Source organism: Pseudomonas sp. NPDC088444, from assembly GCF_044900175.1.
Classification (GTDB): Bacteria; Pseudomonadota; Gammaproteobacteria; order Pseudomonadales; family Pseudomonadaceae; genus Aquipseudomonas.
Map to the genome: position 1 here is coordinate 278,833 of NZ_JBJDNK010000002.1, position 57,671 is coordinate 336,503.

The 57,671-nt window shown below is 61.0% G+C and carries 48 protein-coding genes (1 of these 48 running past the window's edge); 31 read left to right on the forward strand and 17 right to left on the reverse strand.

Annotation, left to right across the window (positions count from 1 at the left end):
• The first annotated feature begins 136 nt into the window (after nucleotides 1-136).
• The 5 genes from ACI2KB_RS05745 (at nucleotide 137) to ACI2KB_RS05765 (ending at nucleotide 6,067) form a co-directional block, all read left to right on the forward strand.
• Nucleotides 137-841 (forward strand): response regulator transcription factor, encoded by a 705-nt coding sequence (locus ACI2KB_RS05745; protein ID WP_404632294.1) that lies wholly within the window; start codon nucleotides 137-139, stop codon nucleotides 839-841.
• The gene (locus tag ACI2KB_RS05750; protein WP_404632296.1) at nucleotides 841-2,178 is read left to right on the forward strand and encodes a histidine kinase sensor domain-containing protein; all 1,338 of its coding nucleotides are present in this window, start codon (nucleotides 841-843) and stop codon (nucleotides 2,176-2,178) included. Before ACI2KB_RS05745 ends, ACI2KB_RS05750 begins: the two co-directional genes overlap by 1 nt.
• Nucleotides 2,179-2,539: 361 nt before the next feature.
• Nucleotides 2,540-4,780, forward strand: coding sequence for a TonB-dependent siderophore receptor (locus ACI2KB_RS05755; RefSeq protein WP_404632298.1), 2,241 nt, complete (start codon nucleotides 2,540-2,542; stop codon nucleotides 4,778-4,780).
• An 18-nt stretch (nucleotides 4,781-4,798) separates the two neighbouring features.
• Nucleotides 4,799-5,686: an alpha/beta hydrolase gene (locus tag ACI2KB_RS05760; protein ID WP_404632300.1), complete on the forward strand. Its 888-nt coding sequence runs from the start codon at nucleotides 4,799-4,801 to the stop codon at nucleotides 5,684-5,686.
• 159 nt (nucleotides 5,687-5,845) lie between these two features.
• Nucleotides 5,846-6,067: a DUF2970 domain-containing protein gene (locus ACI2KB_RS05765; protein ID WP_404632302.1), complete on the forward strand. Its 222-nt coding sequence runs from the start codon at nucleotides 5,846-5,848 to the stop codon at nucleotides 6,065-6,067.
• Nucleotide 6,068: 1 nt separating this feature from the next.
• Here the strand turns inward: ACI2KB_RS05765 and ACI2KB_RS05770 are convergent, their stop codons facing one another.
• On the reverse strand, nucleotides 6,069-7,157 hold the full coding sequence (locus tag ACI2KB_RS05770; RefSeq protein WP_404632304.1) for an ABC transporter substrate-binding protein: 1,089 nt from the start codon (nucleotides 7,155-7,157) through the stop codon (nucleotides 6,069-6,071).
• Nucleotides 7,158-7,714: 557 nt separating this feature from the next.
• On the opposite strand from ACI2KB_RS05770, the gene ACI2KB_RS05775 reads away from it, so the two are divergent.
• Nucleotides 7,715-9,373 carry a nitrite/sulfite reductase gene (locus tag ACI2KB_RS05775; RefSeq protein ID WP_404632306.1) on the forward strand — a complete coding sequence of 553 codons (1,659 nt, stop codon included), beginning with the start codon at nucleotides 7,715-7,717 and terminating at the stop codon, nucleotides 9,371-9,373.
• Nucleotides 9,357-9,851 carry a DUF934 domain-containing protein gene (locus ACI2KB_RS05780; RefSeq protein ID WP_404632310.1) on the forward strand — a complete coding sequence of 165 codons (495 nt, stop codon included), beginning with the start codon at nucleotides 9,357-9,359 and terminating at the stop codon, nucleotides 9,849-9,851. The genes ACI2KB_RS05775 and ACI2KB_RS05780 overlap by 17 nt, the downstream gene beginning before the upstream one ends.
• Before the next feature lie 209 nt (nucleotides 9,852-10,060).
• Here ACI2KB_RS05780 and sohB read toward each other — a convergent pair whose 3' ends face one another.
• Nucleotides 10,061-11,083, reverse strand: a complete 1,023-nt coding sequence (gene sohB, locus ACI2KB_RS05785) for a protease SohB (RefSeq protein ID WP_404632312.1) — start codon at nucleotides 11,081-11,083, stop codon at nucleotides 10,061-10,063.
• 218 nt (nucleotides 11,084-11,301) lie between these two features.
• Here sohB and ACI2KB_RS05790 point away from each other — a divergent pair, with 218 nt between their 5' ends.
• The 6 genes from ACI2KB_RS05790 to ACI2KB_RS05815 all read left to right on the forward strand — a co-directional run bounded on the left by ACI2KB_RS05790 (nucleotide 11,302) and on the right by ACI2KB_RS05815 (nucleotide 16,760).
• Nucleotides 11,302-12,012, forward strand: a complete 711-nt coding sequence (locus ACI2KB_RS05790; RefSeq protein ID WP_404632314.1) for a histidine phosphatase family protein — start codon at nucleotides 11,302-11,304, stop codon at nucleotides 12,010-12,012.
• 58 nt (nucleotides 12,013-12,070) lie between these two features.
• Nucleotides 12,071-12,385 carry an SCP2 sterol-binding domain-containing protein gene (locus tag ACI2KB_RS05795; RefSeq protein ID WP_404632316.1) on the forward strand — a complete coding sequence of 105 codons (315 nt, stop codon included), beginning with the start codon at nucleotides 12,071-12,073 and terminating at the stop codon, nucleotides 12,383-12,385.
• Between the two features lie 201 nt (nucleotides 12,386-12,586).
• The gene (locus tag ACI2KB_RS05800) at nucleotides 12,587-13,654 is read left to right on the forward strand and encodes a phosphotransferase family protein (protein WP_404632318.1); all 1,068 of its coding nucleotides are present in this window, start codon (nucleotides 12,587-12,589) and stop codon (nucleotides 13,652-13,654) included.
• Between the two features lie 44 nt (nucleotides 13,655-13,698).
• Complete coding sequence (locus ACI2KB_RS05805; protein WP_404632320.1) at nucleotides 13,699-14,466, forward strand: SDR family oxidoreductase; 768 nt, start codon at nucleotides 13,699-13,701, stop codon at nucleotides 14,464-14,466.
• Between the two features lie 226 nt (nucleotides 14,467-14,692).
• Complete coding sequence (locus ACI2KB_RS05810) at nucleotides 14,693-15,832, forward strand: Gfo/Idh/MocA family protein (RefSeq protein ID WP_404632322.1); 1,140 nt, start codon at nucleotides 14,693-14,695, stop codon at nucleotides 15,830-15,832.
• A 154-nt stretch (nucleotides 15,833-15,986) separates the two neighbouring features.
• Nucleotides 15,987-16,760, forward strand: coding sequence for a TSUP family transporter (locus tag ACI2KB_RS05815; RefSeq protein WP_404632324.1), 774 nt, complete (start codon nucleotides 15,987-15,989; stop codon nucleotides 16,758-16,760).
• On the opposite strand, the gene nudC is transcribed toward ACI2KB_RS05815, so the two are convergent.
• Together nudC and ACI2KB_RS05825 are read right to left on the reverse strand one after the other, a co-directional pair.
• Nucleotides 16,722-17,570, reverse strand: coding sequence for an NAD(+) diphosphatase (nudC, locus tag ACI2KB_RS05820; RefSeq protein WP_404632326.1), 849 nt, complete (start codon nucleotides 17,568-17,570; stop codon nucleotides 16,722-16,724). The genes ACI2KB_RS05815 and nudC overlap by 39 nt on opposite strands.
• Before the next feature lie 90 nt (nucleotides 17,571-17,660).
• Nucleotides 17,661-18,473, reverse strand: a complete 813-nt coding sequence (locus ACI2KB_RS05825) for a crotonase/enoyl-CoA hydratase family protein (RefSeq protein WP_404632328.1) — start codon at nucleotides 18,471-18,473, stop codon at nucleotides 17,661-17,663.
• Nucleotides 18,474-18,724: 251 nt separating this feature from the next.
• Between ACI2KB_RS05825 and ACI2KB_RS05830 the strand changes: the two genes are divergently transcribed.
• Nucleotides 18,725-20,209 carry an ATPase domain-containing protein gene (locus ACI2KB_RS05830; protein WP_404632330.1) on the forward strand — a complete coding sequence of 495 codons (1,485 nt, stop codon included), beginning with the start codon at nucleotides 18,725-18,727 and terminating at the stop codon, nucleotides 20,207-20,209.
• On the forward strand, nucleotides 20,206-22,236 hold the full coding sequence (locus ACI2KB_RS05835) for a response regulator (protein ID WP_404632332.1): 2,031 nt from the start codon (nucleotides 20,206-20,208) through the stop codon (nucleotides 22,234-22,236). Before ACI2KB_RS05830 ends, ACI2KB_RS05835 begins: the two co-directional genes overlap by 4 nt.
• A gap of 148 nt (nucleotides 22,237-22,384) precedes the next feature.
• On the opposite strand, the gene ACI2KB_RS05840 is transcribed toward ACI2KB_RS05835, so the two are convergent.
• The 5 genes from ACI2KB_RS05840 to ACI2KB_RS05860 all read right to left on the reverse strand — a co-directional run bounded on the left by ACI2KB_RS05840 (nucleotide 22,385) and on the right by ACI2KB_RS05860 (nucleotide 29,090).
• Entirely contained in the window at nucleotides 22,385-22,762 is a 378-nt protein-coding gene (locus tag ACI2KB_RS05840; RefSeq protein WP_404632334.1) for a response regulator, read from the reverse strand.
• Nucleotides 22,763-22,927: 165 nt separating this feature from the next.
• A complete protein-coding gene (locus tag ACI2KB_RS05845; protein WP_404632336.1) occupies nucleotides 22,928-24,109 on the reverse strand; it encodes an ATP-binding protein in 1,182 nt (393 codons plus the stop codon).
• Nucleotides 24,103-24,720, reverse strand: a complete 618-nt coding sequence (locus ACI2KB_RS05850; RefSeq protein ID WP_404632338.1) for a chemotaxis protein CheB — start codon at nucleotides 24,718-24,720, stop codon at nucleotides 24,103-24,105. The genes ACI2KB_RS05845 and ACI2KB_RS05850 overlap by 7 nt, the downstream gene beginning before the upstream one ends.
• Complete coding sequence (locus ACI2KB_RS05855; protein WP_404632340.1) at nucleotides 24,717-25,538, reverse strand: CheR family methyltransferase; 822 nt, start codon at nucleotides 25,536-25,538, stop codon at nucleotides 24,717-24,719. Before ACI2KB_RS05855 ends, ACI2KB_RS05850 begins: the two co-directional genes overlap by 4 nt.
• Before the next feature lie 48 nt (nucleotides 25,539-25,586).
• Nucleotides 25,587-29,090: a response regulator gene (locus ACI2KB_RS05860; RefSeq protein WP_404632342.1), complete on the reverse strand. Its 3,504-nt coding sequence runs from the start codon at nucleotides 29,088-29,090 to the stop codon at nucleotides 25,587-25,589.
• A 272-nt stretch (nucleotides 29,091-29,362) separates the two neighbouring features.
• On the opposite strand from ACI2KB_RS05860, the gene ACI2KB_RS05865 reads away from it, so the two are divergent.
• Nucleotides 29,363-29,725 carry a response regulator gene (locus ACI2KB_RS05865; protein WP_404632344.1) on the forward strand — a complete coding sequence of 121 codons (363 nt, stop codon included), beginning with the start codon at nucleotides 29,363-29,365 and terminating at the stop codon, nucleotides 29,723-29,725.
• The gene (locus tag ACI2KB_RS05870) at nucleotides 29,721-31,007 is read left to right on the forward strand and encodes a glycosyltransferase (protein WP_404632776.1); all 1,287 of its coding nucleotides are present in this window, start codon (nucleotides 29,721-29,723) and stop codon (nucleotides 31,005-31,007) included. Before ACI2KB_RS05865 ends, ACI2KB_RS05870 begins: the two co-directional genes overlap by 5 nt.
• Nucleotides 31,008-31,077: 70 nt before the next feature.
• On the opposite strand, the gene ACI2KB_RS05875 is transcribed toward ACI2KB_RS05870, so the two are convergent.
• The 3 genes from ACI2KB_RS05875 to ACI2KB_RS05885 form a co-directional block, all read right to left on the reverse strand.
• Nucleotides 31,078-31,551, reverse strand: coding sequence for a Dps family protein (locus ACI2KB_RS05875; protein ID WP_404632346.1), 474 nt, complete (start codon nucleotides 31,549-31,551; stop codon nucleotides 31,078-31,080).
• A 218-nt stretch (nucleotides 31,552-31,769) separates the two neighbouring features.
• Nucleotides 31,770-33,218 carry a sigma-54-dependent transcriptional regulator gene (locus tag ACI2KB_RS05880; RefSeq protein ID WP_404632348.1) on the reverse strand — a complete coding sequence of 483 codons (1,449 nt, stop codon included), beginning with the start codon at nucleotides 33,216-33,218 and terminating at the stop codon, nucleotides 31,770-31,772.
• Nucleotides 33,193-34,662: a sensor histidine kinase gene (locus ACI2KB_RS05885; RefSeq protein ID WP_404632350.1), complete on the reverse strand. Its 1,470-nt coding sequence runs from the start codon at nucleotides 34,660-34,662 to the stop codon at nucleotides 33,193-33,195. Before ACI2KB_RS05885 ends, ACI2KB_RS05880 begins: the two co-directional genes overlap by 26 nt.
• A 467-nt stretch (nucleotides 34,663-35,129) precedes the next feature.
• On the opposite strand from ACI2KB_RS05885, the gene ACI2KB_RS05890 reads away from it, so the two are divergent.
• The 4 genes from ACI2KB_RS05890 (at nucleotide 35,130) to ACI2KB_RS05905 (ending at nucleotide 40,839) form a co-directional block, all read left to right on the forward strand.
• The gene (locus ACI2KB_RS05890) at nucleotides 35,130-36,491 is read left to right on the forward strand and encodes a hypothetical protein (protein ID WP_404632352.1); all 1,362 of its coding nucleotides are present in this window, start codon (nucleotides 35,130-35,132) and stop codon (nucleotides 36,489-36,491) included.
• A 36-nt stretch (nucleotides 36,492-36,527) separates the two neighbouring features.
• A complete protein-coding gene (locus ACI2KB_RS05895; RefSeq protein WP_404632354.1) occupies nucleotides 36,528-38,774 on the forward strand; it encodes an Ig-like domain-containing protein in 2,247 nt (748 codons plus the stop codon).
• 81 nt (nucleotides 38,775-38,855) lie between these two features.
• Nucleotides 38,856-39,350: a curlin gene (locus ACI2KB_RS05900; protein WP_404632356.1), complete on the forward strand. Its 495-nt coding sequence runs from the start codon at nucleotides 38,856-38,858 to the stop codon at nucleotides 39,348-39,350.
• Nucleotides 39,351-39,393: 43 nt separating this feature from the next.
• Nucleotides 39,394-40,839 (forward strand): curlin, encoded by a 1,446-nt coding sequence (locus ACI2KB_RS05905; protein WP_404632358.1) that lies wholly within the window; start codon nucleotides 39,394-39,396, stop codon nucleotides 40,837-40,839.
• A 251-nt stretch (nucleotides 40,840-41,090) separates the two neighbouring features.
• Here ACI2KB_RS05905 and ACI2KB_RS05910 read toward each other — a convergent pair whose 3' ends face one another.
• The gene (locus ACI2KB_RS05910; protein WP_404632360.1) at nucleotides 41,091-41,738 is read right to left on the reverse strand and encodes a lytic transglycosylase domain-containing protein; all 648 of its coding nucleotides are present in this window, start codon (nucleotides 41,736-41,738) and stop codon (nucleotides 41,091-41,093) included.
• 209 nt (nucleotides 41,739-41,947) lie between these two features.
• Here ACI2KB_RS05910 and gspG point away from each other — a divergent pair, with 209 nt between their 5' ends.
• The gene (gene gspG, locus ACI2KB_RS05915) at nucleotides 41,948-42,406 is read left to right on the forward strand and encodes a type II secretion system major pseudopilin GspG (RefSeq protein WP_404632362.1); all 459 of its coding nucleotides are present in this window, start codon (nucleotides 41,948-41,950) and stop codon (nucleotides 42,404-42,406) included.
• Between the two features lie 5 nt (nucleotides 42,407-42,411).
• Nucleotides 42,412-43,602: a type II secretion system F family protein gene (locus tag ACI2KB_RS05920; protein ID WP_404632364.1), complete on the forward strand. Its 1,191-nt coding sequence runs from the start codon at nucleotides 42,412-42,414 to the stop codon at nucleotides 43,600-43,602.
• A gap of 53 nt (nucleotides 43,603-43,655) precedes the next feature.
• On the opposite strand, the gene ACI2KB_RS05925 is transcribed toward ACI2KB_RS05920, so the two are convergent.
• Complete coding sequence (locus ACI2KB_RS05925; RefSeq protein ID WP_346831135.1) at nucleotides 43,656-43,853, reverse strand: YbdD/YjiX family protein; 198 nt, start codon at nucleotides 43,851-43,853, stop codon at nucleotides 43,656-43,658.
• Entirely contained in the window at nucleotides 43,853-45,913 is a 2,061-nt protein-coding gene (locus ACI2KB_RS05930) for a carbon starvation CstA family protein (protein ID WP_404632366.1), read from the reverse strand. The genes ACI2KB_RS05925 and ACI2KB_RS05930 overlap by 1 nt, the downstream gene beginning before the upstream one ends.
• A gap of 360 nt (nucleotides 45,914-46,273) precedes the next feature.
• On the opposite strand from ACI2KB_RS05930, the gene ACI2KB_RS05935 reads away from it, so the two are divergent.
• Nucleotides 46,274-47,647: a cache domain-containing protein gene (locus tag ACI2KB_RS05935; RefSeq protein ID WP_404632368.1), complete on the forward strand. Its 1,374-nt coding sequence runs from the start codon at nucleotides 46,274-46,276 to the stop codon at nucleotides 47,645-47,647.
• A gap of 31 nt (nucleotides 47,648-47,678) precedes the next feature.
• Nucleotides 47,679-48,311 (forward strand): response regulator, encoded by a 633-nt coding sequence (locus ACI2KB_RS05940; protein ID WP_404632370.1) that lies wholly within the window; start codon nucleotides 47,679-47,681, stop codon nucleotides 48,309-48,311.
• A gap of 33 nt (nucleotides 48,312-48,344) precedes the next feature.
• Here the strand turns inward: ACI2KB_RS05940 and ACI2KB_RS05945 are convergent, their stop codons facing one another.
• Both ACI2KB_RS05945 and ACI2KB_RS05950 read right to left on the reverse strand, forming a co-directional pair.
• On the reverse strand, nucleotides 48,345-49,838 hold the full coding sequence (locus ACI2KB_RS05945) for a sensor histidine kinase (protein ID WP_404632372.1): 1,494 nt from the start codon (nucleotides 49,836-49,838) through the stop codon (nucleotides 48,345-48,347).
• On the reverse strand, nucleotides 49,835-50,560 hold the full coding sequence (locus ACI2KB_RS05950; RefSeq protein WP_404632374.1) for a response regulator transcription factor: 726 nt from the start codon (nucleotides 50,558-50,560) through the stop codon (nucleotides 49,835-49,837). The genes ACI2KB_RS05945 and ACI2KB_RS05950 overlap by 4 nt, the downstream gene beginning before the upstream one ends.
• Nucleotides 50,561-50,736: 176 nt before the next feature.
• Here ACI2KB_RS05950 and msrB point away from each other — a divergent pair, with 176 nt between their 5' ends.
• The 6 genes from msrB to ACI2KB_RS05980 all read left to right on the forward strand — a co-directional run.
• On the forward strand, nucleotides 50,737-51,255 hold the full coding sequence (msrB, locus tag ACI2KB_RS05955) for a peptide-methionine (R)-S-oxide reductase MsrB (RefSeq protein WP_404632376.1): 519 nt from the start codon (nucleotides 50,737-50,739) through the stop codon (nucleotides 51,253-51,255).
• A 199-nt stretch (nucleotides 51,256-51,454) separates the two neighbouring features.
• Entirely contained in the window at nucleotides 51,455-53,275 is a 1,821-nt protein-coding gene (locus tag ACI2KB_RS05960) for a cytochrome c biogenesis protein DipZ (protein WP_404632378.1), read from the forward strand.
• 27 nt (nucleotides 53,276-53,302) lie between these two features.
• A complete protein-coding gene (gene msrA / locus ACI2KB_RS05965; protein WP_404632380.1) occupies nucleotides 53,303-54,022 on the forward strand; it encodes a peptide-methionine (S)-S-oxide reductase MsrA in 720 nt (239 codons plus the stop codon).
• A gap of 127 nt (nucleotides 54,023-54,149) precedes the next feature.
• Nucleotides 54,150-55,619 (forward strand): FAD-dependent tricarballylate dehydrogenase TcuA, encoded by a 1,470-nt coding sequence (gene tcuA / locus ACI2KB_RS05970; protein ID WP_404632382.1) that lies wholly within the window; start codon nucleotides 54,150-54,152, stop codon nucleotides 55,617-55,619.
• Entirely contained in the window at nucleotides 55,606-56,763 is a 1,158-nt protein-coding gene (gene tcuB / locus ACI2KB_RS05975) for a tricarballylate utilization 4Fe-4S protein TcuB (RefSeq protein ID WP_404632384.1), read from the forward strand. The genes tcuA and tcuB overlap by 14 nt, the downstream gene beginning before the upstream one ends.
• A 61-nt stretch (nucleotides 56,764-56,824) precedes the next feature.
• A protein-coding gene (locus ACI2KB_RS05980) for an MFS transporter (RefSeq protein WP_404632778.1) crosses the window boundary here: on the forward strand, nucleotides 56,825-57,671 show its 5' portion. 449 nt of this gene lie beyond the right edge of the window; 847 of the gene's 1,296 nt are visible here — the first part of the coding sequence; it begins with the start codon at nucleotides 56,825-56,827; its stop codon lies beyond the right edge, outside the window.

The following is a 57,671-nucleotide window of genomic DNA, read 5'->3' on the forward strand; positions in this document are numbered from 1 at the left end:
TGACGGGCCATGTACTGACAAACAGGGATCAGTGCCAGCCTCTCGACATCACGCAACGTTTGCGCAAACGGGTCAGGAATGCGATATTCTCAACCGCGAACGATTCTCATAAAGCCCTTTTCATCACAGCATTCCCATGACCCCGACTCTGCTGCTGGTCGAAGATGACGCGCGCCTGCGCCACGATCTGAACCTGCATTTTAAAAAGCGCGGCTTTGCCGTGACCGCCTGCCAGTCCGGCCATCAGGGGCTGGCCGCTGTGCGCAGCACCCGCTTCGATCTGGCCTTGCTGGACATCATGTTGCCGGGCATGGACGGCCTGTCACTGCTTGAAGCCTTGCGTGACGTCGATGACACCCCCGTGATGCTGATGTCCGCATTGGGCGCCGAGCAGGACCGGATCACCGGCTTCACCCGAGGTGCCGACGACTACCTGCCCAAGCCCTTCAGCCTCGCCGAACTGGATGTCCGCGCCAACGCGCTGATGCGCCGCATGGCGCGCACTCAGGTGGCCAAAGCACCTCGCGAAGAAGCCGCCGTACAATTCGATGACCACGTGCAGGATGTGGTTCATGATCAGCAACGCGCGGGCTTGACCCATTCCGAGTATCGTCTGCTGGTGACCCTGCGCGAACATGCCGGGGAAGCCCTGAGCAAATCGTTTCTCTATCAGCACGTCCTGCATCGCATCTACACCCGGCTGGATCGCGGGCTGGATGTCCACGTCTGCAACCTGCGGCGCAAACTGGCCGCCATCGGCGTGCAGCACCTGCAAATTCAGGCGGTCCGGGGTCAGGGTTATATCTTGATCGACGCGAACATCGACGTGAACGGGGCCTGATGCGCCGCCATCCTCTGCTGTGGAAGCTGGCGCTTCTACAGATTTCCTTCTGCCTGCTGCTGACCTGGATCATCTGGACCTGGGGCCTTTCGGCTGAGCGCAGCACTTACTTTCTGGATCAGGCCGACCGTCTTTACCTGGCCCGCTACGCGCAGCAGGCCGAAGGCATCTGGCACAACGAGGGCAATGCGGGCGTCGAGCGCTTCCGTCAACAACTGTCCCACGAAGAAGACACGTGGGTGGCGGTCATCGGGCCGCATCTGGAGAGCCTGGGCACCACGCCGCTGACAGCGCTGGAATCGAGCCATCTGACGTTCATGCGCAAGCTCGACTGGCCCATGAGCCGACGCCTTCAGGATGAGCTGCCGTTTGTCAGCATCGAGTTTCCCGACGCACCGGAGCAAGGCCGACTGGTGATGCAATTGCCCGAGCGTCTTTTGCCCACCGGCCTGACGCCCTGGACCCACGTGCTCAGCCACGGCGTGGTGCCGACCCTGCTCGCGGCGTTGCTGGGGCTTTTGATCTATCGCCATCTGGTGGTGCCGCTCAACCAACTGCGCGATCGCGCCGACAGCCTGCGGGCCGATGATCTGGACAGCGAAGGACCTGGCGTGCCCCTCATGGCGCGTCGCGACGAATTGGGCGAACTGGCCAGCGCGTTCGAGCACATGGCAGACCGTCTGCGCCAGAGCCTCAACCAGCAACGACTGCTGTTGCGCACTCTGTCTCATGAACTGCGAACGCCACTGGCGCGGCTGCGCATCGCTCACGACAGCGAGTTGCCCCCCGACCAATTGCGCGAGCGGCTGGACCGGGAAATCGGCGACATGCAGCGCTTGCTGGAAGACACTTTGGACCTTGCCTGGCTCGACACCGAACGCCCGCAACTGCCCACGGAGCCTGTGTTGATGCTGTCGATCTGGGAGGCGCTGTGTGAAGACGCCTGTTTCGAAAGCGGCTGGCCTGCGCAACGACTGATTTGCTTGCTGAGCACCGATTGCTGCGTGCAGGTGCACCTGGACAGCGTGGCGCAAGCGCTGGAAAACCTGTTGCGCAATGCGATCCGTTTCTCACCCGAAAACGGCAAGGTCACCCTCACCGGCTGGCGCGAGGATGATCACTGGCACCTGTGCCTGCAAGACGAAGGGCCGGGAGTGGCGGAGACGGATCTGGAGCGGATCTTCGTGCCCTATCAGCGACTGGACAACAACACCGAGGGCTTCGGCCTGGGCCTGGCCATCGCCCGCCGCGCGGTGCAATTGCAGGGCGGCAGGTTGTGGGCCAGCAATGGCGCGCCGGGGCTGATCATGCACATGACATTGCCAGTGGCGCGTTGAATATGGACCTCCCCACAGGCCCAGCGGCGAATAACAGATTTTGATCCAATCGGTCTTTGTGGGAGCCGGGGAGTGCTGGCGAATTCGCGCTGTCATTCAATACATCGGCGTCTGTCAAACCCTATTCGCCAGCAAGCCGGCTCCCACAGCGATCGCGTCGGGTCCATTCCTCTTGTTCGCCACCGCACCTGTGGGAACCGCCTCTGGTGGCGAATGCAGTTGACCAGCCAACACTGAATTTCCCGCAGATTCAGCGTCGGCCGCACTCAAATGTTTAGAAAGTTAATGCGCTTTACTCGCAAACGTCAGTCATTATCATCCGTGATCTTCTCGCGTCACGTCGTTCCCTCGGAGATCATCGATGTCGTTTCGTCCCCTGCCTGCCTTCATCCCGTTTGCGCTGCTGTCCAGTTGCCTGCTTGCCACTGCCGTGCACGCCGCTACCCAGCCTGACACTTCAACAGCGCTCCAGTTGCCCGAGCAGAACGTGGTCGCCACGGCGGAGGAAGAAATCAAACAGGCGCCCGGCGTATCGGTGATCACCGCCGAAGACATCAAGAAGCGTCCGCCGTCCAACGACCTGTCGCAGATCATCCGTACCATGCCGGGCGTGAACCTCACCGGTAACTCCAGCAGCGGCCAGCGCGGCAACAACCGCCAGATCGACATTCGCGGCATGGGGCCGGAAAACACCCTGATTCTGGTGGACGGCAAGCCGGTCGGCAGCCGCAACTCGGTGCGCTATGGCTGGCGCGGCGAGCGGGACAGTCGCGGCGACACCAACTGGGTGCCTGCGGAAATGGTCGAGCGCATCGAAGTCATCCGAGGCCCCGCCGCCGCGCGCTACGGAAACGGCGCAGCAGGCGGTGTGGTCAACATCATCACCAAAAAAGCCGGTGCCGAGACCCACGGCAGCGCCACGGTCTACACGTCGTTCCCCACCCACAAGGACGAAGGCGCCACCAAGCGCATGAACTTCGGCCTGAGCGGGCCGCTCACCGACACCCTCAGTTATCGGGTGTACGGCAACGTCGCCAAAACCGACGCCGACGATGCCGACATCAACGAAGGCCACGAATCCCTGCGCACCGGCAACCAGGTCGGCACCCTGCCCGCAGGCCGTGAAGGTGTGCGCAACAAGGACGTCAACGGCATGCTCAGTTGGCGCCTCACCCCGGAACAAACCCTGGAGGTCGAAGCCGGTTTCAGTCGTCAGGGCAACATCTACACCGGCGACACCCAGAACACCAACACCAACGCCACGGTGAACAGCCTGCTGGGTCACGAAACCAACCGCAGCTACCGCGAAACCTACTCGGTCACCCATCGCGGCGACTGGGATTTCGGCACCAGCCTGGCCTACCTGCAATATGAAAAAACCCGCAACCGGCGGATCAACGAAGGCTTGGCGGGCGGCACCGAAGGTATCTTCAGCAACAGCGATTTCTACACCGCCACCCTGCACGACCTGACCGCCCACGGCGAGGTCAACCTGCCGTTGCACGCAGGCTTCGACCAGACGCTGACGCTGGGTACCGAGTGGGTCGAGCAGAAACTCGATGACCCCAGCGCCAACACTCAGACCACCACCGAAGGTGGCGCCGTCAGCGGCCTGAGCAGCACCGGCCGTGACACCACCTCCGAAGCACACATTTTCTCGGTCTTCGCCGAAGACAACATCGAACTGTTCCCCGGCACCATGCTCACACCGGGCCTGCGCTTCGACCATCACGACATCGTCGGCGACAACTGGAGCCCGTCGCTGAACCTGTCCCACGCACTGACCGACACCCTGACCCTCAAGGCTGGTATTGCCCGGGCCTACAAAGCGCCGAACCTCTATCAACTGAACCCCAACTACCTGCTCTACTCCCGTGGCCAGGGTTGCTACGGCCAGACCACCAGTTGCTACCTGCAAGGCAACGACAGCCTCAAGGCCGAGACCAGCGTCAACAAGGAGCTGGGGATCGAGTACACCTCCAACGGCTGGGTCGCGGGTCTGACCTACTTTCGCAACGACTACAAGAACAAGATCGAGTCGGGGCTGAGCCCGATCAGCAGCGCCACCGGCGGCACCGGCACCTATGCCAACGCGGCGGTGTACCAGTGGGACAACGTGCCCAAGGCGCTGGTCGAGGGGCTGGAAGGCAACCTGACCATTCCGTTGGCCGAAGAACTGACCTGGACCAACAACTTCACCTACATGCTCCAATCGAAAAACAAGGAAACCGGTGACGTGCTTTCGGTGACGCCGAAGTACACCCTGAACTCGATGCTCGACTGGCAGGCCACCAACGACCTGTCGTTCCAGACCAGCGTGGCGTGGTACGGCAAACAGACGCCGAAAAAATACGACTACCACGGCAACCGTGTGACCGGCAGCGCCAACAACCAATTGTCGCCATACGCCATCGTCGGGGTCAGCGGCACCTACGCCATCACCAAAAACCTGAGCCTGACCACCGGCGTCGACAACCTGTTCGACAAGCGCCTGTTCCGTGAAGGCAACGCCCAGGGCGTGACCAACATCGACGGTGCGGGCGCCGCGACCTACAACGAACCGGGCCGCACGCTGTACACCAGCCTGACCGCATCGTTCTGATCCTAACGAGACCGCCTGATGAACGCGTTGATGAGACCTCTGGCGCTCGTCCTCCTGTTGACCGCACCGGGGCTGGCCACCCTGGCGCGGCCTGCTCCGGACCAGCCAATGGACACGCAGATCCTGCAACGCCAGGACCTGCCGTACACCTTCAATACCCTTGATTTCGACTCCGCAGACCGCCAGCGCCACTACCGCCTGTGGATCGGCAAACCGAACCGTCCGGCGCCAGCGCAGGGCTATCCTTCACTGTGGATGCTGGATGGCAATGCGGCCGTCGGTGCACTGGATGAAGACCTGCTCAAACGACTGGCCAAGGGGCGCGCACCGCTGCTGGTGGCCATCGGTTACCAGACGCCACTGCGCATCGAACGCAGTGCGCGTACGCGGGATTACACCCCGCTACGCAACGGTGTCGCGGAACAGAAAGACCCGCTGACCAACGTGCCCAGCGGCGGTGCCGACGCGTTTCTCGACCTGTTGCAGAACCGGATGCGTCCGCAGGTCCAGGAGCAGGTGAAACTGAACGCCCATGACCAGACACTGTGGGGGCACTCCTATGGCGGATTGCTGGTGCTGCACACGCTGTTCACCCGGCCACAGATGTTCAATCACTACGCGGCGGCCAGCCCGTCGTTGTGGTGGGATGAGCCGTTAATCACTGCCGAAAGCCAGCATTTGAAATCGCCCCACGCCAGCCTGTTGCTGATGCGTGGCACGGCAGAGCCTGCCACACCACAGGCCCCGCTTGCCGCCAAGCCGGATCGACTGGCCCGGCAAATGGTGGCGCGGCTGAGCAACGTAAAAGGCCTGAAACTGGAGTACCACGCCTTCGACGGCATGAGCCATGGCGAGACATTGCCCGCGTCGCTGCGCTACGTGATGGAGCGGGCGTACTGCCGATAACGCACCCATCATCCGTTCAGGTCACCCCGCCTTGTAGCCGTTCGGCATGCCGACGGTAGCGTCCTGAAATCGCCGCCGCCGACAAACCCGGCGGCTACGAAGCGCTCGCGCCATTCGCAACTATGCTTTCTTCAGCCCTTCGCACGCGCTGGAGCGAACATGACCACCCCCTCTGACGATCCAAAGCCCCCCACTTTCTGGCAGATGCTGCACAGCGTCATGGCCGCCGCGTTCGGCGTGCAAAGTCAAAAAAACCGCACGCGGGACTTCACCCACGGCAAGCCGTCACACTTCGTGATCATGGGCATTGCCTTCACCGCGCTGTTTGCGCTGGTGTTGATGGGCATCGTGCAACTGGTGCTCTATTTCGCCGCCCCCTGATTCAACGCAACGCCTCGGTCCGCACGAAGGGGTATTCGACACCCGCCGGGCTATGACCACCGACGAATTGACGTACGTCGATGCCATAGTCGTCCTGATTATTGGCCTGCATGAAGCGCGCACTGTCGCTGCGTTCGCGAATCTCCATCGCCCGCACGCGCCAATTTCCGATGGGCTGACGCGTGCGGCTATCGGCGCGATCGTAGTCATTGAGCAAGACCAACGCCCAGCCGCCCAAGGTGAAATGACCGCCGACCACTGCGTTCAGATGCCCTTCCAGCAAGGCCTGCAACGCGGCGGTGGAGTCGTTGATGGTGCCGATCAGCACGTCCTTGCCTGGCCGCTTGCCGGTTTCCCGGACCGCATCCATCACGCCATAAGCCATCAAGTCGCTGGCGGTCCAGATCAGGCTGACATTGGGATAACGCTTGAGCAGCACCTGCGCCTGTTCATACGCCCTGTCTCGCCGCCAGCCACCGAGCACGATCTGCCGAAGACGGATTTCAGGGTGCTCCGCCAGTGCGCGGTACAAGCCCTGTTCACGCTGGAGCGACACGGGCGTGGTGTTGGTGCCGGAAAACGCGATCATCTCTACCGGCTGGTCGGGGGCAGTCGGCGGGCGGGTTTCGATCAGCCGTCTGGCGATCAGGTAGCCGCCCTCCTCGTCATTGGCCACGACGCTGCCGAGAAAGTCTGGATAACGACTGCGCAGATCACCCAGAATGCTCAACTGGTTGGCGGTAAAGGTGTTGTTGACCGCCAACAGCTTCACCCCGCTGCCCAAGGACAAGCGCAGAATTTCCGGCGCAACGTTCAGCTCGTTGGAAAACACCAGATAGTCTGGCCGATCGGTGCCCTGTAGCGCTTCACGGGCGAACGTCAGCAGCATGCGGGTGTCGCGGTCGGTGTAATGAATGGTCAGTTGCATGCCCAGCCGATCAGCCGCCGCCTGCATGAAACGTGAATAGCTGTTCCAGTAGGGGTCAGGCGCCGATCCAGGGTTCAAAAACACCACGGACGCCGCCCACGCACCCCCACCCCACACCCAGCCCACGAGACATAAAAGGCAGCCACTGAAAAACCTGATCATGGACACCGAGCCTCACCGCCCCAAAGATAACGCCGACCTTCTTCAGGCCTGCTTATACCTTATCGGCTGCTCTCGGGTAAGTTGCACCCGAACGTGAAGCGAGGTGTCCGAGTTACTGGTGACTCACCCAGAAGACGGCGGCCCCCACGACAAGAATGATGAGAAACAGGATCGCCCAAGCGTCAACGTGACTGTCGGACTTGGCAGCTTTGGGATGGGATTTGCTCATTGCATCGCCTCTTTATCGTTCTTATGGGGATCGCAGATCAAGCCGACCAGAGACGGTTGACCCTGATCGCTCCCAGAGTAAAGTTGAGGCTTGTCCTTATTACAAGTGTGGGCATAAAGACCTGACGAAGCGCTTAGCACGTTCCGTTATTTGCTTATATTCAAACATCACTTTTGCGCATAACCGAAAACAGGTAACCTCCCCCCGGCCTCGTTGGAGGCTGCGCGACCGTGCGCGCAGATTTGTTGGGATGACCTGAATGCAGGCGGCACCGCATCGCCTCTCAGTTCATCCAAGCAGCAGTGAACCGCCTGAGAACAGGACCACCATGTACGTATACGACGAGTACGATCAGCGGATCATCGAGGACCGCGTCAAGCAGTTCCGCGACCAGACCCGCCGCTATCTGGCCGGCGAGCTGAGCGAAGAAGAGTTCCGCCCGCTTCGCCTGCAAAACGGCCTTTATATCCAGCGCTTCGCCCCGATGCTGCGCGTCGCTGTGCCTTACGGCCAACTGACCTCGCGCCAGACCCGCATGCTGGCGAAGATCGCCCGTGACTACGACAAGGGTTACGCGCACATCAGCACCCGCCAGAACGTGCAGTTCAATTGGCCTGCGCTGGAAGACATTCCCGATATTCTCGCTGAACTGGCCACCGTGCAGATGCACGCCATCCAGACCAGCGGTAACTGCCTGCGCAACGTCACCACGGACCAGTTTGCCGGCGTCGCTGCCGACGAGCTGGTTGACCCGCGCCCATGGTGCGAGATCGTCCGTCAATGGACGACCTTCCACCCCGAATTCGCCTACCTGCCACGCAAATTCAAGATTGCGATCAACGGTTCTACCTCCGACCGGGCCGCCATCGAAGTGCACGACATCGGCCTTGAGCCGGTGAAGAACGCCGCAGGTGAACTGGGCTTCCGCGTGCTGGTGGGCGGTGGCCTGGGCCGTACCCCGGTCGTGGGCGCCTTCATCAACGAGTTCCTGCCATGGCAAGACCTGTTGAGTTACCTGGACGCCATCCTGCGGGTTTACAACCGCTATGGCCGTCGTGACAACAAGTACAAGGCGCGGATCAAGATTCTGGTCAAGGCGCTGACGCCGGAAGTCTTCGCCGAGAAGGTCGAGGCGGAAATGGCCCACCTGCGTGGCGGCCAGACCACCCTGACCGAAGCCGAAGTGCATCGCGTGGCCAAGCACTTCGTCGATCCTGAGTACAAGACACTGCCTGATTTCAGCGCAGAACTTGCCGCTCTGGACAAAGAACACCCGGGTTTTGCCCGCTGGCGCACCCGCAACGTCCTGGCGCACAAGAAGACCGGCTACGCAGCCGTGACCTTGTCGCTCAAGCCGACCGGCGTGGCACCGGGCGACGTCACCGACAAGCAACTGGACGGCATCGCCGACCTGGCCGACCGCTACAGCTTTGGCCAGCTGCGCACCTCCCACGAGCAGAACGTGATTCTGGCCGACGTCGAGCAGAGCCAGCTGTTCACGATGTGGGGCGAGCTGCGCGAGCAAGGCTTCGCAACGCCAAACATCGGCCTGCTGACCGACATCATCTGCTGCCCTGGCGGTGATTTCTGCTCGCTGGCCAACGCCAAGTCGATCCCGATTGCCGAATCCATCCAGCGCCGCTTCGACGACCTGGACTACCTGTTCGACATCGGCGAACTGGACCTGAACATCTCTGGCTGCATGAACGCATGCGGTCACCACCACGTCGGCCACATCGGCATTCTGGGCGTGGACAAGAAAGGCGAAGAGTTCTATCAGGTGTCTCTGGGTGGCAGCGCCAGCCGGGACGCAAGCCTGGGCAAGATCCTTGGCCCGTCGTTCGCACAGGACGCCATGCCGGACGTGATCGAGAAGCTGATCAACGTCTACGTCGAGAAACGCAACGAAGACGAGCGTTTCATCGACACGTACCAGCGTATCGGCATCGACCCTTTCAAGGAGCGCGTCTATGCAGCGAATCATTAAGAACAACGAGGTCGTTGACGAGACCTGGCACCTGCTGCCCAAGGACACCACCCTTGACGGCCTGTCCAACTGCGACGACCTGATCGTGCCGCTGGCGCTGTGGCGTGACCACGGCCACGCACTCAAGGCTCGCGACGGTGGCCTGGGCGTGTGGCTGGACAGCGACGAAGAAGCTGAGGAAATTGGCGAGCACGTCAATGAGTTTCAGGTCATCGCCCTGAACTTCCCGGCGTTCACGGACGGGCGTAGCTACTCCAATGCGCGCCTGCTGCGTGATCGCTACGGGTTCAAAGGCGAACTGCGCGCCATCGGCGACGTGCTGCGTGACCAGTTGTTCTACCTGCGTCGTTGCGGTTTCGATGCCTTCGCGATTCGCGCGGACAAAGACCCGTACGAAGCACTGGAGAGCCTGAAAGACTTCTCCGTGACGTACCAGGCGGCGACCGACGAGCCATTGCCGCTGTTCCGTCGTCGTTGATTCGACGCTGATGGTCGAGTAACAAAAAGCCCCGACTTCTCACGAAGCCGGGGCTTTTTGTTTGGGGTTATAAATGCATTTTTGCCATGGAACAGCAACTGTGGGAGCCGGCTTGCTGGCGAACGCGGCAGTTCAGTCACCAAATAGGTGTCTGGTCGAACGCCTTCGCCAGCAAGCCGGCTCCCACAGAGCACATTAGCGCAGGCGAATTACCAAAACCGCTGCTGCATCAACCGGTTCCACCAGCCTGTCACCAAGCGATCCACCGAACCGCTGGCCGCCAGCCCTACGCGCTCTTGCAGGCTCTTGCGCTCGGCGTAGTGCAAGTGGAAAACATCAGCGGTCCTGGCCTTGTCGGCCAGGTATTCGTCGCTGGTCTTCAACTCATCCACCAGCAGTTTGTCCTTGGCCGCCATGCCCAGCCAAACCTCGCCGGTCGCCACTTCATCGATCTGCAATTGCGGTCGGTAGCTGGCGACGAAGTTCTTGAACAACTCATGAGTGATGTCCAGATCCTGCTGGAATTTCTCACGACCCTTCTCAGTGTTCTCACCGAACACCGTCAAAGTGCGCTTGTATTCCCCCGCCGTCAGCACTTCAAAATCGATGTCGTGCTTTTTCAGCAAGCGGTTGACGTTGGGCAGTTGCGCCACCACGCCAATCGACCCCAGCACGGCGAACGGTGCGCTGATGATGCGATTGCCGATACACGCCATCATGTACCCGCCGCTGGCAGCCACCTTGTCGATGCAGATGGTCAGCGGAATGCCCGCCTGACGAATCCGCGCCAATTGCGAGGAGGCCAGACCGTAGCTGTGGACCATGCCGCCGCCGCTTTCCAGACGCAGCACCACTTCATCCTTGTCGGTCGCCAGTGTCAGCAACGCAGTGATTTCATGGCGCATGCTTTCAGTGGCCGAAGCCTTGATGTCACCATCGAAATCCAGCACGTAAACCCGTGGCTTGATCTCAGCCTGCTTCTTGTCTTTCTTCAACTCCTTGGCCTGGGACTTGCGTAGCGCCTTGAGCTTTGCCTTGTCCAGCAGCGAGCCTTCCAGACGGTCGCGCAGGCCTTTGTAGAAGTCATTGAGTTTGGTCACGTGCAACTGGCCACCGCCGCCCCGGCGTCCACGGCCGCGCAGCGACGCGATCATGACCAGTACCACGATGATCGCGATGACCACCGTGACGGTTTTTGCCAGGAAACTGGCGTAATCGAACATAAACTCCACAGAGGCTCCTTACCTACATGTGAGGGCCTCACTCAAAGGCCCGATACAGAATCGCGATTGAACCCAGCATACCGTTGCACCCCGCGTGGGGCCAGCGATGGGACCGTCAAAGATCATGACAAATGACCAATTCAAACAAGCGTATGTTTTTTCGTTGACAGACCCGGCGCCCGCCCCCTAACCTCCCAACACTTTCAACGTACCGGGACGACGCGGACGTGGGCAGCATCTACCTCATACGACATGGCCAGGCCTCCTTTGGTGCGGACGATTACGACGTGCTGTCGCCCACCGGCTATCGCCAGGCTGAAGTGCTCGGTGCGCATTTGGCGCAACTGGGCCTGACGTTTGATCGCTGCATCTCGGGCAGCCTGTTTCGCCAGCGCCACACCGCCGAAACGGCGATGGCGCAACTCAACGCCGCAGGCCAGAACGTTCCCGCGCTGGAAACCGACCCGGCGTTCAACGAATTCGATGCCGAAGCGGTGATCCGCGCCCTGCTCCCGGCCATGCTGCCGGATGAGCCCGAGGCGCTGGAGATCATGCGCAATGCTGCCCACAATCGCGCCGAGTTTCAGCGTCTGTTCGCACTGATCATCAGCCGCTGGCTGGGCGGCGAGCACGATACCCCGGCCTTGCAAAGCTGGCTGGCCTTCATCGAACAGGCCCGATCCGGCCTCGACGCCATTCTCGATCAGGCAGGCCCCAGCGATCGTATCGCCGTGTTCACCTCCGGCGGCACCATCACCGCCCTGCTTCACTTGATCACGCAAATTCCTGCGCCTCAGGCGTTCGAACTCAACTGGCAAATCGTCAACACCTCGCTCAACCACCTGAAATTCAGGGGACGCGAGGTGTCATTGGCTTCCTTCAACAGCCACGCGCACCTGCAACTGTTGAAGGCGCCGGAGCTCATCACTTACCGCTGAGCCCGGCCAAATGCACCGTAAAAGGTGCCTGCAAATCACTTAATAAAAGGATGACACCATGACCTCCGTAGCCGACGCCGTACAAGCGATGAAAGCCAAGTTCGACCCAAGCGCCGCTGCAGGCCTGGACCTGGTTTTCGGTTTTCGCATCGACGAAGAAAAGCACTTTTCGCTGATCGTCAAAGACAAGACCTGCGAGCTGCAGGAAGGCGAAAACTCTGACGCACAAGTGACCCTGGTCATGGACAGCGAAACCCTGAAAGGCATCGTCAGCGGCGAGACCGACGGCATGCAGGCTTTCATGCAAGGCAAGCTGCGCGCTGAAGGCGACATGATGCTGGCGATGAAGCTGAGCGAGCTGTTTCCGTCGTAATGCCTGCGTGAAACGCAAAAAACCGAAGCTCACCGGCTTCGGTTTTTTTTGCTCTATGGTTTCTGAACACTGCGGATCAAAGCGGCTGATCGACCTGTAACACGCTCGCCAATAACGCCCGTCGTCGCTTGTTCGGCCTCTCGTGCGCGCATTAGATTAGTCAACGATCCTGATCCTCCAAAATAAACAACAGGGATAAACATGGCGCTCACCGACCAGTCCACCCAGGTTCGATCCGGCGAAGAACTCGACGCCGCGTTGATCGACCCGTATCTCAAAGCCCAGATTCCGGGCCTGAGCGGCACCGCGCAGATCAGCCAGTTTCCCGGAGGCGCCTCCAATCTCACCTACCTGCTCAAATACCCCGAACAGGAATTCGTGCTGCGCCGCCCACCCTTCGGCCACAAGGCCAAAAGCGCTCATGACATGGGCCGCGAATTCCGCATCCTCAACCAACTCAAAGACGCCTTCCCCTACTGCCCCAGAGCCTACGTGCACTGCACCGACGAATCGGTGATCGGCGCCGAGTTCTATGTCATGGAACGGGTCAAGGGCATCATCCTGCGCGCCGAACTGCCTGCCGAACTGGGCTTCGATGCCGCGCAGACCGAAGCCCTCTGCAAGAGCTTCATCGACAAGTTGGTGGACCTGCATCAGGTCGATTACACCGCCTGCGGTCTGGGTGATCTGGGTAAACCGCAGGGCTACGTCGAACGGCAGATTCGCGGCTGGACCGAACGCTACGATAAAGCCCGCACCCCGGACGCACCAAGCTGGGAAAAGGTCGCGCGCTGGCTCAACGACAAGCAACCTGCCGATCATCCGACCTCAAGCCTGGTGCACAACGACTACCGCTTCGACAACGTGATCCTCGATCCCGACAACCCGATGCAAATCATCGGCGTGCTGGATTGGGAACTGACCACCCTGGGCAATCCGCTGATGGACCTGGGCAATAGCCTGGCGTACTGGATTCAGGCCGATGACCCCGCCCCCGTGCAACTGATGCGCCGCCAGCCCAGCCACGCACCCGGCATGCTGACCCGCGATCAGTTCGTGGCCTATTACGCCGAACGCTCAGGGATTCGCATCGATAACTTCGATTTCTATTACACCTACGGGCTGTTCCGTCTGGCCGGCATCGTCCAGCAGATCTACTACCGGTTCTTCCACGGCCAGACCCAGGACAAGCGCTTCGCCCAGTTCATCCACATGAACAAGCTGCTGGAGCACATGGCGCTGCAAGTGATTGACCGCTCCACTCTCTAAGCGCTTTTTACCGATCACGATTGCGACAGGATAAGGAAAACAACATGTCCAAAACCCAACTGTTCGACCTCGACGGCAAGATCGCCTTCGTCTCTGGCGCCAGCCGTGGCATTGGTGAAGCGATCGCCAGGCTGCTGGCCCAGCAAGGCGCTCACGTCATCGTCTCCAGCCGCAAACTGGACGGGTGCCAGCAGGTGGCCGACGCGATCATCGCCGACGGCGGCAAAGCCACGGCCATCGCCTGCCACATTGGCGAGATGGAACAGATCAGCAGCGTGTTCGCGCGAATTCGCGAAACGTTCGGCCGCCTCGACATTCTGGTCAACAATGCCGCCACCAATCCGCAGTTCTGCAACGTACTGGACACCGACCTCGGCGCCTTCCAGAAAACCGTTGATGTAAACATTCGCGGATACTTTTTCATGTCCGTGGAAGCGGGCAAGCTGATGCGCGAGCACGGTGGCGGCAGCATCATCAACGTGGCGTCAATCAATGGCGTTTCGCCGGGTGTGTTCCAAGGTATCTACTCGGTGACCAAAGCGGCAGTGATCAACATGACCAAGGTCTTCGCCAAGGAGTGCGCGCAATTCGGCATTCGCTGCAACGCCCTGCTGCCGGGCCTGACCGACACCAAATTCGCCTCAGCGCTGGTCAGCAACGACGCCATTCTCAAGACCGCTTTGGCGCAGATCCCCCTCAAGCGCGTAGCAGCACCGAGTGAAATGGCGGGCACCGTACTGTATCTGGCCAGCGACGCGTCGAGCTACACCACGGGCGTGGCGCTGAATGTGGATGGCGGGTTCTTGTCCTAAAGCCACACACAAACTCTGTGGGAGCCGGCTTGCTGGCGAAGGCGGCGTATCTGCGACGGGTAAGTGCCTGACACACCGCTTTCGCCAGCAAGTCGGCTCCCAGAGTTTTTGTGCAGGCTTTAATCCTGAGGCGAATCTGAGGTTCATTTGATGGAATAAAGATTCCATCCCCGCCCCTCCGCGAATACATTTTGCGCACAACAACAATCCTTCAAGGACGTTTGTCATGCGCGAGTCTTCTCTTCCGGATCTGGGTATCGGGCTGATCGGCACCGGTTTCATGGGCCGTGCCCACACCTTGGCGTTCCACAACGCCCGCACCACCTTCGAGCTGCCAGTCAACCTCAAGCTCGCTGCGCTGGCCGACGCCGACGCCGCCCGTGCCGAACAGTGCGCGCGGTCGTGGGGTTTCGATAGCAGCCACGCCGACTGGCAACAGTTGATCAACGATCCGGCGGTCAATCTGGTGGCGATCACCACGCCCAATCACCTGCATTTCCCCATGGCCATGGCCGCTCTTGAGGCCGGCAAAGCGGTGTATTGCGAGAAGCCGCTGGCGGTCAGCCTTGAACAAGCCCGCGAGATGCACAGCGCCGCAAAAAAAGCCGGGGTCGTGACCCGTGTGGGTTACAACTACCAGCACAACCCCATTCTGGGCCTGGCCCGGCAGATGATTCAAAGCGGCGAGCTGGGGCAGATCGTCAGCTTCCAGGGCGAATTCAGCGAGGACTTCATGGGCGATGCGCAGTCGCCGTGGTCGTGGCGCTGCGAACAGGCCCATGCCGGTGGCGCGCTGGCGGATCTGGGCAGTCACCTGCTGGCCATGGCGCGTTATCTGCTGGGCGATATCGAAGCAGTCTGCGCGGATTCGCAGACCGTTCACGGCCAGCGCCCTGCGAGCAAAGGCAGCCCGGAGAACCGCCAGATCGCCATCGACGACCAGACCTACGCCCTGCTGCGCTTCGCCAACGGCGCACGCGGCACGTTTGGCACCAGTTGGCTCAAGCATGGCTACAAGAACCACCTGAGTTTCGAGATCAGCGGCACAAAAGGCACGCTGTCGTTCGATCAGGAACGCCTCAATGAATTACGTCTGTATCGTCCGGGCGTGCCGGGGCAAGATGGCTTCCAGCGCATTCTGGCCGGACCGACCCAGCCCGGTTACGCGGCGTTTTGCCCGGCACCGGGTCATCAATTGGGCTACAACGAACTGAAGACGCTGGAAGTTCATGCGCTGATTCAAGCGCTGTGCGGCAAAGGCAATGAAGGGCCGGATTTTGCCGAAGCGCTGGAAGTGGAGCGCTTGGCGACCGCAATTCGAAGGGCAGCGAAGGAAATGCGCTGGGTGAACGTCGCGGAGATTTGAACGCGCTCTTATTCAGCCTACGGCCTGCCGGCCAGAAGCAAGTCGCTACGCGTCGATGTTCGGGGCAGAATCAAAAGCCAAACACAGGGCTTACAGGTAGAATGCCGCGCTTCCGGGCAGCCATTCTGCCCAACTGCCCAGTAAGCCCTGACCCATGCCCTTCGAACTCTCCGTAGACCCCACCACATTGGTGGTGCTAGCCCTTGTCGCCTTCGTGGCCGGTTTCATCGATGCCATCGCCGGTGGTGGTGGATTGCTCACCACTCCCGCGCTGCTGACCGCCGGGCTGCCGCCGCATCTGGTGTTGGGCACCAACAAACTCAGCTCGACCTTCGGCTCGGCCACCGCCAGTTTCACCTTTTACCGTCGCAAGCTGTTTCACCCGAAACAGTGGACTCGCGCGATCATTGGCACGTTCGTCGGCGCATTGATCGGCGCCATCGTCGCGCACTACCTGCCTGCCGAGCTGCTGAACCAGATGCTGCCGGTGATCGTCTTCGGTTGTGGCCTGTACCTGCTGTTCGGCGGCACACCCAAAGCACCACTGGACAGTGACGCACCGATCAAAACCAGGTGGCAGGCGCCACAAGGCTTCGGTCTGGGCTTTTACGACGGAGTGGCCGGCCCCGGCACTGGCGCGTTCTGGACCGTCAGCACGCTGCTGATTTACCCGGTGGATCTGGTCAAGGCCAGCGGCGTGGCGCGCAGCATGAACTTCGTCAGCAACGCGGCGGCACTGACCGTCTTCGCGATCAATGGCACCGTGGATTGGGCGATTGGCCTGTCGATGGGTTCGGCCTTGATGGTGGGCGCGTTTCTGGGCGCCCGGACGGCGATTCAGGGCGGCGCGAAGTTCATCCGCCCTGTGTTCATTACCGTGGTGCTGGGACTAACTGTCCGCCTGGCCTGGCAGCACTGGTTCAACTAAGCCCAGGCGCTGGGCCAGATACAGATCGATGAGATAGCGCGCGATGGAACGGCTGGCCGGTAGCGGCGGCATCGCGTGAACGCTGAACCATTGCGCGTCTTCGATCTCATCGGCCTGGGGCACGATCTCGCCGCTGTCGTATTCGGCGTGAAAGCCCAGCATCATCGAGTGCGGGAACGGCCAGCACTGGCTGCCCTTGTACTGGATGTTCTTGACCTTGATCTGCACCTCTTCCATCACCTCGCGGCGCACGCAGTCTTCAGCGGACTCCCCCGGCTCGGCAAACCCGGCCAGCGTGCTGTAGACCCCGGTGACGAAGCGCGGAGAGCGCGCCAACAGGACTTCGTCGCCCCGGGTGATCAGCACGATCATGCTCGGCGAAATGCGCGGGTAAGCGCGCAGGTCGCAATCCTTGCAATACATCGCGCGCTCGCGGGGAACCTGCTCATTGCGCTGCCCGCAATTGCCACAAAAGCGATGCTCTTTGGCCCAGGTGCTGATCTGCGCCGCATAACCCAGCACCTGAAACAGATCGGCATCATCGCCCAGCATGAACTGGCGCAACGTCTGCCAGCGAGTGCCTTCCAACTCCACCGCGTGCTTGAGGACGTACACGTAAACCGGCTCGCCATCGAAATGACCGATGCCGTGTTCGCTGATCAGCGGCAGTTCCTGGCGCTTGAGCCATTCGCGGGGGAACATGGCCCCGTTGTCATCCAGCAGAAAACCCTGATCGCTGTGGACCACGGCCCATCCGCCGACGTCCTGGGGATCGAGCACAGCGGTGGTCCAACGCCTGGGGCGCGTCATGAAAGTTCTCCTCTGTTGAGCGACCCGCGCCGCCCAGCGCCCGGATTCAGGCTTTGGAGACAACAGGTGGCAGGCTGTTCGGTTTCACGGTCAGTTGTCGAAGACCGGCTTCTGCTTGCCCATGTGAGCAACCATTGCCAGTTTCAGATCCGCCGATTGCAACATGGCAGCGTTCCATGTGGCAACGTATTCAAGCCCGTCATCGACGCTGTGATCGCGCATATAGGCGATCATGCGCTTGCTGCCGCTGATGGCAATCGGGGACTTCTCAGCGATCTCCCGCGCAATGGCGAAAACCCCTTCCAGCAATTGCCCGGCACCCGGGAAGGTGCGATTGACCAGGCCGATGCGCAGCGCTTCGTCGGCCTTGACGGTGCGCCCGGTGTAGGCCAGTTCGCGCATCATTCCGTCGCCGATCAAGCGCGGCAGGCGCTGCAAGGTGCCCACGTCGGCGGCCATGCCCATGTCGATTTCCTTGATGGAAAACAGCGCATCGTCTGCGGCGTAGCGCATGTCGCAGGCGCTGATCAGGTCGATGGCACCCCCGATGCAATAGCCTTGAACCGCTGCCAGCACCGGCTTGCTGCACCGGTCCACGACACTGAACGAGGCCTGCATCTGCAGGATCTTGCGGCGCAGCAGCCGCGCGTTGCGCCCCACATCCTTGCCCAGTTCGTTGGCCACCGAGGCCAGCAGCATCAGGTCGATGCCCGAGGAGAAATGCTTGCCCGCGCCACTGAGCACCACCACACGCACCTCGTCGGTCTCTTCGATCCACTGGAAAATGTCGATGATCTCGCTCCAGAACGCCGCATTCATGGCGTTGATCTTCTCCGGGCGATTGATTTGCACATGGGCGATGTGGTCGGTCAGCTCGACCTTGAAGGCGCTGTAGTCGGACACGGCGATGATCCTTGTATGACCTGGGTGGGTGAAGTCCTCGAGGCCGGACTATACCAAGGGGCAGGTATCGAAACAGGCCACGGTTGCGCCATTTGCCGGACCACAGATCGTTTGAAAAAAGGAACGCTTGCACGCGACAACGGTCCAGAGCAATGGCAGCATGAGGTCAACTATATCCTGTGACCCTGCCCGTCCAGCCATCAGTGGCAGACGGCGCCAGACTCTTCCTTTACGTCACAAGAGGGCGATCCTTGACGACATCGAAAGCGGCAACCGGCATTACCGGCCTGGATGACATTCTCTCGGGTGGCCTCTCGCGAGGTCATGTCTTCCTGCTGGAAGGCGAACCGGGCACGGGCAAGACCACCGTGGCCCTGCATTTTTTGCTGGCAGGAGCAGCCGTCCATGAACGCTGCTTGTACATCACGCTGTCCGAATCCGAACGCGAACTGCGCGACGGCGCCCTGTCCCACGGCTGGGAGCTGGGTGAACAGATCGAGGTCTCCGAACTGACGCCACCTGAAGACTTGCTCGACACCGAGCATCAGCAAAGCCTGCTGTATTCGTCAGATCTGGAGCTGGGCGAAGCCACCCGGCAGATATTCGAGGTCGTGGAACGGGTCAAACCGACTCGGGTAGTGATCGACAGCCTGTCCGAAATTCGCCTGCTGGCGCAAAGTTCGCTGCGTTACCGCCGACAGATTCTGGCGATCAAACACTACTTCGCACGCTACGACGCAACAGTGATCCTGTTGGATGACCTGACGGCAGAGCAGCAGGACAAAACCGTGCACAGCGTCGCTCACGGCGTGATCCGCCTTGAAGAACTGACCCCCACGTACGGTACTGAGCGTCGGCGCCTGCGGGTGGTCAAGTACCGAGGCCAAAAATACCGTGGCGGTTATCACGATTTCACGATCGTGACCGACGGCGTACAGGTGTTCCCGCGCCTGATAGCCGCTGAGCATCGAACCGCTTACGACAGCCGACAGATCAGCAGCAACATTCCCGAGCTGGATTCGCTGCTCGGCGGTGGTATCGACAGCGGTTCGAGCACACTGATTCTGGGCCCTGCCGGCACCGGCAAGTCGTTGCTGGCACTGGTGTTCGCAGCCGCAGCAGCGAGCCGGGGCGAAAAGGTTGGGCTGTTCATCTTCGATGAAGAAAAAGGTCTGCTGATTGCCCGAATTAAGAAACTGGGCATCGATCTGGAAGTTCTTCAGCAGAGCGGCCATTTGCTGATCGAACAAGTGGACGCGGCCGAACTGTCCCCCGGCGAGTTTTCTCATATGGTGCGCAAGTGCGTCGACGAACAGCAGATCAGCACCGTGATCATTGACAGCCTCAACGGCTATAAGGCGGCGATGCCGGAAGAAAATGCGCTGGTGCTGCACATCCACGAATTGCTGCTGTACTTGAACCGGCGCGGCGCCTCGACGTTCATGACCGTGGCCCAGCATGGCCTGGTCGGCGACATGCAAGCGCCAGTCGACATTACCTATCTGGCCGACACCGTGATCCTGTTGCGTTATTTCGAGGCCCTAGGCAAAGTTCGCCGAGCGATTTCCATTATCAAAAAACGGACCGGAATTCACGAATCCACCATTCGCGAATACCGGATCAGCGGTGCCGGACTGAAGATCGGCGTACCGCTGGAAGCGTTTCAAGGCGTGCTGCGCGGCGTGCCCGATTACGCAGGCGAAGGTAACCCCCTGCTTAGGGATGAGGACGAGTGAGTACACCGGGACAACTGTCGGAACGCGCAATCATTCTGGCGCCCCATGGACGGGACAGCCAGATCGCCTTGAGAATCCTGCAGGAAGCAGGTTTCCCGGCACTCATTACCCATGATCTTGCAGGTCTGTGCCGGGAACTCATTTCCGGTGCCGGGTTGGCGATCATCGCCGATGAAGCCTTGCGCGGCGTGGACATCAACCCGTTGATGAGCCTGCTGAGCAATCAGGCCGCCTGGTCGGATCTGCCCATCGTGCTGTTGACTCACCATGGCGGCCCGGAACAGAACCCCTCTGCCCGTCTGGGCAAACTGCTGGGCAATGTCACCTTCCTTGAACGCCCTTTTCACCCAGTGACGCTGGTCAGTCTGGTGACCACCGCTGTGCGCAGTCGTCGCCGTCAATACGAAGCGCGCAGTCGCATGGAAGACCTGGCTGAAGGTGAACAGCGCCTGCAACACGCGCTCAAGGCGGGACGTCTGGGCCCTTGGCAACTGGAGGCCGAGTATCTGGAACTGGACTGCTCGGCCATCAGCCGCGCCCACTTCGGACGCGACGAGCACGCGCCTTTTACCTATCACGACTGGCTGGACGCGGTGTATTCCGAAGACCAGCCCCGCATGCAATCGGCGTTGCAACACAGCCTCGACACTGGCAGCGACTTCGTCATCGAGTTTCGCAACGTCTGGGGCGATGGCTCGCTGCACTGGGTCGACGTTCGCGCTCGGGCCATTCGTGCACGCAATGGCCGGGTCAGCCTGCTGGCTGGCGTCACGTCGGACATCACCGAACGCAAACTGGCGGAAACCCAGTTGCGGCGTCTCAACGAAACGTTGGAGCAGCAGGTCGAAGAGCGCACCTCTCAGTTGCGCCACAACGAAGAAGTGCTGCGCCAATCGCAGAAAATGGAAGCGGTGGGCCAACTCACCGGCGGCATTGCCCACGACTTCAACAACATGCTCACCGGCATCATCGGCAGCCTGGAACTGCTGCGACGGCGCATCGCCAAGGGGCGCACTGACGACCTCGACGGCCTGATCGATCTGGGCGTGACCTCGGCCAATCGGGCAGCTGCGCTCACCCACCGGCTGCTGGCGTTTTCCCGTCGCCAGTCACTGGATTCAAAGCCGGTGGAGATGAACGGACTGGTCATTTCCATGGGTGAGTTGCTGCACCGCAGCGTCAACGAAAGCGTGAGTCTGGACATGTGCCTGGCACCCGACCTGTGGACCGCTGAAGCCGATCCCAACCAACTGGAAAGCGCGCTGCTCAATCTGGTGCTCAACGCCCGTGACGCCATGCCCGGCGGCGGCATGCTGATGATCGAGACCTTCAATCGCAAGCTCGACCCAGCCTTCACCAACGCTTACGAGAACCTGTTGCCCGGCGATTACGTGGTGCTCAGCGTGACGGACACTGGATCCGGCATGCCGGAAAACGTCGTCAGCCGGGCATTCGATCCGTTCTTCACCACCAAGCCGATTGGCCAAGGCACGGGTCTTGGCCTGTCGATGATCTACGGCTTCGCCAAGCAATCTCGCGGCCACGTGGCCATCGAAAGCCAGGTGGGCCATGGCACCACTGTTCAGTTGTTCTTGCCACGCTTCAACGGTGACAAAGAAAACGAAGCCACGACACTCGATGCGCAGGCGCTGGAAGCCCGGGAAGGCGAGACGATTCTGATCGTCGAGGACGACCCCGCCGTGCGCGCGCTGGTCAGTCAAGTGCTCAGCGAATTGGGTTACGACTACCTTGAGGCGGGAGATGCGCTGGCCGCTGTGCCGATTCTGGAATCGGGGCAGCGGATTGACCTGATGATCAGTGATGTCGGCCTGCCAGGCATGAATGGTCGGCAACTGGCCGATATCGGTCGGCAGTTGCGACCGGCGCTGAAAGTGCTGTTCATCACCGGTTATGCGGAGAATGCCGGGACCCATGCAGGGTTTCTGGACGACGGTATGCAGATGATCAGCAAGCCGTTCGCGTTCGAGCAGTTGACCATCAAAGTGCGGGAAATGATCGAGGGCTGACCCAGCCCCAGCACTTGATCCTGATCTTTTTACGCGATCGCCCGGATACCGCCGAACGCGACTTGCGCTCAGTCTGCGCCCACGTCGCGTTGGGCGGTGTTTGGGCTTCCTGAGTGCGTGTGTGAGAAACCGAAGCTCAATCGTCCCATCAGTTCAATAAACGCTGAATCTGCGACTGCAAACTGTCCATGGTGAACGGTTTGGCCAGAATCGGCGCCTTGCGGGCAATCGGGCTGCCGGATTCGACGATTTCCGCCGGATAGCCACTGATGAAAATCACCTTGAGCTCCGGTCGCAGCTTCACCGCGGGTTCAGCGATCATCACCCCGGACACACCGCCCGGCAGACGGTAATCGGTGATCATCAGGTCCAGGTGAGGTTTGGTGGCAAGGATTTCGAATGCCTGCTCGCCGTTTTCCGCCTGCAAAACCCGATACCCCTCCCCCGACAGATAGTCGGACAGCAGCATCAGGATCAGCGGCTCGTCTTCGACAATCAATACGACATTTTCTGCATCAGAGCTCATGGGAACGCCTTCAATCTTTTAAATAGCTGCCATTACGACCATGGCCCGCTCTGGAGGTTGCGCAGAAAAATCAGATATTTAGCTGGACGGTCACGGGCTGTGCGACAGCAGCGTCAACCCCTCGGTCGACGCCGCTCTGGCCCGCCCATGACGGGCCATTGCGCCTTAAAGCGGCAAACTGACGCGGAACAGCGAACCGCAGCCCTCTTCGCTCTCGACGCTGATGGCGCCACCGTGGGCGGCGACGATCTGGTCAGAGATGAACAGACCCAAACCCAGCCCTGACACCGCATGGCTGGCCGACACCCGCTCGAACTGTTGGAAGATCCGTTTCTGGTTTTCGGCACTGATACCGATGCCCTGATCCTTGACTTCGACCCGCGCCTCACTGCCAGCGCTGTATACCCGCACTTCAATGGGCTTGTGGGCGCCATAACGCAAGGCGTTGGTCAGCAGGTTCGCCACCACTTGCTCGATGCGGAACTCGTCCCAGATACCAATCACCGGCTCACTGGCATGAAGGGTCACGACGCTTTCGGCAGCGGCAATCTGCGCGGCGTAGCTCTCCACCAGATTGACCACCAGTTCCGACAGGTCGAATGCGCTGGTGCGGATCGACAGTTTGCCGGTGCGAATGCGCGACACGTCGAGCATGTCCTCGATCAACCGAATCAGGCTTTGAATCTGGCGCTCATCGCGCTCGACCATGGCCTTGAGCTTGTCCATGGTGAAGGCCGACGCGTTGTCTTTGGCCAGGTGCAGTTTGCGCAACTGGGTTTCCAGAATCAGCCCGTTGAGGGGCGTGCGCACTTCGTGAGAGACGATGGACATGAAGTCATCGCGCATCCGGATCGCATGCTCAAGCTCGTTCTGGGTCGAGGTCAGTTCACGCAGCAGCGCTTCCTGTTCCTGACGACTGCGCTCCAGCTCCTCGACCTGCTCCTTCATCGCCTTGCGCTGACGAAACAGGTCGACAAACACGTTGACCTTGCTCTTCACCGCATGGATGTCCAGCGGCTTGTGCAGAAAGTCCACGGCCCCGCTTTCATAGCCCTTGAATGCGTAATTCAGCTCGCGCCCGGCCGCGCTGACGAACACGATGGGAATGCTTTTGGTCTTTTCGGTGCCTCGCATCATCTCGGCCAGTTCGAAGCCGTCCATGCCGGGCATCTGCACATCGAGAATGGCCATGGCGAACTCATGCTCCAGCAACAGCGACAGCGCTTCATCGGCCGAGGTGGCCTTGAACACCTGACGGTCTTCACGCTTGATCAGCGCTTCGAGGGCCAGCAGGTTTTCCGGCAAATCGTCGACGATCAACAACTTGGCAATGATTTCACTCAGCATGCAATTCGTTCCAGCTCAACGAGCAACAGGCCAATATCGGCCAAAGGCAGGAGAAAGTCCGGTGTGTGCAGAGCCAGCGCCGCGTCGGGCATGGCACGGGCCAATGCCTGCGCCGGGTCCTGGACCACGGTAAGACCACCGGACTCACTGATTCGTGCCATTCCTTCGGCACCATCATTGTTGGCCCCGGTCAGCAAGACCCCGGCGAGCCTGTTTTCATAGGCATCGGCAGCCGATTCAAAGAGGATGTCGACGCTGGGACGGGAGTGATAAACGCGCTCTTCCTGGCTGAAGGAAAACGTCAGATCGTTCTCCACCGACAGGTGATAGCCGGGGGCGGCGAAGTACAACGTGCCGGGCACGATGGGCTCCTTGTCGTCCGCCTCCTTGACCGGCATCGCCAGGTGTGAGCTGAACACCTCGGCCAACAGGCTGCGACGTTCGTCGGGCAGGTGCAGGACCACGATGATCGGCAAGCGAAAACCTTTGCGCAGCGGCCGGAAAATCTTCAGCAGCGCCTCGACCCCGCCCGCCGACGCACCGACGACGATGGCATCGACCTTCGGCAATGCGAGGAGATCCGAAGCCGTGCCAGGAAAGGTGGTTCTCATGATTTGCGATAGATCCGCTCTTGTTTGACCAAGGGCTCGAACTGATCCTTGTAACCGGAAAACTCCAGGGTTTCCTTGCTGCCCAGCACCAGAAAACCGCGATGACACAGGGACTCATGGAACAACCCGAATGCCCGGTCCTGCAACTTCTTGTTGAAGTAGATGAGCACATTGCGACAAGAGATCAGGTGCGTCTCGGAAAACACGCTGTCAGTGGCCAGGCTATGGTCGGCGAAGGTGACGTTTTCCCGCAGCGTCTTGTCGAAGATCGCGTAGTCATAGGCGGCCGTGTAGTAGTCCGACAGCAGCCGTTTGCCGCCCGCCTTGAGGTAATTGTCGTGGTACTTCTGCACATGCTCCATGGAAAAGATGCCCTGCTTGGCCTTCTCCAGAGAATCGGGGTTAATGTCGGTGGCATAAATGATGGTGCGATCGAGCAACCCCTCCTCACGCAGCATGATGGCCGTCGAATAGACCTCTTCACCCGTGCTGCATCCGGCAATCCAGATTTTCAGCGAGGGGTAGGTCTTGAGGATCGGCACCACTTCCTGACGCACCGCCAGGCAATGCGAGGGGTCGCGAAACATCTCGCTGACCGGCACCGTCAGGAACTGCAGCAATTGCATGAATGCCGAAGGGTCGTGCAGCACCCGCTCCTGCAAGGCGGAGATGGTTTTCAACTCGAACTGGCGCAATGCATGAGCGACGCGTCGTTTCACCGACGCGCCGGAATAATCACGAAAGTCATAGCTGTATTTCAGGTAAATCGCTTCGATCAACAGACGCAGCTCGATCTCGACGTTTCGCTCATGGGCCATCGGTAAAACCTGGTCTTTCTACGGGCGTGGTCAATTGATCCGCTCCATTCAGATACGTTCCATTTTTGGCAGCCACACGCGAATCAGCGAGAACAACCGGTCCAGATCGATCGGCTTGGCCAGGTAATCGTTGGAACCGGCCTGCAGGCAGCGCTCCTGATCGTCCTTCATGGCCTTCGCCGTCACGGCAATGATCGGCAGCTTGCGCCAGCGCGGGTCCTTGCGGATCTGGGTGGTGGCTTCGTAGCCGTCCATTTCCGGCATCATCACGTCCATCAGCACCAGATCGATGTCCTCGACCGTATTCAACTTGTCGATGGCTTCCAGACCGTTACGCCCCACTTCGACGATGGCGCCTTTGTGCTCCAGTGCGCTGGTCAAGGCGAAGATGTTGCGCACGTCGTCGTCCACCACCAGGATCTTGCGGCCTTCGAACACCCGATCGCGACTGCGAGCGGTCTTGAGCATTTTCTGGCGCTCGTTGGACAGTTGCGACTCGACCTTGTGCAAGAACAGGGTGACCTCATCCAGCAGCCTCTCAGGTGAGCGCGCCCCCTTGATGATGATGGTGCGCGAGTACTTGAGCAGCTCGGCTTCTTCCTCCCGGGTGAGGTTGCGCCCGGTGTAGACGATGACTGGCGGGAACGCACAGATTTCGTCGATGGACATGCGCTTGAGCAGTTCATTGCCCAGCATGTCCGGCAGTTTCAGGTCGATGATCATGCAGTCGTAGGCGTTGTCGCGCAGCAACTCCAGCGCGTCCTGAGCAAAACCGACGGCGGTGATTTCGATGTCGTCGTCGCCGATCAGGCGGGCAATGCTGTCGCGCTGCAAAGCGTCGTCTTCCACCAGCAACACGCGTTTCACTTTCTGCGTGAGCTTGGCTTCGAGACGGGCAAACACGTCCTTGAGTTCTTCACGGGTGGTTGGCTTGACGGCATAACCGATGGCGCCCATCTGCAAGGCCGCTTCCTGACGGTCTTCGACAGAAATGACATGGACCGGAATGTGCCGGGTCGATGGCATTTCCTTCAAACGCTGGAGCACGGTCAGGCCGGAATGATCGGGCAGGCGCATGTCCAGCAGGATCGCGTCCGGCAGGAAACTGGACGCCAGATCGAAACCTTCGTCAGCCGCGTGAGCCACCAGGCAGTGGTAGCCCAGCTCGTGCGCCAGGTCGTAGAGGATGTGGGCGAAGCGCACCTCGTCCTCAATCACCAGAATGCAGCGCTTGCTGAACGGCACTTTTTCCCGATCATCGGAAAAACGCGGCACGGTTTCGCTGGCAGGCACCGGCACGGGCACCGCCGCCACCGGAACAGCCAGTGGCGTGGTGATCGGCGCAGCCACTGTCGCTACGGGAGAGGATTCGATGAATTGCGGTTGTTCAACGTAGTTCTCCGGCAACACCAGCGTAAAGATGCTGCCCTGCCCCAGCGCACTGGTCACCGAAATCGATCCGCCCAGCAGTCGCGCCAGATCGCGGGAAATCGATAACCCCAGACCGGTGCCGCCGTAACGGCGTGCAGTGGTGCCATCGGCCTGATGGAACGCCTCGAAAATACTTTCCTGTTGATCTTCGGCAATGCCAATGCCCGAGTCGCGCACGGCAAACACGATGCCTTCGCCCGGCTGGCGCGACACTGTCAGGCTGACCGCACCGCTCTCTGTGAACTTCACGGCGTTGGACAGCAGGTTCTTCAGCACCTGTTCCAGGCGCTGGCGGTCGGTGTACAGCGAGACCGGCGTGCCAGGCTGGATTTCCACGGAGAACTGCAACTTTTTGTCCGCTGCCAGCGGCTCGAACATCATGCGCAAGTTATCGACCAGACGGCTGACGCTGCTGTTTTCCGGGCGCACTTCCAGCTTGCCCGCTTCGACCTTGGCAATGTCGAGGATGTCGTTGATCAGGTTCAGCAGGTCGTTGCCTGCCGAATAGATCGACTCGGCGAATGTCACCTGCTCGTCGGTGAGGTTGTCGTGGGGGTTTTCCGCCAGCAGCTTGGCCAGAATCAGCGAGCTGTTCAGCGGCGTGCGCAGCTCATGGGACATGTTGGCGAGGAACTCGGACTTGTATTTGCTCGACCGCTGCAACGCTTCGGCGCGGGCCTCCAGTTCGACCTGCGCGATATTCAGCTCTTCGTTGTTGCGGTCCAGCGCATCCCGTTGTTCGGCCAGCGCCTTGCTCTGCTCCGACAACTGCACGTTGGTCTGCTCAAGCTCAGTCTGCTGGGTTTCCAGATGGGCCTGGGATTCCTTGAGAATGCGTGACTGCTCTTCCAGCTCTTCGTTGGCGGTGCGCAGTTCTTCCTGCTGCACTTGCAGCTCTTCGTTGAGCTGTTGGGTTTCGGCCAGCACTTCCTGAAGCCGCTGACGATAGCGCGCGGCGTCGATGGAGATACCGACATTCGTGGCCACCAGTTCGAGGAACTCTCGGTCGCGCGGCGTCAGTTCACGCAGAAAACCCAGTTCGATCACACCATTGACCTGATCATCGTTGGTGGTCGGCACCACGATCACGCTGCGTGGAGAGCCGTCGCCCAGACCCGAGCTGACCTTGAAGTATTCCTGCGGTACGTCTTGCAGCAGGATGACTTCGCTCTGCTCGGCGGCCTTGCCGACCACGCCTTCGCCGCTGAAGATCGACTGTTCCTGCAACTCTTGCTGCCGCGAGAAACCGTAGGAGGCCACCCGCACCAGCCCGCCATGCTCCTGACGCACGTACACGGCGGCGACCACGCTGCCCAGATACTGGGCAAAGAATTGCAGCACATTGCGGCCCAGCAGGTTCAACGTCAGTTGGCCGATGACCTGTTCGGCCAGCGCACTCTGGCCGTTACGCAGCCAGGCGACATGGGCCAGACGCTCGGCGTCTTCCTGTTGCGCCTTGATGTTCGCCGCGTAAGTGTTGGACAAGGTGGTCATATCGCGGCGGCCGACCCAGGCCAGGATGCCGCTGACGATCACGATAAAGGCAATGTACAACGACACCGAGAGCAGCGTGGTGTGGGTGACGTCGGCGTTGCGGGTCAGGCGCAACTGGTGTTCGATGTTCGCCGCCTGATCGTACTGATCACGGATTTCATCAGCCAGGCGCTTGCCCTGGCGATTCAGGATGGGCGTCGCGTAATCGCCGTTGTTACGGCGCAGCGTGATCATGTTCTGCGCGAATTCGTTCCACGATTCCTGCATCGCGGCCAGGCGTCTAAAGCGGTCAACCTGATCCGGGTTGTCAGCGACCAGTTCCTCCAGGCCCTTCAACTCGGAAATGATGCTCGGCTTGGCCACTTCATACGGATCAAGGAAGCGCTCGTCCCCGGTCAGCAAGAAACCGCGCATGCCGGTTTCCATGTCCACCGACAGTTTCAACGAGCGGTTGATGTTGTTGATGACCCGGTCGGTGTGCTCCACCCACTGGATGACCGACAACAGATACGTGATCAGGATCACGAAAAACGCAGCGCTCAAAACTCCCACTGCCAAGGGCAGGCTCACGTTGCGGGTCAATAATTTGCGAAAACGTTGCTCATCGACGGCAGAGGTTTGGATCATCGCAAGTGCTCGGGCAAATTCGGCTAAACCACGGAGTTTGCCGCATTTTTTGGCAAAAAACTCCGACTTATAGGACACAACGCTGAATTTTCAGGTTTAAGTTATAGGCTAAAAACGCGCGTACTATACGATTGAGTGATTCCTTTACGCCATCTAACTCAATTGAATTGTGTTTTTGACGTCTGGAACTTGTCACAATCACCGGCTCAGTTGTCTCGCAGATCAGGCACAATCCGCCGGATCCAGTTCCCGCCATTTGAAGGAAAATGTTCATGCCCGACCCAACCAGCACGATTCTGGTGGTGGAAGATGACGACATCGTGCGCATGTTGATCGTCGATGTGCTCGAAGAGCTCGAATACACCGTGCTCGAAGCCGCTGACGGCAGTGAAGCGCTTGCGCACCTGCAAAATGACGGCGAAGCCATCGACCTGATGATGACCGACCAGGGCCTGCCCGACATGAAAGGCACCGAGCTTGCCAGCCGGGCGGCGGCGCTGCGCCCGACCCTACCGATTCTGTTCGCCAGCGGCTACGCCGAAAACATCGATGTGCCGTCCGGTATGCACCTGATCGGCAAGCCGTTCTCGATCGATCAACTGCGCGACAAGGTGACCAGCATCCTTGGCCATTGAACAACGCACCACCCACGTCCTGATCATTGGCTATGTCTGGCCGGAGCCGCGCTCGTCGGCCGCCAGCGGCCACGTGATGCAACTGATCGACTGCTTTCTCGAGCAGGGCTGGCAGATCACCTTCGCCAGCGCCGCGACTGAAGGCGAGCACAAGGCCGACCTTGCCGCACTCGGCATCGACGAAGTGGCCATCGAACTGAACAACAGCAGTTTCGACGTGTTCATCAGCGAACTACAACCCGATGTGGTGCTGTTCGATCAATTCCTGATGGAAGAACAGTTTGGCTGGCGGGTCGAGAAACACGCGCCGAATGCCGTCCGCGTGCTGGAAACGTCCGATCTGCAAAGCATGCGTCACGCCCGACACCATCAGGTCAAGGAGCTGCTCAAGGGACAACCCGACGGCGACCTGTCCGACTACTTCGCCATGCCCCGCTGCGAGCTGTTTTCGCGGATGGCGACCACTGACATGGCCCAGCGCGAGATCGCCGCGATCTACCGCAGCGACCTGAGCCTGATGGTCTCGGACATGGAAATCGAACTGCTCACCGAACAATTCGGCCTGCCCGCTTCGATCCTGCATTGGGCGCCACTGCTGGTGCACCACGTGCCAAAACAGGCGCCAGGCTTTGAAGAGCGCACGCACTTCCTGACCATCGGCAACTTCCGTCACGCGCCCAACTGGGACGCCGTGCTGTGGCTCAAGAACGCCATCTGGCCGTTGATCCGCCAGCAATTGCCGAGCGCGCAGGTGCATGTCTACGGCGCCTACACCCCGCCCAAGGCTGCCGCGCTGCACAACCCGGTCCAGGGCTTTCACATCATGAACTGGGCCGAAGACGCGCTGGAAGTGATGTCGGCTGCGCGGGTGTCACTGGCACCGATCCGCTTCGGCGCCGGGATCAAAGGCAAGATCATCGACGCCATGACCTGCGGCACCCCCACCGTCACCACCCCCATTGGCGCAGAAGCCATGCACGGCGACCTGCCCTTCCCCGGCGCCATCGCTCAGGACGCACAATCGCTGGCTGACGAAGCCGTGCGGTTGTACACCGATCAGGCGCGCTGGGAACAGGCACAACAGGAAGGTTGGCAAGTGTTGCAAGCGAGGTTTCGGTTTGTGCCGCACTGCAAAACGTTGATCGAGCGCATCGAGCAGATACGCCGTGACGTGGCGACGCATCGCGCGGAGAATTTCACCGGGGCGATGTTGCGACATCATCTGCACAAGAGCACGCAGTACATGGCGCAGTGGATTGAGGCGAAGAATCGCTGCGTTTGAGTGTGAATAGCGGAGATGAAAAAGCCCCTGACGCTCACGCGCTCAGGGGCTTTTTTCATGATGCCGTCGCTCAATCGCTCTCAAGCAATGCCCGCAACATCCACGCCGCCTTTTCATGCACCTGCATGCGCTGGGTCAGCAAGTCGGCGGTGGGTTCGTCGCTGACTTTCTCCAACAGCGGAAACATGCCACGGGCGGTGCGCACGACCGCTTCCTGGCCGGCCACCAGTTGCTTGATCATGTCGGTCGCTGCCGGCACGCCCGGTTCCTCTTCGATCGAGGACAGACGCGCGTAAGTCGAGTAGGTGCCCGGCGCCGGGAAGCCCAGGGCGCGGATGCGTTCGGCGATGGCGTCGACGGCAGTGGCGAGTTCGGTGTACTGCTCTTCGAACAGCAAGTGCAGGGTACGGAACATCGGGCCGGTGACGTTCCAATGGAAATTGTGTGTTTTGAGGTAGAGCACGTAGGTGTCGGATATCAGCCGCGACAGCCCTTCGACGATGTCCGCGCGATCCTGTTCGTTGATACCGATTTCGATAGGCATGTGACGCTCCCTTTGGTCTCTATGATTTCTCGTAATGAGGCCATTTTAGGAAAGCACTTCCGATAGCGGAAATCACCCATGGCAATCGCAGCCATCGATGCAGACTATGGGTGGCACGTTTGGCTGGCGCAGCGAAACTCTGGCCAGCCGCCCCCAAAGCTGGACGCCAACACGGACTTTTTTGGGGTCAGATCAGGGGTCCGGTTTTGCTGCGCGACCTATGACTGCGTACGATCCGGTCGTGTCAGCCCCAGTTTGTCAATGCGATAGCGCAGCATGTCCCGAGTCAGCCCCAGCAGCCGGGCCGATTTGGTGACGTTCCAGTCGGTCTTGTCGAGGACTTTGCGCACCATTTCGTTTTCCACCTCCGGCAGGTTCATGTTGCCCATGCCGTCGTTCATCGCCTGTGGGTGAGATTGGGGTTGCGGGCTGAATTGTGGCACGAAGGCCGGGGTGGTCATCGGCTCGTCCATCAGGCTGGGGCACAGGCCCAACTGGTACGGCGCGATGCAGTTGGTCTGGGTCAGCAATACCGTCTGTTCAAGCATGTTGCGCAGCTCACGCACGTTGCCCGGCCAACTGTAGCCGCGCATCAACTGTTCGGCGTCGGCACTGAACCGCAGGTCGGTCTTGCCGTAGCGCTTGCCGTGCAGTTGCAGGAAATGCCGGGCCAGGCGAATCACGTCATCACCCCGAGCCTGCAAGCGTGGCACCTTGATCGAAATGATGCGCAGGCGGAAGAACAGGTCGCGACGGAATTTGCCCTGCTGCACCATCTGTTCGAGGTTGCAGTTGGTGGCGCTGATGATGCGCAGGTCGACCTTGCGCTCCTTCACCGAGCCGATGCGTCGTACGGTGCGGTCTTCCAGCAGTTTGAGCAGTTTGGCCTGCAACAGCAGGTCCATTTCGCCCACTTCGTCGAGAAACAGGGTGCCGCCATCTGCCGCTTCCACCAGCCCGGTACGACGATCCTTGGCGTCGGTGAACGCGCCTTTTTCGTGACCGAACAGCTCGGCCTCGATCAAATGCGCGGGAATCGACGCACAGTTGAATTCCACGAACGGCCCCTTGCTGCGCGGGCCATCGAAATGCAGCGCGCGAGCCACCAGTTCCTTGCCGGTGCCGGTCTCGCCTTCCACCAGCACAGGGGGCAAGTCGCTGCTGGTCATGCGCTGCTCGGCGTCGAGCAATTGGGTGACCACATTCTTCACCGCCATCATCGCCGGGGAGTCGCCGATCAGCGCCTGCAAGCCCGAATGCTTGGCGTCGCGGTCCTGATAGAACGACAGCGTGCGCTCCAGGCGCTCGGTGGCCAGTGCCTTGTCCAGCAGCAACTTGAGTTCGGGCAGGGCGACGGGTTTGGTCAGGTAATGAAACGCGCCCTCCTTCATCGCCGTCACGGCGTCTTCGATATTGCCGTAGCCGGTCATCATGATCAGTTTGAGGTCCGGCGCGCTTTCCCTCAGCGCGTTGATCAGCTCGTGACCGCTCATGCCCGGCAGGGAGTTGTCGGTGAGCACCACGTCAGGCCGCCAGTTCTGCAGGGTCTGGAGCGCCTCTTCGGCGCAGTGGCAGACCCGCGCCTCAAAATCCCGACGCTCCAGATAGGTCTGGATATTGCTGGCCAGGAGCTCGTCGTCTTCAACCACCAGTATGCTGTGTTCCATCGAGTCCCCCTTCCGCCGCAATTTTGAACGTCAGTTTCACACGGGTACCTTCCTGCTCTCGGCTGGTCAGGGAGACCTTGCCGGAAAACCGCTCCATGATCCGCTTTACCAACACCAGCCCCACACCCAGACCACCCTGTTTGGTGGTGAAGAACGGTTTGAACACCATCGCTTCCTGCTGCCGGGACATGCCTTTGCCGTTGTCGGCGACCGTCAGGTAGACACGCCCGCTGGCAGGCTCGGACACGATGTCGATCTTCAGTTTGCCGTCCTTGGTCATGGCCTCCAGTGCGTTAGCCATGAGGCTATTCAAAATCTGCGCCAACAGAATGCGCTGGCTGATCACCAGAGGGGTCTCTGTGGGCGCAAACTCAACGCTGATGCTGGCCCGCCGCAGTTGCTGCTCGTACGACACCAGCACATCCTGCATGCAGGCCACCACGTCCACCGCCTCGGATTCCCCACTAATGGGGCGTAGCGACAACAGCAGTTCGCGCACCCACTTTGACATGCGGTCGACTTGATTGATGATGTCGTTGATGTTCTTTTGCGCGGCCGGATCGACCACTTCCAGAGCCAGCTCGGCACTGGAGCGGATGGTCGCCAGCGGGTTGCGCAGGCTGTGGGCGACCGCTGAGGACATTTCCCCCAGTGCGGCGAATTTTTCGCTGTTGATCAGTTGCCGCTGCTGGGACTCCAGCAATCTGGAGGCCCGCCGCACGATCCAGAACAGCCCCAGGTAAATCAACATGCCCCCAATTCCGGTGGAAACCCAGATCACCACGTAGCCGCGCTCGATGCTGGCGATCAGGTCTTTGGGCTCCTTGTAGATTTCGACGATGGCCAAGACGTCTTTTTCCTCGGCGTCGAACAGCGGAATGTAGTTCTCGATGAACAGGTAATCCGGTGGGTTGAGAAACTTTTGCTCGTTCTGATGGCGTTGAGTCTCGTGGTGGGCGCTGCCAGTACGCTGGCGGGAACGAAACGCGGCTTCCAGATCGTCGTTACCCAGAATCGCCTTGCCGATCAATGCCGGGTTAGTGGACCAGATGATGACGCGATCAGGCGCGTAGACGTTGACCAACAAGGCGTCTGGCAGCGAGGAAATATGGTCGAGGAATTCATCGCGGGATTTGCGCCGGGTTTCCGGGTCGACATCGGCGACCGGCAGATCACGGCGGGTGTCGAGCAGCTCGGCCATGGTCCGGCTGGTGGGAATTTCCGCGTGACGGATCTCGGCAGAGGCGATGGCGTGGACGAATTGCGAGGTCAGCAGCGAGTCGCGCTGCACCGCTTCGCTGACCACGAAACGGGTGGAAATCAGCCCCAGTCCGATGGCCACCGAGGCAATGACCAAGAGGCTGACCAGCGAGAACCAGCGCAGGAGATTGAAGCGAGGCCGTGGCTTTTTTTCTATTTCTTTGAGGCTGGCTTGAGTCAGCATATCGCTGCGCCCTATCGATCCCATGGCGGCCGTCCTGGTCACTTTTTTAGTCGGTATAGCGTAAGCCGCTGCATCGCGGTAGCGGATTTTTAGCGCCTCTCGAGACTTTTGATATCACAACGACACCACTCACCTCACCTACGCCGCGCTTAGTCCCTGATTGCCAAGGCAGTTTTACAAAAAATATTGAACTTTTTTAAACGATTGCCGTCTGTCCGACGGTTTCGCCTCCTGCGGTTTGCACCTTCCCCCAACTCTGGGGAGAGCCCCCCACTTCCCACCTGTTTCACCTGAGCAACGACCTGTCTCGACGCTGAGATTTCAGCCACTTATTACTTGAATAACAATGAGTTAAACAACTGTTCAGCATTCTGGTACAGATGTTGCGCTAGCCCTCGCAGCCTCCTGGAACCGACGCCTTCGTCCGACTCACGCCAGAGGCAGGTTCATTGCGAGAGGGAAGACAAATGCCCAGCACATTGACCCACGCCGTGACGCTGCTGACACTGATCGCAGCCGTTCACGGTTCCACCCAGGCCGCTCTGTTCGCGGTCGATCAGGGCGTCTACAGCCCACAAAACGGCAACTTTGCCCAGTGGTATCAGGACACTCACGGCCGCACCCTCGACCTGTGCCTGGGCAAAGCGCTGAGTTCCCGCGTTCCGTCCACGCCCGGTGTGCCGTCGTACATGTGTACGCTGGCCGTCGCCGCCGGGGTCTTCGATGATCAACAGCCGATGGTGTTTCCCACCAACTTCCCGGATGAAGCCTTCTGGTTTCTGGCTGACGGTGCCTTGCCCACGGCCGGCGCCGCCACGCTCAATCTGAAGTACACCGCCGCACTTGAAGCCGCGTTCAGTGGCGGCGATCCTGCCCCTAACGATCAGATCAGTTTCGCGCGTATTCGTATTCGCATGGATGCGCCGGTCGCAGGCACCTACACCATCACGCACCCTTACGGCGTGGATGTCTTCCAGATCGACACGCCCGGCACCAAAGCCATCAACATGACCCGCGACATCGGCATCGGTGCCATCGGCAATTTCACGGGTGCCTTGACGGGTGATGTCGGCCCCTTCCTGCGCAGCGTCAACGGGCCTTACACCGAAACCGACCCCACCACGGGGGTAGCCTCGCAGTACATCGGCGATCCCAACCTGACCGAGCAGGTCACGGGCAGCCCGTTCGGCACCAACTTCATCAGGGTTCAGGGCCCGAATGGTATCGATGGCCGCACCGACGTGTTCGGCATCACCGGCAAACTCTCCACCGTCGTGCGTCCGACCCCGAACGTCGTACAGCGCGCCACCTATACCCGTCGCCCTGGCGGCACCGGCAACGCTGGCGTTCAGGCACAAGAGGACGTGTTCGCCCTCGCCCCGCCGCCGCCGGGCACCGCTTCGTTCGTCGACACCGCCAGCGCGCCGATCACCATGACTGAAGCCACCGCCACTGGCGCCTGGTACGGCCAGTCTTCGGCGAACCCGACGCTGCCCGTCAGTCTGAGCGTCACCGCCGACAACCACCTGGCGATCCCCACCAGCACGCCGACCACCGTCGCCCGCGCCCTGACCGACCTGGTCAGTATCGACACCGCCACCTACAGCCTGGCGTCCGGGCAACTGACGTTGTCGGCCACGACCAGTGACGCGACCGCGGCCACCACCCTGACGGCCACCGGCAGCTCCGGCGGCGCCATCGGCACCCTCGGCGGTGGCGGGACCACGAAAACCCTGATCACCGGCATTTCGCCGATTCCACCGGCCAAAGTCACGGTGACCTCGACCAATGGCGGCAGCGATACCGAAGAAGTGGTGATCGTTCCCTGATCGCGACCACGTCTTGCTCTCGAATCTGGAGGCAACATGAACAGTTGGCCAAGTCTGATTTTCGGTGCCCTGAGTCTGATCGCAGCCACCGAGGCGGCACACGCCGGTCTCGCTGCGGTCGACCCCGGCCCCTATACCGTCGCCACAGGACGTTTCCCGCAGTGGTACAAGGACCAGAACGATCTGGAACTGGAACTGTGCCAGTCCAGAGCCGTGAGCTCGCGCGTGGCGGCCGCCGTTCCACCGGCATACATGTGCACTCTGGGCGCCGTGCCCGGCTTTTACGACGACGCCTTTCCCATGGTCTACCCGGACAACTTCCCGGACGAGATGTTCTGGTACCTGCTGCAAGCGCAGATCAGGACCAACACCAGCCCGATCGCCGGCTATGGTCTTGAGATCTACACCGCCGGGGTGGAAGCGGCGTTCGCCACCGATCCACCCACTGACGGCTCGCAACAAAGCTTCGCGCGCATCCGCATGCGCATCGACATCCCTGCCGGGCGGCCTGGGACCTACACCGTCACCCACCCCTACGGCGTGGACACCTTCAACGTCACCACCACCGGGCGCCGGGCCATCAACCTGACCCGCGACATCGGCATCGGTGCAGCGGGTGATTTCAGTGGTGCGCTGACCGGCAACATCGGGCCGTTCGTCAAAGGCATTGGAGGTCCCTACACCGAGGTCGATCCTGACACCGGTGCGGTCAACACCTACATCGGTGACCCGAATGTGCCAGAAGCCGTCACCGGCAGCCCGTTCGGCACCAACTTCGTCAAAATCGAGGGTCCGGCGGGCACGCTCATCCAGAACCTCTTCACCGTCAGTGGCAAGGTGCGCGATCCACGGGTGCAAACCCCGGTCGAAGTCAAGCGCGGCACGTACAGCCGCAACAGCTCCGGCACTCGCGTCGAACTGTTCGCCTCATCCCCGAACAGCTCCAGCCTGTGCTACCGGGAAACCCTTGCGCTGGTTCCCGGCACACCGGCTTCACCTTGCCAGTTCAATCTGCTTGGCGATAACAACGGCAACTTCTTCGTCGCCCATTCAGCCTCGACGCTGCCGCCGTTCGTGATCCTGACCGCCAGCAACCCGGTGGGCACCACCAAGCCAACGGCCGTCTCCACCAAACTGGTCGACGTGGTGAAAATCCGAACAGCCCGTTACACCTGGGACAACCACGCGCTGGTGATCGAGGCCGCGTCCAGCGACGAAACCTCGATGCCTGACATGGTTGCCCAAGGCTATGGCGCGCTGTCGAAAACCGGCACCTTGCAGCAGTTGACCGTGCCTAACCTGTTGCAGCCACCGCCTTTCGTGACCGTGAAATCGGCACGTGGTGGCGAAGACACCGAGCCGGTCACGGTGCTGGGCACTGCGCCCAACTCCGGCGCTAACCAGCCACCGGTGGCGGTCAATGACACCGGCAGCACGGGCTTCGGCGTCCCTGTGACCCTCAGCGTACTGACCAACGACAGCGATCCGGACGGCGACCTGCCGCTGACCATCAGCGACCTGACCCAACCGGCATCGGGCCTGGGCACCGTCGCGCTGAACGGCACCACGTCCATCGTCTACACCCCGCCGGCCGTGGTGAACACGCCAATCACGGCGACCTTCACCTACAAGGCCGTGGACAGCAAGGGACTGAAGTCGACCTCGCCGGCCACTGTCAGCGTCACCGTGGCGCCTAACCGCCCACCGGTCGCGGGCAATGACACCGGGGCAACACTGGCCGGGTCGCCACTGGTGGTCAACGTGCTGGCCAACGACACCGACCCTGAAGGCAACGTGCCGCTGAGCGTGACCAACCTGACGCAACCGGCGGTGGGACGCGGCACCGTGACCACCAACGGCACCACCGTGACCTACACACCACCGGCCACCGTGACCGCTGCGTTCACCGCGACCTTCACCTACCAGGCGGCGGACTCGTTCGGTGCCCTGTCGACCCCGGCCACGGTCAGCGTTTCGGTCACCGCGCCTCCGGCCGGTAACGAGACCCTGACCATCACTTCGGCGCAAGTGCAGGTGCGTGGCGGTGGCGCGCTGTTCAGTTGGGACCTGGCGGGCACCAGTTCGGTGACCACCGGCAACACCATCGTCATCACCGTGACCACACCGACCGGCGTGCAAGAGCTGGATCGGGTGACCGTACCGGCGACCGGACGCTGGAGAAGTTCGGTGGTGAACACCATCGCGCCGTCGGCCACCAACCCGACCGCGACCGCCACCTCGTCCAAAGGCACGGTGCGGACACTGCCAGTCACCGTTCGTTGAGGCAAAACGGCCCGTCTGTGCACTCACACAGACGGGCCGAACGTCCCGAAAGGCCTCGCCGAATCGGGACAGGAGAACACCATGTCGCTGTCTGACTGCCGTTTGACGAAACACCCGATCGCGCTGTTGCTGATGCTGCTCATGACCTGCCTGTCGGTTCACGCCGACGACCTGGGCATGGGCGACGAACTCGGCGAAGGTTCGGAACTGGGTGCCCCGGTCAGTTTTCCGGGGAGCGCCTTCGTCGGTCAGCAGGCGACGATTCTGCAACAGGGTACGGCCAACATCGCCAACCTGTCGCAGAACGGTACCTCGCTGCTGGGCAACATCGTTCAGGTCGGCAGTGCTCAGGAAGCCTACATCCTGCAACAGGGCGCCAATCTCACGGCGTCCATCAATCAGCAGGGCAGCGGCAACCAGGCCAGCATCGTGCAGAACGGCTCCAACAGTCAGGCCGCCATCACGCAGAAAGGCGCCAACAACAGCGCCAGCATCGAACAGACCGGTACAGGGCTGCAGAGCAGCGTCAGTCAGTCTGGAAACGGCCAGAGCGTAGAGGTTCGTCAGATACGTTGACGCGCTCGACACCTCGGCAACTCACCATCAGGAGGTCTACACCATGTTTTTCAAACTCACCCCTGTCGCTGCTGCGGTTCTGGTCCTCGTTACCGGCCATGCCATGGCGGCCAACAGCGTCTCCAGCCAATACCAGAACGGTTCGGCCAACACCGCCGACGTGCAACAGATCGATGCCGCCCAGGCCAGCGTCCAGCAGGTGCAGATCGGTGACGGCAACGACACCGCCGCGTTCCAGCAGGACACCAATTCGTTCATTGACCAGCAACAGAACGGCAACCAGAACGGCGCTTATGGCGAGCAGATCCAGGAAATCTCCAGCACCATCACCCAACGCCAGACCGATCAACGCAACACCACCCATGCCAGTCAGATCGGCGGCAACAACAACCAGATCACCACCCACCAGTCAGGCACCGGCAACTTTGTGTTCGCCTATCAGGACACCCAGTCGGGCAGCACCATCAACACCGATCAGGCGGGCAACAACAACGAAATCACCGCCGAGCAATTGTTTGGCGGCAGCGGCAACAACTCGCAAGTCATCCAGCGCGGCGACGCCAACCAGGCGTTCAGCGAACAGGTCGAGCACCTCAACGGGCAGATCCAGATCCACCAGGACGGCCAGGGCCACTACGCCTACACCGATCAGCGTAACGGCTTCGGCGGCTCGATCACGGTCGAACAGTTCGGCCAGTTGAACACCGCCCAGATGTTCCAGGACAGCCAGATCGACAGCCATTCCAGTATTTCGCAGACCGGCAACCTGAACGAAGGCATCGTCGACCAGTATCGCGGCTCGGCCAACATTGGCGCCGTCACCCAATGGGGCGACCGCAATGCCGCCAGCGTGGCGCAGTACAACGTCACCAACAGCGGCACCAACGTGTATCAAAACGGCCAGGACAACCTGCACTACAGCTCGCAAGCGGGCACCGGGCAAAGCATGACCTCGGTGCAGACCGGCAGTGGCAACAAGGTCTACGCCAACGAGTTCGAAGGCGCCAAACTGGGCGGCCAGTTCGGCAACGGCCAGACGGCGTTCCTCAACCAGAGTGGCCAGCAGAACAGCATCGCCCTTACCCAGAAAGGGCTGGGCAACCTGTCCAACCTGAAACAGAGCGGTGCGCGTAACGACGCGACGGTCAGTCAGGACAACAACTACAACGAGCTGTATTTTGAACAGAACGGCAGCGACAACATTCTGATTGCCGACCAGCGCGGCGATAACAACTACGCTCAGGGCACCTCGTTCGGCAGCAGCAACACCACTGACATCACCCAATCGGGCACCCAGAATCAGGCGTATACCAGCCAGGACGGCGACGGCAACATCGCCACGGTCAAACAGGCCGATGCCTACAACGTGGCTTACGTGAGCCAGACAGGGAACGCCAACATGGCCAACGTCAATCAGAGCGCGACCAATCAGGCGGCGAACATCACTCAAGTGGGGAACTCGAACCAGGCGACGGTGAATCAGCGATAACCGCTCTTGCAGGACCCAGAGCCGCCGCAAGGCGGCTTTTTTATGATTCAACCGTCGCGCTCCGCATTAGAACGAATCGATTGTTTGCACACTGCGCTCCCGTTGCCGTTGCCGTTGCCGTTGCTCCGCTTTTGCTTTTCATGCGCGGTGTCTGGGCTATCGCGCATGAAGAGCAAGATCAATGGCAATGGCAATGGCAATGGCGGACATCTCTGTGTCTTGCACTGGGCCGTTACGGCGAATCCCGCGCTTCAATTTGCCAACGCTGTCCCCGCATCCCCTAACAACCGATGGTAATCACGCAACACATCCGGCACATAGCGCCGGGTCTCGGCAAACGGTGGGATCACGTTGCCACGCTTGCTCACCGCCGCAGGCCCCGCGTTGTAGGCCGCCACGGCCAGCGACACGTCGTTGCCAAACATCACCATCAATTGCTTGAGGTAGCGCGCCCCACCCTGAATGTTCGAACGGGGATCCCAAACGTTGGTCACACCCATGTCCCGAGCGGTATCGGGCATCAACTGCATCAACCCGGCAGCGCCTTTCACCGACAACGCCGAGGGGTTGTAGCCCGACTCGATACGAATCACCGCATGCAGCAACGCCTCTGGCAGATCATTGCTGGCCGCTGCCTGCGACACCTCCTGAGCATAGGGCCGCTGGCTCACCGTCATGCTCTTTTCATCACGCCCGGCCAAGGCCGGCGCGGCAGCCTGAAACGCAGGTACGGACACCGGCTCATGAAACACCCGCTGCACCTCGCGACCGGCCCGCTTGACGTTGGAAATGATGATGCCGCCGTCCGCCGTCCGGGAGATGTACACGTCGGCCTCGGCGGCCAGCGGCAGTATGCACAGCGTCAGCAATACGCCTCTGAACGCGCGTTCAACATCCATCCGTGCCTCCTCTGGCACGCTCGCTAAAACTGGGGGTTATTCCCCACTCGCGGTGCCATGGAAAGGGTCAACGCAAAGGCTGTGCCGCCCAATCCCCACCTCGCAAATGCCCGGCCCAGAAGGCTGCACGCAATCGCTCAAGGTCGCGTCTGTCGGCGCGCACGGCAATTGCATGAGCCCTCTGGACAACCCGATTTACGGAGGTGTTTATGGGGAATTTCACCCGCTGTGCGTCATCGCTCAACCCACCGTCGGGGCACCGCCGTCACGCGGGCTTCACCCTGCTTGAGCTGTTGGTGGTGTTGGTGGTGCTGGGGCTGCTGGCCGGGATCGTGGCGCCCAAGTATTTCAGTCAGTTGGGCCGCTCCCAGACCAAAGTGGCCCGGGCGCAGATCGAGGGGCTGTCCAAGGCGCTGGATTTGTACCGGCTGGAAATCGGTCATTACCCGTCCACCGAGCAGGGCTTGCAGGCGTTGGTGGTCGCGCCTGCCGAGGAATCGCACTGGACCGGTCCTTATCTGCAAAAAGCCGTGCCTCAAGACCCGTGGGGTCGCAGTTATGTCTATCGCTATCCGGGAGAAAACAGCGAGTACGACCTGCTCTCCATGGGCAAGGACGGGCAGCCCGGTGGCGAGGGCGAAGACGCTGAAATCACCAACTGGCAGTGACGACCATGAAATTTACCATCAAGGCCGTGGGCAAACGGGGGGAAGTGTTGTCGCTGGCCATGGACGCCGACAGTTCGGTGGACGCCCGGACGCTGGTGGAAGCCCAGGGCATGCGGGTGCTGAACGTTCGCGCCGAATCGCGCTGGGTGATTCGCGGGATGCGCAAGCCGGACACCTTCAATCTGGTGCTGTTCAGCCAGGAACTGACCACCCTGCTCAACGCCGGGCTGCCGCTCATCGACGCGCTGGAAAGCCTGGCTGAAAAGGAAACCGCGCCCCAGGCCCGCAAAACCCTCTGCGGTCTGGTGCGGCTGTTGTATGAAGGCAAATCGTTTTCCCAGGCGCTGACCCAATTCCCGGCGGTATTCCCCACGCTGTATGTGGCGCTGGTGCAATCCAGCGAAAAAACCGGTGCCGTTGGCGAAGCGCTGGGGCGCTATGTCTCCTATCGCAAACGCATGGACGAAGTGCGCCAGCGCATCGTCAGCGCCTCGGTGTACCCAATGCTGCTGTTGATCGTCGGCGGCGCCGTGGTGCTGTTTTTGATGGGCTACGTGGTGCCGCGCTTCAGTCTGGTGTTCGAAGGGCTGGGCTCGAATCTGCCGTGGCTGTCGCGCATCCTGATGGAAACCGGGCTGTTCCTGCACGCTCACCAGATGGACTTCGCCATCGGTTTCGTTGCGGTGGTGCTGGGTACGGCGCTGCTGGTGCGCCAACGGCGTTTTCGTCTGGCGTTCAACCGCACGCTGGAACGGGTGCCCACCGTGCATCAGCGAGTGTTCATGTACGAGCTGGCGCGCTTCTATCGCTCGCTGGGCATTCTGCTGCAGGGCGGGATTCCGATCCTCACGGCCATGGGCATGGTGCGTAACCTGCTGGGCAGCGCTTCACAGGTCAGACTGGACGCGGCCAGCGAACGCATTCGCGAGGGCCAGGCGCTGTCGATCGCGCTGGAGCAGAATCAACTGTCCACGCCGGTGTCTCTGCGCATGCTGCGTGCGGGGGAACAATCGGGAAATCTGGGGCAAATGATGGAACGCACCGCTGATTTCTACGACGAGGAAATCAGCCGCTGGATCGAATGGTTCGTGCGCCTGTTCGAGCCGCTATTGATGACCTTCATCGGGCTGTTGATCGGCATGATCGTGATCTTGATGTACATCCCGATCTTCGAGCTGGCGTCGAGTATTCATTGATGGCACGGAGAAATCTGATCGTTCCCACGCGGAGCGTGGGAACGATCATCACATCAACAACACTTCGGCCCCGCCTTCCCGCCATAACGCGCATCCTGGCGTTCCCGGAAGAATGCCTCGTACGACATCACCGGCTGGTCAGGGTGGGTCTTTTGCATGTGCTCGACGTAGTTGTCGTAGTCAGGCATGCCCACCATCAGGCGAGCAGCCTGCCCGAGATATTTGCCGAGGCGACTCAGGTCGTTGAACATCAGTGCGCTTCCGGCATGGCCTGGAACGGTGCTTCCTTGTCGCTGCGCTCTTGCTTGACCCACGCCGCACGGCCGACTTTCACCGCGTAGAACAGGATGCTCAGCACCACGAACAGGAACAATGTGGTCAGCGCTGCGTTGGTGTAAGCGTTGAAAATCACGTGCTGCATTTGTTCAACGGTCTTCGCTGGAGCGAGAATCTGACCGGCATCGGCCGCTGCGCTGTATTTCTTGGCCAGGGCGAGGAAACCAACGGCCGGGCTTGGGTCGAACAGCTTGATGAAGCCAGCGGTCACGGTACAGATCAGCAGCCACGACGCAGGCAGGATGGTGACCCACGCGTACTGCTGACGTTTCATTTTGATCAGCACCACGGTCGCCAGCATCAGCGCGATCCCCGCCAGCATCTGGTTAGAGATGCCGAACAGCGGCCACAGGGTGTTGATGCCGCCCAGCGGATCGATAACGCCTTGATACAGCAGGTAACCCCACAGCGCGACGCAGCCACCGGTACCGATCACGTTGGCGGTCCAGGACTCAGTGCGTTTCAGCGCGGGTACGAAGCTGCCCAGCAGGTCTTGCAGCATGAAACGACCGGCACGGGTGCCTGCATCGACAGCGGTCAGGATGAACAGCGCTTCGAACAGGATTGCGAAGTGGTACCAGAACGCCATGGTGTTTTCGCCAGGCAGCACCTGGTGCAGGATTTGCGCGATACCGACGGCCAGGGTCGGCGCGCCACCGGCACGGGCCAGTACGGTGTTTTCGCCGATGTCTTTGGCGGTGGCGATCAGGGTGTCAGGGGAAATGGCGAAACCCCAGCTGCTGATGGTCTGCGCCACGGCAACCGGATCGGCACCGACCACAGCGGCCGGGCTGTTCATGGCGAAGTACACGCCCGGATCGATGACCGAAGCGGCGACCATGGCCATGATAGCGACGAACGACTCCATCAGCATGCCGCCGTAACCGATGTAACGCGCGTTCTTTTCGTTATCCAGCAGCTTCGGCGTGGTGCCCGAAGAAATCAGCGCATGGAAGCCGGACACCGCGCCACAGGCGATGGTGATGAACAGGAACGGGAACAGCGCGCCCTTCCACACCGGGCCAGTGCCGTCGGTGAACTGGGTCAGGGCAGGCATTTTCAATTCGGGCGCCAGAATCAGGATACCGATGGCCAGCGCGACGATGGTGCCGATTTTCAGGAAGGTCGACAGGTAATCACGTGGCGCCAGCAGCAGCCAGACCGGCAACATGGCGGCGACGAAACCGTATCCCACCAGCATCCAAGTGATCTGCACGCCGGTAAAGGTGAAGGCGTGCGCCCATTCAGGGTGCGAAGCGACTTGGCCACCGGCCCAGATCGACAGCAGCAACAGCACGACGCCGATGATGGAAATCTCACCGATGCGGCCAGGGCGGATGTAGCGCATGTACACGCCCATGAACATTGCGATCGGAATGGTCGCCAGCACCGTGAACATGCCCCATGGGCTTTCGGCCAAGGCCTTGACCACGATCAGCGCCAGCACCGCGAGGATGATGATCATGATCAGGAAGCAGCCGAACAAGGCGATGGTGCCCGGTACACGGCCCATTTCCTCACGGACCATGTCGCCCAGCGAGCGCCCGTTACGGCGGGTGGACAGGAACAGGATCATGAAGTCCTGCACCGCACCGGCCAATACCACACCGGCGATCAGCCAGAGCGTGCCGGGCAGGTAGCCCATCTGTGCAGCCAGCACCGGGCCGACCAGCGGGCCTGCACCTGCGATGGCGGCAAAGTGGTGACCGAAAAGAATGTGTTTGTTGGTCGGAACGTAGTCCAGGCCGTCATTGTTGATCACCGCCGGAGTGGCCCGGGTCGGATCGAGTTGCATGACGTGGTTGGCGATGAACAGGCTGTAGTAGCGGTACGCAACCAGATAAATGGCTACGGCGGCGACGACAATCCAGAGGGCGTTGATGGCCTCGCCGCGGCGCAGCGCGACGACACCCAGGGCGCAGGCCCCAAGGGCTGCAACGGCGAACCAACCCAGGTGTTTGGTCAGTCGGGTCATGGTGAGTCTCCTGCCGCGGCTCATGGCAACGGCGTCATTGTTATTGTTCGATCCGGGGTAACGGAGCGTCGCCACTATCCCCGCTGTTGTCACGAAGAGAAATTCGTACTACTACGGTTCTTCCTGCGTAGTTCTACGTAGACCAGATCACGACACGATTTCTGTGGGAGCGAATTCATTCGTGATGCGGTGGAACAGCCGTACAAATGATTCGGATGTACCGGCCAATCGCGAATGAATTCGCTCCCACAGGTTGATCCGCGCATTCCGGATTTAGGTGGCAACTCCTACAGGTGTCCAGCGTGAACCAATGCGTGTCTAATACGGCCCATAACAACACCCTGCCGGACACCGCCTGCCATGCAGCTCAAACACAAGATCGTCGCCCTGGGCATTCTGCCGTTGATCCTCGCGGTCTGCGTGATCTGCGCGCTGGTCATCGTGCAAAACCAGCGTCTGGGCGAGCAGCAGGCGCAGTTGATCGAAGACAGCATCCTGGCCAGCAAGCGCGCGGAGCTGAAAAACTACGTCGAGATGGCCATGAGCGCCCTTGCACCGATCTACGACAGCGGACGCGATGACGAGCGGACCAAGCAGCAGGTGCTCGATGAATTGGCCAAACTCAGCTTCGGCATCGATGGCTATTTTTTCGTCTATGACCAGAGCGGCCGCAACCTGATGCACCCCCGGCAAGCTGCGCTGGTGGGCAAAGATCTGTGGAACATGACCGACCCCCAAGGTCTGCTGGTGATTCGCGCGCTGCTGCAAAGCGCCGAATCCGGTGACGGCTTTCAGCATTACGCTTGGGAAAAACCTTCCACCGGCCAGGTCACCGACAAACTCGCCCATGTCGTCATGCTCAAGCGTTGGGGCTGGATGCTCGGCACCGGCATTTATCTGGAAGACGTCGAGCGCGCCACGCAGCAGGCCCGTCAAGAAGTCGCCCGCGGCATTTACGCCACCATGCTCGACATCGGCGCGGTCGCGCTGATTGCCGTGCTGCTGGTGTTTGTCTGCGGCCTGACTCTGAACGCCAGTGAGCACCGGCTGGCCGACCGCAAATTGCAATTGCTCAACCAACGCATCATGAATTTGCAGGAAGAAGAACGCTCGCGGCTGTCCCGTGAGCTTCACGACGGCATCAGCCAGGTGCTGGTGTCGATCAAGTTCCAGTTCGAACTGGCGGCCCTGCAACTGGAGAGCGTGCAACTGGAAGGCAATGATCAACGGGGCCTCGACACCCTGCGCCAAGGCACCGAGCGGCTGGGCGAGGCCATCGGCGAGATCCGCACCATTTCCCACGACCTGCGCCCGTCCCTGCTCGACACCTTGGGGCTTGCGGCCGCCGTCACTCAACTGGTGGCCGAGTTCGAACAGCAGACCGGGCTGACCATTCACTACACCCACAATCTGGGGGACCTGAAGCTGGCCGACGGCGCTCCTGTGGCGTTGTTCCGCATTCTTCAGGAAGCGTTGACCAACATCGAACGCCACGCCCACGCGCAGAACGTGTTCATTGATTTACAGGGCACGAAAAAACAGGTGCAACTGACAGTGCGCGACGACGGCGTGGGCTTCCGGGTCGATGTCGCGCACTTGCAGGAGATACAGGGGGGCATCGGTTTGCGTAATATTCGCGAGCGCGTCGAGCATTTCCATGGTCAGCTCAACCTGTACTCCGTACCGGGGCACAGCGAACTGACGGTGGTCATGCCGGTCAGCGTTGCCGCCTGAATCATTCACTCAAACAGGAATCCCGTCCCGCATGAGCGCCAGCCCGACCATCCGCATCGCCCTCGTCGACGACCACTCTCTGGTCCGCGACGGCGTGCGTGCCCTGCTCTCGACCCGCCCCCTGTTCGAGGTGGTGGGCGAGGCCGAGAACGCCGCGCAAGGCCTGGCGATGTGTGAAGAGGTCAAGCCGGACATTCTCCTGGTGGACATCGGTTTGCAGGACATGAATGGCCTGGAACTGACCCAGTTGATTCGCCAGCGCTGCCCGGCGATCAAAATCCTGATTCTGAGCATGTACGACAATCAGGAATACGTCGCCACCTCGATCCGCGCCGGGGCCAGCGGCTACGTGCTAAAGAACGCGCCGTCACGGGAAATCGTCGCGGCCATTGAGGCGATTGCCACCGGCGGGACCTTCTACAGCGCGGAAGTCACCCTCAAGCTGGTGTCGAAAAAAGTCGACGACAACGAACTCACGCCCCGTGAGGTGCAGGTGCTGGTGGGGCTGGCCAAGGGGCTGGACAACAAGACCATCGCCCGGGATATGGCGATCAGCGTGCGCACCGTGGAAACCCACCGGTTGAGCATTCGTCGCAAGCTCAATATCGACAAACCGGCGGGGTTGGTGAAGTACGCGATGGAGCATGGGTTGTTGTTGCCGTGACCCAGTAACTCGACGCCCCACAGGGTACCAGGTTTATTCCTTTGGCAATCCTCGCTGCGCCGTCTCCTGATCCACCGGCAACGCAAACCGGAACGTCGCGCCCTGCCCCGGTACATCCAGCAGCTCGATCCGTCTCCCGTGCAATTGCAGAATCTGGTGCACGATCCGCAATCCCAGCCCGCCGTCCCGCCGCGCGCCGCCGATGTTGAACGGCCGCAGAAACAACCCCTCGCGCAGCTCGGCAGCAATCCCCGGTCCGCTGTCACTGACCGTCACCTCAACGAACGCGCCCTTGGGCTGCAAGGCAATGCGAATCTCGCCACCTGCCGGAGTGTGGCGCAAGGCGTTGTCGAACAGGTTGGTCAGCACCCGCTCGATCAATCCCAGATCCGCATGCACGCCCGGAATCGACGGCGCAAAATTCGGGATCAGCCTCACGCCCTTGCTTTCAGCCCCCAGTTCGAACTTCTGGAAGATGTCCTGTACCAGATCAGTCAGTGAAAAACGCTCGATCACCGGCACCACGAAGCCATGTTCCAGACGCACCAGATCCAGCAGCGATTGCGCCAGGCCACCGACCTTGCGGCTCTGATCCAGCGCGATGCCCAGATAACGTCGCCGCTCCTCCGGGCTGAGGCTGGCGTCCTTGACCGACAGCACTTCCAGATAGCCGTGCAACGAGGCCAGCGGCGTGCGCAGGTCGTGAGAGATATTGGCCACCAACTCGCGTCGATCCTGACTCTGGCGGGTCAAGGTCTGCCACTGCTCGCTCAGGCGGTGCTGCATCTGCTTGAACGTGGCGTCGAGCACGGCGATTTCATCGTGGTCGTGACGGGCGGGTTCGCTCGCCGAGGCGGGCAACGCGGCGGGGGCTGCGTTGATGTCGAACTGGCCCACCGCATCGGTCAGGCGCCGTAGAGGGCGGGTGATCCAGGCGAACGCGGTCAGGCCCGCGAGCAAGCACAGCAAGGCGATCAAGCCAATCGACCACAGCGCGGTACTCAGCGCCTCACTGGTGGCGCCGCGTTCGGCAAAACGGTCGTGGGCCTCACCCAACAGCACCACGTAGAGAAAGCCCGCGGGTTTGCCCATGACCATCAGTGGCGCGGCACTGAACACCTTGCGCGCATCCATACTGCGAGGGTCATCGCCGAGAATCGGCAGCGGGTTCCCAGCCAGCAACTGGCGAACCGGGGCCAGATCGACGTGATCGCGCAGCACCCGGTCCTTGGGCGCGGCATCACCGACAATCTTGCCCTCGCCATTGAGCAAGTACACCTCAACGCTGGGGTTGACCAGCATCAACTGGCTGAACAGCTCGCGCACGGCATCGGGTTTCAAGCCATTGGCGTCCATCAACTGAGTGTCGCGAGCGATGTGCTGGGCCAGGTCGCGGGACAGGCCCTGCACCACTTCCAGCTCATGCATCTTGTTGGAACGCACCTGCAGCAGCACCGAGGCGCCACAGCAGATCAACAGCAACAGGGCGAAGACCAGCGACAGGCGCTGGGTCAGGGTCATCTTCACGAAGCGTCACTCCCCTCACCCGGCTCGGCGAATTTATAGCCGCGCCCCCACACGGTCAGGATGCGCAAAGGCTGGGCCGGGTCGACCTCGATCTTCGCTCGCAGGCGGTTGATGTGGGTGTTGACAGTGTGCTCATAGCCTTCGTGGTTGTAGCCCCACACCGAATTGAGCAGGTCGAGACGGGAAAACACCTTGCCGGGCTGGCGGGCAAAAAAGTACAGCAGGTCGAACTCGCGGGGCGTGAGGTCGAGCAAACGGCCTTCCAGCGATGCCTCTCGGGTCAGCGGGTCGATGAACAGCCCGGCGCTGGACAGGCTGCCCGCGTCCATTTTCAGATTGCGGGCCATGGCGTCCACCCGGCGCAACAACGCTTTGACCCGCGCCACCAGTTCCATCATCGAGAACGGTTTGGCCAAGTAGTCGTCGGCGCCCAGTTCAAGGCCGAGAATCCGGTGCATTTCACTGGAACGGGCGCTGGTGATGATAATCGGCGTGTAGCGGGTCATGGCCCGGGCGCGGCGGCAGATTTCCAGGCCATCGACGCCGGGGAGCATCAGGTCGAGGATCAACGCATCCCAACCGCCATGCTCCAGCAGCCGCAGGCCCTTTTCGCCGTCGGCGCTGTGCACCACCTCGAAATATTCGTCCCGCAGGTGCAGGCAAATCAGGTCGGCGATATGGCTATCGTCTTCCACCACCAGAATGCGTTTGGGCTGATCCATCGAAAGCAAACCTTGCCAGTGCGACGTGCGCGATGCCGCCATTGTGCCGATTTTGTCGCCGTTCAGTTATCACGAATTGTTTAACTCTCAGTGAGGATTCCGGGAACAGCGGCCCCCTAATCTGGGCTCATCGCATTCATTGCCTGCGCTTGGCGGGCCATGTCGAGGAGTCCAACATGTTTTCAAGACGACAATTCATGGTGTTGAGTGGTGGCGCAGGCGTGGCGGCCATTGCGCTGGGGCTGTTGCCCAAGTTCGCAGAGGGCGAAACCATGGCCCCGCAAGACGGGCCGATAGGCAGCTTTGAAGTCAACCACAGCGACGCCGAGTGGCATGCGCTGCTCAGCGACGATCAGTTTCAGGTGCTGCGCCGCGAAGCCACCGAACGCCCCTACAGCAGCCCGCTGAACGAGGAGCATCGCACGGGCACATTCGCCTGCGCCGGGTGCCAGCTGTCGCTGTTCTCCTCGATCACCAAGTTCGACAGCCACACCGGCTGGCCGAGCTTCTGGGCGCCGCTGGACAACGCCACCGCCGTGCGCACCGACACCTCGTTCGGCGTGCTGCGCAAGGAAGTGCACTGCCGCCGTTGCGGCGGGCATCTGGGGCATGTCTTCACCGACGGACCGAAGCCCACGGGGTTGCGCTATTGCATGAACGGCTTGGCGATGAATTTCGCAGCGCAAACCGGTTAGCGGCTGACACGCCCTCCCCTGTGGGAGCCGTCTTGCTGGCGAATGGGGTTCGACAGTCAACCCATCTGGCTGACCCAACGCTTTCGCCAGCAAGCCGGCTCCCACAAGAAGGCGTCCAACCCTGGAAATTCGGCGCACATCAGTCCGTAACGTCATTTCAACTACGGGCCTACATGATTCACTTGGAAGGAATTGACCCATGCTCCTGATCATCCTCGCCTACCTCGGCGGCGTGCTGACCATCGTCAGCCCCTGCATCCTGCCGGTGCTGCCGTTCGTGTTTGCCCGCACCGGGCAGCCCTTCGTGCGCAGCGGTCTGCCGCTGCTGGTCGGCATGGCGGTGACCTTTGCGCTGGTCGCCACCCTCGCTGCCGTCGGTGGTGGCTGGGTCGTGCAGCTCAACCAGTATGGGCGAGGCCTGGCGCTGGTGTTCGTGGCGCTGTTCGGCCTCACCCTGTTGCTGCCCAAACTGGCTGAACGCCTGACCCGGCCGCTGGTGGCTGCGGGCAGTCGCCTGTCCGAAAACGCAGGCGTCGATGCCAAGCCCAGCCCGTGGGCCTCGTTCATGATCGGTGTGGCCACCGGCCTGCTGTGGGCGCCATGTGCTGGTCCGATTCTGGGTCTGGTACTGACCGGCGCGGCCCTGCAAGGCGCCAGCGTCGGCACCACCCTGTTGCTGCTGGCCTATGCGGCGGGCGCCGCCACCTCTCTTGCGCTGGCCTTGCTGGTGGGCGGCAAGGTACTCGCGACGATGAAACGCTCGCTGGGTGCCGGTGAGTGGATCCGTCGTGGCCTGGGTGCTGCCATGCTCGCCGGTGTCGCGGCCATTGCGCTGGGCCTGGACACCGGTCTGCTGACACGCGTCTCCACCGCATCGACCAACAGCCTGGAGCAGTCCTTGGTGTCGCGCTTCAAGGGCCAGCCTGAAAGCAATCTGATGCAGGGCGGCGGCGCGATGATGGCGCAGAACATCCCCGGCAAAGACGACGCAGGCACCAGCATGCAAGCCTCTGGGGCGATGATGATGGCCGCGAAAAACAGCACGCCGAGCTTGCCGGTCGAAGGCCAGTTGCCGTCCCTCGATGGCGCCGTGCAGTGGCTGAACTCAGCACCGTTGAGCGCTGAACAACTGAAAGGCAAAGTGGTGCTGGTCGACTTCTGGACCTACTCCTGCATCAACTGCCTGCGCAGCCTGCCCTACGTCAAAGCCTGGGCCGAGAAATACCACGATCAGGGGCTGGTGGTGATCGGTGTTCACGCACCGGAATTCGCCTTCGAGCGCGACGTAAAAAACGTCACCAAGGCCATGGCCGATCTGGGCATCACCTATCCCGTGGCGATCGACAACAACTACAAAATCTGGCGCGCATTCGACAACCAATACTGGCCTGCCCACTATTTCATCGACGCCAAAGGCCAGATTCGCTACCACCACTTTGGCGAGGGCGCTTACGACGAATCCGAGCGTGTGATTCAGGAACTGCTGAGTGAAGCCGGCAGCCAGAAAGTCGCCAGCGACCTGATCGACGCCAGCGGCAAGGGCGTGCAACAGGCGCCGGACATGGGTGAAGTGAAGTCTCCGGAAACCTATCTGGGCTTCGAACGCGCCGAAAACTTCGTCTCGCCGGGCGGTGCCAAAGGTGATCGCGTGGCCAGCTACAGCACCCCGCAAAACCTGTCGCTGAACAGTTGGGGCCTGGACGGTCAGTGGAACATCGGCTCCGAGCGCGCCAGCCTGAATGCCGCCAACGGCAAGATCGTCTACCGCTTCCACGCCCGCGACCTGCATCTGGTGCTCGGCCCGGGCAACGATGGCAAACCGGTGCGCTTCAAGGTCTCCATCGACGGCAAGGCGCCCGGTGACGCACACGGCACCGACGTCGCACCGGATGGCAGCGGCACAGTGACCGAACAACGTTTGTACCAATTGGTGCGTCAGCCCGGCGACGTGGCCGATCACACCTTCACCATCGAATTCAGCGATCCGGGTGTGTCGGCCTACGCCTTCACGTTCGGTTGATCTCGCCTCGTTTCAGGAGTGTCAGTCATGAAAAAGCTTAACGCTGCTTTGCCCATTCTGCGTCGCAAGGGCCTGCGTCTGTTGCTCGGTGCCGCCCTGCTGCAAACCGCCGCCTGCTCCTTCGCCGGTGAAGACGCGGTGACTATCGCGCCACCCCAGAAAGACGAAATCGTCAGCACCCCCGGCACCGAAACGGCCGTGCTCGCCGGGGGCTGCTTCTGGGGTGTTCAGGGGGTGTTCCAGCACGTTCAGGGCGTGAAGAAGGTCGTTTCAGGCTATGCCGGGGGCAAGGCCGACACCGCGCACTATGAGCGAGTCAGCGAAGGTGACACCGGCCATGCCGAATCGGTGGAAATCACTTTTGACCCGTCGCAGGTGAGCTACGGCACGCTGCTGCAAATCTTCTTCTCGGTGGCCCACAACCCGACCGAACTGAACCGCCAGGGCCCGGATCATGGCACCCAGTACCGGTCGGCGATCTTCCCGGAAAGCGCCGAACAACAAGCGGTGGCCCAAGCCTACATCGCGCAACTGGACGCGGCCAAATCGTTTAACGCGCCCATCGTGACCAAGATCGAAACCTACAACGGCTTCTACCCCGCCGAGGATTACCACCAGAACTTCCTGACCACCCACCCGACCTACCCGTACATCGTGATCAACGATCTGCCCAAGGTCGGGCAGTTGAAGCAGTTGTTCGCCACGCGTTACAGCGAACAGCCTGTGCTGCTGAAGACGGCTGAGTGACCCAAACCGTTTAGTAAAACTAAACACCCCACGGTAAATCCGGTCTTTCGAAGGGCTCGCCCTCTTCCCTACTGTTCTCCCATTCGCCGACAGCCCTGTTCTGACTGTCGGCGTTCGAGGAGAAACCATGATCGATGTTCTAGTCATAGGCGGTGGCAACGCCGCACTGTGCGCAGCCCTGATGGCACGAGAAGCCGGAGCCAGCGTCATGCTGCTCGAAGGCTCGCCGAAAATCTGGCGGGGCGGCAATTCCCAGCACACCCGCAACCTGCGCTGCATGCACGACGCCCCACAAGACGTGCTGGTGGACGCCTACCCCGAAGAAGAATACTGGCAAGACCTGCTGAAAGTGACCGGCGGGCTGACCAACGAAAAACTCGCCCGGATCGCCATTCGCGCCTCGTCATCGTGCCGCGACTGGATGCGCAGCCACGGGGTGAACTTCCAGCCGCCTTTGTCCGGGGCGCTGCATGTGGCGCGCACCAACGCCTTCTTCATGGGCGGCGGCAAAGCGCTGGTGAACGCCTATTTCCGTAGCGCCGAGCGGTTGGGGGTGAAAATTCGCTACAACGCACAGGTCAGCGACATCGAACTCAAGGACGGCCAGTTCGTCGCTGCGCATCTCGCTGAGCGTTTCGTCGATGGCCAAGCCATGCCCGCCGAACGCATCGAGGCCCGCACCTGCGTACTGGCGGCCGGGGGCTTCGAGTCGAACCGCGAATGGCTGCGAGAAGCCTGGGGCCAGAACGAGCGCGGCGAATGGCCTTCGGACAATTTCCTGATTCGCGGTACGCGTTTCAACACTGGCGTGTTGCTGCGCAGGATGATCGATCTGGGCGCCGACGTGATCGGCGATCCAACCCAGGCGCACATGGTCGCCATCGACGCCCGCGCACCGCTGTACGACGGCGGTATCTGTACGCGCATCGACTGCGTGTCGCTGGGCGTGGTGGTCAATCGCGACGGTGAGCGTTTCTATGACGAGGGCGAGGACTTCTGGCCCAAACGCTATGCGATCTGGGGCCGACTGGTGGCCGGACAACCCGGCCAGCAAGCGTATTCGATCATCGACCAGCAAGCCGTGGGCCGCTTCATGCCACCGGTTTTTCCCGGCACTCAGGCCAATACCCTCGCGGAGTTGGCGCGCAAGCTAGACCTGCCTGAAACGGCGTTCGTCGAGACCGTGGAAAACTACAACCGCGCCTGCCACGTGGGCACGTTCGATCACACCTCACTGGACGACTGCCACACTGAAGGCCTGACACCTGCGAAGACGCACTGGGCGCGTCCGCTGGTCAAACCGCCGTTCTACGCCTACCCGCTCAAGCCCGGCGTGACCTTCACCTATCTGGGCCTGGCCACCGATGAAACCGCCGCCGTGCACTTCAACGGCCAACCCAGCCGCAACCTGTTCGTCGCCGGAGAAATGATGGCGGGCAACGTGCTGGGCAAGGGCTACACCGCCGGGATCGGCATGGCCATTGGCACCGCGTTCGGCCGCATTGCCGGGACTCAGGCCGCTGCGGCGGCGGGTTTCGGCTCTACCACGTCTCAATCGGGCATCACTCAGCGGGAGTCGCGCCATGCAGTTGTTTGAACCCACCTCGGCGGGCGAGCTGATCCCGGTGCTGAACCTGCAAGAAACCGAAGTGCAGCGCCAGATGACCATCTGCAATGCCTGCCGCTATTGCGAAGGCTTCTGCGCGGTGTTCCCGGCCATGACCCGGCGTCTGGATTTCACTCAGGCAGACATCCACTACCTGGCCAACCTTTGCCACAACTGCGGCGCCTGTCTGCACGCCTGCCAATACGCAGCGCCTCACGAATTCGCGGTCAACGTGCCCAAGGCCATGGCCAAGGTGCGCCTGGACACCTACGCCGAATATGCCTGGCCCAGACCGCTGGGCAAGCTCTACCAGCGCAACGGCCTGACCCTCGCCCTCGCGGCAGGCGCCGGGCTGGCGCTGTTCCTGTGCCTGACGCTGCTGATCATGGGCAACCTGTTCACCGCCATGCCAGGCGGGAATTTCTACGGGATTTTCCCGCACAACACCTTGGCGCTGATGTTTGGCACGGTGTTCGGTTTTGCCGTACTGGCGCTGGCCATAGGCGTGCGACGGTTCTGGCGCGAGGTCACGCCGGGCGAAGCCTCGACCTCCCTGAAAACCTCCGCCGCGCTGGAAGCCAGCGCCAACGTCGCACAACTCAAATACCTCGACGGCGGCCACGGTCAGGGCTGCAATAACGACGACGACCGCTTCACGCTTTGGCGTCGGCGTTTTCATCACCTGACTTTCTATGGCTTCATGCTCTGCCTGGCGGCGACGGGCGTGGCGACGCTCTATCACTTCCTGCTGAACTGGCACGCGCCCTACCCGGTACTCAGCCTGCCAGTGATGCTGGGCATCGCGGGCGGTGTCGGCCTGCTGATCGGACCGGCAGGCCTGCTGTGGCTGAACCTGCGACGCCACCCCGAACACGGCGACGCCGAGCAGAAACCCATGGATCGCGGCTTCATCGCCCTGTTGCTGGCCTTGAGCATCAGTGGCCTGGCGCTGCTGGCATTTCGCGAAACGACAGCACTTGGCCTGTTACTGGCGATTCACTTGGGTTTCGTGATGGCGTTCTTCCTGACCATGCCCTACAGCAAGTTTGCCCACGGCATTTTTCGCAGCGCCGCGCTGTTCAAGTTCTCCATCGAAAAACGTCAGCCCAATCCCATCAATGCCGGGTCCGACTGACGGCCTCGGCTCACCGCAAGAACCGACCCCTCCAATAACAAGACCGAGCACCACAGCCATGATGAACACCTCCCATCCAAGCCCATCGAGGGGCGCGAAATTCGCGGCCATCGTGCGGGTCACCAGCGGCAATTTTCTCGAACAGTTCGATTTCTTTCTGTTCGGTTTTTACGCCACCTACATCGCCCAGACCTTCTTTCCCGCCAGCAGCGAGTTCGCCTCGTTGATGATGACCTTCGCGGTATTCGGCTCGGGGTTTCTGATGCGCCCCTTGGGCGCCATCGTGCTGGGCGCCTACATTGACAAAGTCGGGCGTCGCAAAGGCCTGATCGTCACGCTGTCGATCATGGCCTGCGGCACGGTGTTGATCGCACTGGTGCCGGGTTACGCCAGCATCGGTCTGGCCGCGCCGTTTCTGGTGCTGCTCGGACGTCTGTTACAAGGCTTCTCGGCGGGTGCTGAACTGGGCGGCGTGTCGGTGTACCTGGCGGAAATCGCCACGCCGGGACGCACCGGCTTCTACACCAGTTGGCAGTCGGCCAGTCAGCAGATCGCGATTATCCTCGCGGCCGCGCTGGGCTACGGCATCAACGCCTGGCTCGACGCCACGCAAATTGCGGCGTGGGGATGGCGCATCCCGTTTTTTGTCGGCTGTGTGATCATCCCGTTCATCTTCGTGATCCGTCGTTCACTGCAAGAGACCGATGCGTTCAAAGCTCAGGCCCATCACCCGACCGCCCGCGAAGTGTTTCGCTCGATGCGTGACAACTGGCGCACGGTGCTGGCGGGGGGGCTGCTGGCCTCGATGACCACCACGACCTTCTACCTGATCACGGTCTACACCCCGACCTTTGGCAAATCGGTGCTGCACTTGAGCACCACCGACAGCCTGATCGTCACCCTGTTCG

Bases quoted from the DNA above. Each gene is read 5' to 3' on its own strand.
- ACI2KB_RS05940 (WP_404632370.1), top strand. From the start codon at position 47,679: ATGAGCGCCAGCCCGACCATCCGCATCGCCCTCGTCGACGACCACTCT.
- ACI2KB_RS05910 (WP_404632360.1), bottom strand. From the start codon at position 41,738: ATGGATGTTGAACGCGCGTTCAGAGGCGTATTGCTGACGCTGTGCATA.
- ACI2KB_RS05880 (WP_404632348.1), bottom strand. From the start codon at position 33,218: ATGGAACACAGCATACTGGTGGTTGAAGACGACGAGCTCCTGGCCAGC.
- ACI2KB_RS05745 (WP_404632294.1), top strand. From the start codon at position 137: ATGACCCCGACTCTGCTGCTGGTCGAAGATGACGCGCGCCTGCGCCAC.
- ACI2KB_RS05950 (WP_404632374.1), bottom strand. From the start codon at position 50,560: ATGGATCAGCCCAAACGCATTCTGGTGGTGGAAGACGATAGCCATATC.
- ACI2KB_RS05865 (WP_404632344.1), top strand. From the start codon at position 29,363: ATGCCCGACCCAACCAGCACGATTCTGGTGGTGGAAGATGACGACATC.
- ACI2KB_RS05775 (WP_404632306.1), top strand. From the start codon at position 7,715: ATGTACGTATACGACGAGTACGATCAGCGGATCATCGAGGACCGCGTC.
- msrA (WP_404632380.1), top strand. From the start codon at position 53,303: ATGAAAAAGCTTAACGCTGCTTTGCCCATTCTGCGTCGCAAGGGCCTG.
- ACI2KB_RS05815 (WP_404632324.1), top strand. From the start codon at position 15,987: ATGCCCTTCGAACTCTCCGTAGACCCCACCACATTGGTGGTGCTAGCC.
- ACI2KB_RS05795 (WP_404632316.1), top strand. From the start codon at position 12,071: ATGACCTCCGTAGCCGACGCCGTACAAGCGATGAAAGCCAAGTTCGAC.
- ACI2KB_RS05845 (WP_404632336.1), bottom strand. From the start codon at position 24,109: ATGCTGAGTGAAATCATTGCCAAGTTGTTGATCGTCGACGATTTGCCG.
- tcuA (WP_404632382.1), top strand. From the start codon at position 54,150: ATGATCGATGTTCTAGTCATAGGCGGTGGCAACGCCGCACTGTGCGCA.
- ACI2KB_RS05875 (WP_404632346.1), bottom strand. From the start codon at position 31,551: ATGCCTATCGAAATCGGTATCAACGAACAGGATCGCGCGGACATCGTC.
- ACI2KB_RS05760 (WP_404632300.1), top strand. From the start codon at position 4,799: ATGAACGCGTTGATGAGACCTCTGGCGCTCGTCCTCCTGTTGACCGCA.
- ACI2KB_RS05925 (WP_346831135.1), bottom strand. From the start codon at position 43,853: ATGTTCAACGACCTGAGTCGCCTCGGCAAATATCTCGGGCAGGCTGCT.
- ACI2KB_RS05860 (WP_404632342.1), bottom strand. From the start codon at position 29,090: ATGATCCAAACCTCTGCCGTCGATGAGCAACGTTTTCGCAAATTATTG.
- ACI2KB_RS05960 (WP_404632378.1), top strand. From the start codon at position 51,455: ATGCTCCTGATCATCCTCGCCTACCTCGGCGGCGTGCTGACCATCGTC.
- ACI2KB_RS05840 (WP_404632334.1), bottom strand. From the start codon at position 22,762: ATGAGCTCTGATGCAGAAAATGTCGTATTGATTGTCGAAGACGAGCCG.
- gspG (WP_404632362.1), top strand. From the start codon at position 41,948: ATGGGGAATTTCACCCGCTGTGCGTCATCGCTCAACCCACCGTCGGGG.
- ACI2KB_RS05930 (WP_404632366.1), bottom strand. From the start codon at position 45,913: ATGACCCGACTGACCAAACACCTGGGTTGGTTCGCCGTTGCAGCCCTT.
- msrB (WP_404632376.1), top strand. From the start codon at position 50,737: ATGTTTTCAAGACGACAATTCATGGTGTTGAGTGGTGGCGCAGGCGTG.
- nudC (WP_404632326.1), bottom strand. From the start codon at position 17,570: ATGACGCGCCCCAGGCGTTGGACCACCGCTGTGCTCGATCCCCAGGAC.
- ACI2KB_RS05810 (WP_404632322.1), top strand. From the start codon at position 14,693: ATGCGCGAGTCTTCTCTTCCGGATCTGGGTATCGGGCTGATCGGCACC.
- ACI2KB_RS05885 (WP_404632350.1), bottom strand. From the start codon at position 34,662: ATGCTGACTCAAGCCAGCCTCAAAGAAATAGAAAAAAAGCCACGGCCT.
- tcuB (WP_404632384.1), top strand. From the start codon at position 55,606: ATGCAGTTGTTTGAACCCACCTCGGCGGGCGAGCTGATCCCGGTGCTG.
- ACI2KB_RS05895 (WP_404632354.1), top strand. From the start codon at position 36,528: ATGAACAGTTGGCCAAGTCTGATTTTCGGTGCCCTGAGTCTGATCGCA.
- ACI2KB_RS05905 (WP_404632358.1), top strand. From the start codon at position 39,394: ATGTTTTTCAAACTCACCCCTGTCGCTGCTGCGGTTCTGGTCCTCGTT.
- ACI2KB_RS05770 (WP_404632304.1), bottom strand. From the start codon at position 7,157: ATGATCAGGTTTTTCAGTGGCTGCCTTTTATGTCTCGTGGGCTGGGTG.
- ACI2KB_RS05805 (WP_404632320.1), top strand. From the start codon at position 13,699: ATGTCCAAAACCCAACTGTTCGACCTCGACGGCAAGATCGCCTTCGTC.
- ACI2KB_RS05750 (WP_404632296.1), top strand. From the start codon at position 841: ATGCGCCGCCATCCTCTGCTGTGGAAGCTGGCGCTTCTACAGATTTCC.
- ACI2KB_RS05780 (WP_404632310.1), top strand. From the start codon at position 9,357: ATGCAGCGAATCATTAAGAACAACGAGGTCGTTGACGAGACCTGGCAC.
- ACI2KB_RS05855 (WP_404632340.1), bottom strand. From the start codon at position 25,538: ATGGCCCATGAGCGAAACGTCGAGATCGAGCTGCGTCTGTTGATCGAA.
- ACI2KB_RS05850 (WP_404632338.1), bottom strand. From the start codon at position 24,720: ATGAGAACCACCTTTCCTGGCACGGCTTCGGATCTCCTCGCATTGCCG.
- ACI2KB_RS05755 (WP_404632298.1), top strand. From the start codon at position 2,540: ATGTCGTTTCGTCCCCTGCCTGCCTTCATCCCGTTTGCGCTGCTGTCC.
- ACI2KB_RS05800 (WP_404632318.1), top strand. From the start codon at position 12,587: ATGGCGCTCACCGACCAGTCCACCCAGGTTCGATCCGGCGAAGAACTC.
- ACI2KB_RS05935 (WP_404632368.1), top strand. From the start codon at position 46,274: ATGCAGCTCAAACACAAGATCGTCGCCCTGGGCATTCTGCCGTTGATC.
- ACI2KB_RS05920 (WP_404632364.1), top strand. From the start codon at position 42,412: ATGAAATTTACCATCAAGGCCGTGGGCAAACGGGGGGAAGTGTTGTCG.
- ACI2KB_RS05900 (WP_404632356.1), top strand. From the start codon at position 38,856: ATGTCGCTGTCTGACTGCCGTTTGACGAAACACCCGATCGCGCTGTTG.
- ACI2KB_RS05765 (WP_404632302.1), top strand. From the start codon at position 5,846: ATGACCACCCCCTCTGACGATCCAAAGCCCCCCACTTTCTGGCAGATG.
- ACI2KB_RS05890 (WP_404632352.1), top strand. From the start codon at position 35,130: ATGCCCAGCACATTGACCCACGCCGTGACGCTGCTGACACTGATCGCA.